Origin of the sequence: Pedobacter sp. CFBP9032 (genome assembly GCF_034045265.1) — a bacterium.
Taxonomy (GTDB): Bacteria; Bacteroidota; Bacteroidia; order Sphingobacteriales; family Sphingobacteriaceae; genus Pedobacter.
This window is the reverse complement of record NZ_JAXCWE010000005.1, coordinates 230,687-288,357: the sequence shown is the minus strand read 5'-3', so window position 1 is coordinate 288,357 and position 57,671 is coordinate 230,687. Positions and strand designations below refer to the sequence as shown.

Sequence of the window (57,671 nt, the reverse complement as noted above, 5' to 3'; positions counted from 1 at the left end):
TTGAAGATGAGATTGTAGAAATTGGTGAGCGTACAGTGATAGATTTGGGTATTCATGGGTTACACCCTGAATTGATCCGTATGGTTGGGCGTATGCGTTACCGTTCTTCTTATGGTCAGAATTTATTACATCACTCTCGTGAGGTAGCTAATTTCTGTGCCACAATGGCGGCAGAGCTGGGCTTAAATGCGAAGATGGCTAAACGTGCTGGCTTATTGCATGATATAGGTAAGGTGCCTGATGATAATCCCGAATTGCCTCACGCTATTTTAGGAATGCAGTTGGCTGAAAAATATAAGGAACATCCTGAAATTTGTAATGCCATTGGTGCCCACCACGATGAAATTGAAATGACCTCCATGATTTCGCCGATTATTCAAGCTTGTGATGCGATTTCAGGTGCTCGTCCTGGTGCACGTAGAGAAGTTGTGGAAAGCTATATCAAGCGTTTAAAAGATTTAGAGGAATTGGCTTTGTCTTATCCAGGTGTAGAAAAAACTTTTGCCATTCAGGCTGGTAGAGAGCTACGTGTGATCGTAGAAAGTGAAAGAATCACGGATGCGCAGGCTGAATTATTAGCCGCGGATATTTCTACCCGGATTCAAACGGAGATGACTTATCCAGGTCAGATTAAAGTTACGGTGATCAGAGAAACACGCTCAGTGGCATTTGCAAAATAATTAAAATGATTGCACAGATTTCGCTAAGGCGGTTGATACGCTAAAGCGATTGATACACTAAAGTGATTGATACGCTAAAGCGATTGATTACACAGATTGAGAGATTACACAGATTATATTAAGCGATGGCAATGTTCATCGCTTTTTTTTTGCTTAATCCTCTCGCCAATGCGCCTAAGTATGATCACACTAAAGTGGTTGGTGACGCAGATACGCTAAAGCAGATGATTACACAGATTAGGGATTCCATAGGTGGCGTAAAGCAATTTGGCTAACAACTTAAACTTGAAATTTTTGCCACGGAAACACAGAACGCACGGAATCAGTATATTTTCAGTGTCTTCCGCGACTCCGTGGCAATTGTTTTAACCTATTGGCTAGTATCTCACCAACGACTTAAACTTGAAATTTTTGCCACGGAACACAGCACGCACGGAATCAGTATATTTTCCGTGTTTTCCGCGACTCCGTGGCAATTGATTTAACTTAGTGGTTAGTAACTTACGAACGGCTTAAGCTTCGAGTTTTTGCCACGGAAACACAGAACGCACGGAATAAGAATGTTTTCGGTGTCCTCCGCGACTCCGTGGCAATTGTTTTAACCTGGTGGTTAGTAACTTATCAACGGCCTAAGCTTTGAGTTTTTGCCACGGAAACACAGCACGCACGGAATCAGTATATTTTCCGTGTTTTCCGCGACTCCGTGGCCATTGTTTTAACCTAATGGATAGTAACTTACAAACAGCTTAAGCTTGAAGTGTTTGCCACGGAAACACAGAACCCACGGAATAAGAATACTTTCCGTGTTTTCTGTGACTCCGTGGCAATTGTTTTAACCTAGTGGTTAGTAACTTACCAACGGCTTAAGCTTTGAGTTTTTGCCACGGACACACAGCATGCACGGAATCAGTATATTTTCCGTGTTTTCCGCGATTCCGTGGCAATTAATTTAACCACGTGGCTAGTAACTTACCAACGGCTTAAGCTTTGAGTTTTTGCCACGGAACACAGCACGCACGGAATCAGTATATTTTCCATGTTTTCCGCGATTCCGTGGCAACTATTTAACCTATTGGCTAGTATCACCCCAACGGCTTAAGCTTTAAGTGTTTGCCACGGAAGCACAGAGCGCACGGAATAGGCATGCATAGTCTCCGTGTTTTCCGCGACTCCGTGGCAATTAATTCAGCAAATTCTATTTACCAATTAACTGCGTGAAGGACTGCTGATCACCATCTGTGTTTGTCTGTGCAAATCTGTCGTTAAAACTTACGTTACCACGCCATTTTTTTTATAATTTTACCACATGAGTAAGCCAACCATAAATAAAGAACCAAAGCGCCCAATTGATGTGCTTTTTGATCAATATGCAGAGAGCCACCAGAATTCAACCAACAAATTAGTGCATTGGATCTGTGTTCCATTGATCGTTTTCAGCTTACTCGGCCTGATTTGGCAAATCCCTTTTCCTCATTTAAGTTTTTTAGGAAGTTATAATGGTTTTTTCAATTGGGCATCCTTTCTATTGGCCTTCAGTTTATATTATTATTTTACACTTTCACCCACTTTGTTTTTCTTAATGATCTGGGTAGTGGGTTTAATGAGCTACATTATTGTTAAAATAGAACATGCTGTTGGGTTGGGAACCGGAACCGCATATGCCATTTACGCCATCATCTTTATTGCAGCATGGATTGGTCAGTTCATCGGGCATAAAATTGAAGGGAAAAAACCCTCATTTTTAGACGATGTTAAATTTTTGTTAATTGGTCCGATCTGGTTATTGCACTTCATTTGCAGGAAAGTAGGTATTAAGTACTAGACAAAATAGTTGTTAACTTATAATTAACCTTAAGGTAAAGGAAGGTTAATTAATACCTAACTTGTAGTTAACACTGTGGTAATACTTTTGCCCTTATCAAATAAAGGCAAATTGGATTTACGAAACTCTTTCAAAAGAGCGGCACTCACGGTGTTCGCCTTAACTATCAGCATACTTTCGTATGCGCAAACAGGAAAAATTTCTGGAAAAATAACAGATAAAACCACAGGTCAAACTTTGGTTGGCTTATCTGTGCTTATAGAAGGGACTTCAATCGGTACCACGAGTGATGCCGAAGGAAATTATATTTTAAATACTGTTAAACCTGGAACTTACAAAATCAGTTTTTCATTTATTTCCTTTAAAAAGCAAATCATTCCTAATGTAAAAGTTACGCCGGGAAAAACAACCACCATTGATGTAGTGATGGAAGATGATCAATCTACATTAAACGACGTTGTAATTACTGGCGCCAGAAAAACAGGTACAGAAGTATCGTTATTAGCGGAATTAAAAAAATCGCAGTCTATAGCGAATGGTGTGTCATCACAAACCATTCAACGGTCTGGAGATACTGATGCTGCACAGGTTGTAAAGCGTGTTCCTGGTATTACCATAGTTGATAATCGTTTTATTAATATTCGTGGTTTAGCGGAGCGATATAATAACGTTCAATTAAATAATGTAACTGCACCAAGTTTAGAAACGGATGTAAGATCCTTTTCTTTCGATCTAATTCCAAGCAATCAAATCGATCGCGTATTGGTATTTAAAAGTCCTTCTGCTGATATTCCTGCTGATTTTGCCGGAGGTGTGGTGAAGGTTTTTCTTAAAAGTATTCCTGATGATGATCGGTTAACTATTGATTATGGTACAAGTTATCGTCAGAATGCAACTTTTAAAGATTTTAAGAGAACCAACACCGGAAGTTTATATTTTACGGGTTTCAACACTGGGGATAATGATCTGCCTGTAAACTTTCCTTCAAACCTGAATAGTGTAAATGCCAGTAAATTAAATGCTGCTGGTCATGCCTTAAGAAATAATTGGGTGCCAGATGTAAATACAGCCAATTTAGATCAGAAACTTAATATTTATGGCAGTAAACGATTTAATATCAATAATAAATTATTGGGTAATATTACAGCAATAACTTATAGTAACAGTAAAACAAATAATGCTGTTTTTAGAGGTAATTATGAGGTTTATGATCCCATTTCAAAAATAGCTGAAGAAAATTACCGATATAATGATGATCAGTACACCTATAATGTACGTTTAGGTGTTGTTCATAACTGGGCATTTAAATTAGATAACAACAATACATTCGAATTTAAAAACTTATATAATCAATTGAGTACTTCTCAGTATGTAAGTAGGATGGGTGCTGAAAAACAACAAGAGTATGCCAATTTTGCATCTAACGTTCTTTATCGGGGCATTTATTCCGGACAGCTATCCGGACTTCATAAATTTAATAATGAAAACACAAAATTTGATTGGGTAGCCGGTTATAGTAAATCTTTCAGAGATCAGCCGGATTATTCACGTTATAGAACATTGGCTAATGGAGATGGTACATTTAATATTTTCGTGCCGACTGGTGGTGCTCAACCTGAATTTTTAGGAAGATTTTATTCTAAAATGAATGAAGACATTAAAACTGGTGCATTTAATGTAGAACAGGCGCTGGCTCCAAAAGCAGAAGGTTTTAAGCCGTCTGTAAAGGTTGGGGGTTATTACGAGGATAAACAAAGAACCTTTTCTTCCAGGAACATTGGTTACGTAAGGGCAAACTCGTTAAATTTTGACCAGTCTTTATTGAAAGGAACGATTGAAGAACTTTTCGACTGGAAAAATATAAATACCACAACAGGTATAAGACTGGATGAAAAATCTAATCCTTACGATAACTACGATGCTTCCAACAAGCTTTTTGCTGGATATGCCAACTTTGTTTTACCATATAAAGATAAGCTAACCGTTGTAGCTGGAGCGAGAGTTGAAAATAACGTCCAAAAACTAAATAGCTTTAATGCTGATGGACCTGTTAATGTAAATAATGATATTACCCGGGTACTTCCTTCTGCGAATTTACAATTCAATTTAACTGAAAAATCATTATTCAGACTGGCCTATGGCAAAACACTGAACAGACCAGAATTCAGAGAGATTGCACCTTTCTCATTTTATGATTTTGACCAAAACTTTAACGTTGCTGGTAATCCTAACTTAAAAACGGCAAAGATTGATAATTACGATTTAAAATATGAGTTCTATCCTTCATCTGGTGAATTAATTAGTGTTTCAGGTTTCTATAAGAAATTTAAGGATGCCATTGAAATGACTGCAGTACCCGGATCTAATGCACAGTCTTTTAATTTTAGCAATGCGCAAAAAGTAAGAAACGTTGGGGTAGAGTTAGAGATGCGCAAATCATTGGCGGGTATTAGCGACAGTAAATTTTTAAATGATATTACCTTAACGCTAAATGCTTCATACATCAACAGTAAAGTGATGTTCGAAGGGGCTAATGCTATTGGTCAATCAAATGATCGCCCAATGCAAGGTCAATCTCCATATATCATCAACACAGCTATATTTTATAACAACGTCAAATCTAAATTTCAGGTCAATTTGCTTTACAACGTTACAGGTAAACGCATCGCTTTTGTTGGTACTGATCTGATCAGAGACATTTATGAAATGCCAAGAAATGTAATTGATCTGGTTGTTACTAAAAATTTCACAAACAAAATTACTTTAAAAGCCAACTTCAACGATTTGCTGAATCAGAACTTCACGTTGATGCAGGATGGAAATCAGGATGGCAAATTTGATCAATCGGTAGATCAGGTTACGGCACAATTTAAAAGTGGTCGCCAGGTTGGTCTAACACTTTCTTATAAATTATTTTAAAAACTTATAAAGACATAAAAAACGAAAAATGAATATGAAAAAGCTCTACAAGCCAAAATTTGGTATTAACGGCCTTAAAACAATGATGTTTGTTTTGGCAGGAACGTTAATTTTTAGTTCATGTAAAAAAACTACTATTATCGAGTATAACGAATCGGGATTTAATGGTGGTGGCACGGGTACCGTACCAAATCCGGCTACGGGATTCACTAAACCAATTGTAGAAGTGGCAGCTGGTAGCATCACTGTTAATACAAGATGGACCAAGGACAATATCTACAGACTTAATGGTTTTGTAAGAGTAGGACGAGATGCTAAAAACAAAGCTGGTTTGGCAGCAGTAGAAGGTATTACCTTAACTATTGAAGCTGGTACAGTAATTATTGGTGATAGAGAAACCAAAGGTACTTTAGTGGTGCAACGAGGTAATAAACTAATTGCTGAAGGTACAGCGGCTCAGCCAATTATCTTTACATCAGAACGTGGAGCAGGTTTACGTGAGCCAGGAGATTGGGGTGGTGTGGTATTGTGTGGAAAAGCAACAAACAACCAATCTGGTGGTGAAGCGGAATTGGAAGGTGCTTATGAAGGCTGGCATGGTGGAACAAGCGATGCTGATAACTCTGGTATTTTAAAATATGTTAGAATTGATTATGCAGGTACGCCAATTCAACCCAATCAGGAAGTTAATTCCTTAACGATGGGTTCAGTAGGTTCCGGAACTTTAATTGATTATGTACAATGTTCTTACGGATTGGATGATGCATTTGAATGGTTCGGTGGAACAGTTAATGCTAAGCACTTAATTGCCTATCGTGGTCTTGATGATGATTTCGATGTTGATTTCGGTTTCCGTGGTACCGTTCAGTTTGCTGTTGGTATCCGTGATGCAAATTCTGCCGATCAATCAGGATCCAATGGTTTTGAAGTTGATAATGATGCTACGAGTACAAATGTTACGCCGTTCACTTCACCTCAATTTTCGAACGTAACCATCATCGGTCCAAAGAAAGATAGAACGAAAACAATCTCAACTCAGTTTCAAAATGCGATGCATTTGAGAAGAAATAATAAGATTAAAATTTATAATTCAGTTTTCACGGCATATCCAAACGGATTGTTTATTGATGGATCTACCACTTTGGCTAATGCTGCAGCTGGCGAATTGGTATTAAAAAATAACGTTCTTGCAGGAGTAGATGGTTGGGGTGCAAATGGATATGGAACTGGCGGAACGACCACCTTCCCTAATCCAATCGGTGTTGAAACGAAATCAACAGGTAATGTTGGTTCTCAAACTATTGACGTTTGGTTCAAAACAGCTTCTTTCGGTAATGAAACTTATACCAAATGGGAAGATGTAGGTATCGATGGTAGCATTTTTGATTTAGGCGCTACACCTAAATTTACCTTAAATACAGGATCAATACTATTAGCAGGTGCTAACTTCACTGGTTTAACTGGTTTTGATGTAGTGAGTCACCGTGGTGCTTTTGGCACTTCAGATTGGACTGCAGGTTGGGCTAATTTCACCCCTCAAACTAATGTATACTAAAAGTTAATCACTTATATTCAGAAGGTCAGATATAGCGATATCTGGCCTTTTTTTGTTTATAGCATGTCCCTTCTATCAATCAAGATTTCCATCTTCATCAAATCTTCATCTTTCAAAAGTAGTTTTAAACATCATATAGCCACATTTTATCACACCAAATCTGGTGTTGTCTTACTATGTCCAAATTGTTAGCCTTAAGTTAAGTTGTGTGAAATAGTTGATTATTTCTTAACATTAGCTTAACATCACTACTGTTGCTTTGCACCAAACAAAAAACAACAGAAAATGAAATTACGTTTACTATTCTTATTCGGTTTGGTGGTGGTGTTCGTTATCGGGGCACATGCACAGGTTACAACAGCCAGTATAAATGGAAAGATAAAAGATGAAAAAGGCATTATTCCAGGTGCCACCATTGTGATGGTACACATTCCTACAGGAACAGTGTCTAAGGCATCATCAAATGAAACAGGTCTTTACCGTATTGGCAACTTAAATCCAGGTGGGCCATATAAAATCACGGTAACTTATGTAGGCTATAGCCCTGTGGTTAAAGAAAATATTTATTTAGCACTTGGCGCAGATCAAAAACTAGACCTTGATATTCAGGAGCAGGGCAGTCAGTTAGCTGATGTAAGTATAAAGGCACAAAAGGGGCCAACAAAATCTGGTGCAGGTACGAGTATTGGCGAAGCACAAATTAAAAGTATGCCGACTATGAACCGCAGTTTGCAGGATGTTACCCGTGTAACCCCACAAGGTAGCAAAGACAATACTTTTGGCGGAACAAATTTCAGGTATAATAACGTTACTATCGATGGTGCCATAAATAATGATGCCATTGGTTTTAGTCCTTCCTTAGGCGGTCAAAGCGGGAGTTCGGGTATGCCGGGCAGTAGTACACGTACCAACCCGGTTTCTTTAGATGCGATTCAGGATGTAACGGTATTGCTTGCTCCTTATGATATTAAGATCGGTAACTTTCTAGGTGGCAGTATCAATGCCGTAACCCGTGGCGGTACCAACGAAGTAACCGGATCTGTTTATGGCTATGGCCGTAACGCATCGTTAATTGGGCGGAACAAAATTGGCGATAATGCCAAAGAACCATCTGCCTTTCATGATTACCAGACAGGTTTTAGGGTTGGTTTTCCCATTATAAAAGACAAATTATTCTTTTTTACCAATGAAGAAATTACCCGGCGCCAGGATCCGGTAATTTTAGGTGCAGGTTCATCTGATATGAAATTACTCACGCTAACACAAGCGCAACAAATTTCTGACCGTATGAAAAATGCTTATGGATTAGATGCGGGTGCTTATGGTGATTATAACATTTATTCTCAATCTAATAAGTTCTTTAACCGTTTAGATTGGAACATCAGTGAAAGTACACAGCTAACCATCAGAAACAATACCATCGTTTCAAAGGCTACCAACTTAGAAAGAGACCAGTCTAACTTCAGGTTTGGGGGAATAGATTTTAAGCAAAACAATAATCAAAGCTCAACCGTTGCTGATTTAAAAACAAGGTTCAATAACTCTGCTACAAATAATCTGATTTTAGGTTATTCAACTGTACATGATTTCCGTACACCGCTTTCTGATCCTGCTATTCCCCAAATTGAAATTGGCTCGAATGGTGGTACTATTTTCCTGGGAACGGATAGAGAAGCAAGTATTTTTAATATGAAACAAAATACTTTTGAGCTAACGGATAACTATTCATTCAGCAAAGGCATCCATAATTTCACAGTGGGTACCCACAATGAATTTTACAAAATTAATTATGGTTTTGTAAATGCCTGGAATGGTAGGGTAGCTTATGATTCGGTCGATGATTTCTTAAATAACATGCCAAAAAGAGTACGTACAAGTTTTGATTATGCTGATAACTCCCGCGATAATATTATTGCGAATCCAACAGCTAAATTCAATGTCAATCTTTACAGCGTTTATGGACAGGATGAAATGCGTTTGAGCGATAAATTTAAACTGACATTGGGTTTGCGTTTCGATATGGCTGATTTACCAACCATGCCAACTCTGAGTAGTAAAACTACGAACTCACCAGTTGATCCAAATTATGGTACAACCTATACTTATACGCAACCATCAGCCATTAATAATAAGTTTTTAAATAAAGTTCAGGTTTCACCAAGATTAGGTTTTAATTTCGATGCATTGGGTGATCAAAGTTTGATTGTACGCGGTGGTAGTGGTTTATTTACTAGTCGTGTACCTTTCGCCTGGCTAGGTTATGCTTATTACAATAATGGTGTAAACTACGGTGCATATGATCTTAAACCTGCAACAGGAAACAAGGTGGTAACACAAGTACCAGGTAGCGATCCAATTAAAGATGCTTTAGGTGGAAATGGCGAAGCAGGATACGCCGCGAAACAAGGTGTAAACATTAACGATGCAAATGGTGCAACGCAGGTTGATTTAGTGGATAATAATTTCAAAATGCCAAAGGCCTGGAGGAGCAATCTGGCTTTTGATTTCAAAACGCAGGATAACTGGAAATTTACTATAGAGGGTATTTACAGCAAGGTTATTAAGGATGTGGCTTTTCAGCAAATTAACTACGTAGATAATCCAACTTATATGGCTTATGACACACAGCATCAACAGCCAATTTATTCCGGAACAAAAATTAATTCAAAATATACAAACGCTTATCTATTGTCAAATACAGATCAAGGATATAAATACTCCCTAACTGGTCAGGTAAGTAAATCTTTGCCTTTTGGTTTAGATGTAATGGTGGCCTACACTTATGGTCAGTCTAAAGATATTGCAAACGGTATCCGTAACTCTATGGAATCTAACTGGCAGTTAAATCAGGCTTTAAGTCCTAATAATCCAGGCTTGGCTTATTCTAACTTTGATGTTCGTAACCGGATTATTTCAACCTTGAATTACAGGTTAGACTGGGCTAAAAATAGTAAATATGTAAGTAACTTTTCGATTTTCTTTAGCGCACAGTCTGGTGCTCCTTACTCTTTAGGATTTGTAAATTCTACAGTTAATAATACCGGACAAACAGTTAGTTTAGCTTATATTCCTGCTGTTGGTGAAACATCAAAATTCTTTTCTTCAGCAAACCAGGCACAAGCTGCAGCCTTTGATGCTTATATAGATGCAGATAAATATTTAAGTACACGGAGGGGACAATTTACGGAACGTAATGGTGCGCGCACACCTTGGAATGTTCAGGCTGATTTCCGTTTTGCACAGGATATTCAGGTAGCAAAAGGAAAACACCCACACGTGTTAACCTTAACTTACGATATTGTAAACCTGACTAATTTGGTTAATAAGAACTGGGGCATTCAATACTTCTCTCCAAATACATTTAACTCAATGGCGAATGTTGGTTTGTCCCTTGACAAAGATGCTGCTGGAAAAGTGATTTCTGCAGGTAATTCAACTACTTATCCTACTTACACATTTAGTAAGGGTAACGTTACTTCTTATTCAAAAGACTTTTTTGCCTCCCGTTACCAAATGCAATTGGGATTGAGATATAGCTTTTAGTTTCTTTTATAAACAGGAAACGCCCTGTTACTAGCAGGGCGTTTTTGTTTTTTATTTTGATTCTAGTTCTTCCGTTACCGGAGTCTTTGTTTTCTTTGCTACTATAGGTTTTGCTATTTTTTCTTTCTGAACCACAACTGGTGCTACTTCTTCTTTTATAAAAGGCTCAATTGAATCATTTAGTGGTTTCAAACTGATTTTTTTTGAAAGTTGTTTCGTAAACTTCTCTATTACTTTCTCCGTTTTTTTAGCTTTACCAAATTGAGCGAGAACTTCGTTAAATGCAGTTGTTAATTTGGTTTCTAATTCTTTACGTAATTTTTTACTCGCCGAACTATTCTTCGACTTAGATTTATGCTTCTTCATTTAACTTATTTTGTATTTCTACAAAGATAAAAGATGGATAAGTTAAATTAATATTATTATTATGTTAACAGTTTGCTTATGAGTTAACATGCAAGATATTTACTGTAAATTGATTGATAAACAAAAGAGTAGATGATTTTTAATAGCAGCGATGAACTATCCATTAATTATTGCCGTATCTGTATTAGTTCTAATATTGATTGTTTTCCTGATCAAAAGAAACTTAAAAGATCAAAAGAAATTTGAGGAAGAAATAATAGATGCAGAACTACCGCCAGATAAAGAGGAGAAGGAAAATATTTAAAATGATGTTCCCTCTGCAATATCTCCGCCCAAATCTAAAGTGTTTTGAAAAGCTTCCAGGTAAGCCAAAAGGTGTCTTTCTGCATTAGCATATGAGTTAAAAGTAGATGCTGGTACATTTGGATCTGAAGCGACCTTGTTCCTGAAATGTAGGTTTATCTGAAATGTAAAGGTATCTGCAGCGTTAACAGGTGACATTATTCTTGCCTTTACAGAATGGCCATGAATATTTACAAAAAATTCTTTAATTATAGTATATATAACAGCCGACATAATATTTAATTTAGATTGAAACTTATAGTAGTGACGGCTAAAAGTAGATTAAAACGCTTATAGTTTGTGTAGTTATTGATAAGATAACATTCTTTTAACATTAAATTAACCTGTTTGGTAGTTGAAAATTAGCCAGTATTTACTTATTAACAGGTTCGTAAGCATACACAATCTCGTATCTCTGATGTTTTAATTTCTGGGCAATCTGACCAATCTTTAAATCCTGCATTTGTGGGGTAGGTTCGCAAAATGAGTATTGTTTACCTTTATAGTTAACCGTGTTGCCAACAGGTTGATCAAGATTTACGGCAATGGTGAGGTGTTCAGGGTAAAGCACGGCAACCATAGGTAAGTTGTAAATTTCTTTCACCAAATAAAAGAAAAGAGCAGCCCGATCATCGCAATCGCTGTAAGTGCTGAGTAAAGTTTGTTCGGGTGCATTGCGTTTTTCTTTGCCAAAATTTTCTCCATCATCTTCATATAGAAAAGCATAGCGCGTAAATCGCATTAAATAATCAATGCCTTTTTTCTGATCCATCTTTTTCAGATTCTCATTCAAAGTAGGAATCAAAGAGCTGTAAGTTTCTCTGCTTAAAGGGATATTGAAGTAGCTTTCAAAATCTACAACAGGATAATTTTTGAAAATGCTTTGTACCTCGTTATTCAACTTTAATTTAAAGTGATAGCTTTTTTGCTGGTAGCTGAACTCGATATTCTTTTCTTCGTAGTGCTCTGGTTTGAAATCAGGCATACGGGTTACTTTATAAGAAAATTGATTTTTAGCTTCTTCAATAAGAATATTTATCGGGATGTAGGCATCGGCTTGTTTAAATAATTTACCATAATCATGATAGTTCAAACACATATATTTTTTGCCATCAATCATGAAAAAAGGAATATCGCTGATGTCTTCATCATTCCGAACATAAAATATTACCTGATCATTCCCTACGGCTAAGCGGGCATCATAACCACATTTGTTCAGGAGGAACCACTTGTATAGCGTATACCGAAAATAGTTATCGGCCTTCGGACTAATTTGTTCTGCCACTTTCCGAATCAGCTGATAATAAATCCAATCATTCAGATGGTGTTGATCCTGATAAGATTTTATAACTGAAACCAGTTCTTTATAATTGCTGGCAGATATTTGGGCATAAAACTGATGAACGCTAGCTGACGACGCAACCGTTGACACTGGTAGAAGCAGAGAAGAATCAGCGGCGAAATTAAAGGTGTCACCATAAAAATCGAAAGAGCGGTTTTGTCCCTTTACCGTAACGAAATTCATCGTGAGGCAAACAAACAAAAAAGTCTTTATAAAATATGTTGATATCCCGCTTTTCAAACCGCTCCATATTTGGTTATATTAAATTTACATATAATTAACCTTAAAGCAACAATTTCTTTATGTTAACTAGTTAGTCGCATTTAATAAGAAATTTATATTGGAATAGTTTAGGATTTTTTCAATCCTTTCTTAAGGAGTAAAGGCTGTTTCTAAGGTATTTTAGTAATGAATTATTACAGTTTTTACAATCAATGTCGATGAGTTGAATAGGTTTACCTATGCTGATTTTTAATTGATGGCCGTTTTTATTAAATAACTCGGAGATGAGTTTAGCCGTTTGCAATGATGGGTGGATAAATTTCAACAAGCTAAAGAATATCCCATTATTGCCATAAAAATAGATCGGTAAAATAGGGACGTTTGCCTTCGAAATTATTTTGCCTACTACCGGATGCCATTCCTTGTCGGTAATCTGATTTTTTCTCAATTTATATGAAGAAACTTCACCGGCGGGAAAAATAGCCACCGGACTCCCATCTTTTAACACTTTCAAAGTTGTTTTTAACCCGCTGATGCTTGATGAATCCTGTACTTTTTCGAATGGATTGACAGCAATGATACATTTTTCCAGATTAGGAATTTTCTTTAGCAGAAAATTCCCCATAAACATGGTATCGGGGCGATGACTGGCAAGTGTACTTAATAAGGCTAAAGATTCTATTGCTCCATATGGATGGTTTGCAATGGCGATAAAGGCACCATCTTTTGGAATATGCGCCAAATCTTCATCACTAATTTGAATGCTTACCCCTAAAACATTTAGAATATGTTTAGCAAATTGTTCTCCTTCTAAAGAATTTGCATCCCTGATCATTCCATTGAAATTATTGATTTTCAAAAACCGCATTAAAAAGGAAGCAAGACCTGGAATAGGCACATTACAAATACCAGTAGCTTTAGAGAAATTTTCTTTTGAAATTACGTTCATAAATTATAGTCTAATATTTATTCAATTTGAAAACCAGATCTATAAAAATGATTTTTAACTTGAGCCATATAAAAGAGAAGAAACCGGTTGTAGTGATTAATAACCGGTTTAATATAGCTCATGTAGCGTGATTAAAGATAGGAGAATAAGTGGAGTGATCAGGTTAACTCTTTGATAAGAAATTAATACCAGCATATTTAATAAATAACATTTCATTAATATCAACTTAACAAGCCAACTATACTTTTGTGGCATAAATATTTGGTTAGTATTTATTATATTTCTTTTTAGTACCTTTAGAGAGTTTTCAATTAAAAAAGGGAATGAAAAGGGAACGGTAATATGGAAAAATTCACCTATCAAAATCTTTCAATTAATACACGTGCTGTAAACAAATGGTACATCTATTACCGCATAATTTTTGACAATGGTATTGTTGAAAAGCGTAAAGAATACGGTAAGAAATTTCACCTTAGTCTTAACACTATTTCAAACTTAAAGGAACGCCAAACAGTAGCATCAAGGTTACTTGGTGTAGTTGAAAATTTCCTTAACAAAGGTATTGATCCAAAGTATGCAGTTGACACAATTGACCAGCGTAACGTTGAAAAATTGAAGCAGATTCAGAAAGCCGAAGATGCACGTATTTCAATTGCCGCTGCTATCAAAATGCTTAAAGATGAAAAGGGTTGGAACAACCCAGCAATGGGTAAAGAAAAAACAGCGGCATCAATACCTACTTTTCTAAACAACCAACTTAAACCATACTTTGAAAGGATTGGGAAAGCTGATGATGTTCGTGAAGTAACACGCATTGATTTAAAGACTTTCATTGAAGAAAACTTTAATCCTGCTGATGGTAGTAAAGGTTGGAGTTCATCATCTGCTGCCATATACAAGGCTTGGACTTCAATTTTGTTTGCTATGTTGGTTGACCATGAACTTGTGGCAACGAATCCTGTAACTGGCATCAAAATAAAAACCGACAAACAAAAGAGAAATCAAGTTGAAGGTGATGATGCAGAACAAGAAAGGTTTGAACCTTGGGCAGATATTGAGGTTAAACACTGGTTTGATGATTTAGCTAAATCAGACAATATAATTGAAAGAAACGTTCTTGCAAGCAGTGCATTAATCCATTATGCTTTTATCCGCAAAACTGAACTTTTAAGGTTGAAGTGTTGGATGATTGACTTTGATAATGAAAGAATCACTTTACCACCAGCAATTACCAAATCTGAAAGAAAATATAAGTCAAGGAACTTGATTCACGTTGATATGCCTGATGCACTTGTTACCATCTTATTAAAGTGGATGGCTTTTAGATTCCCAAATGGTCATGGTGATGATGATTATATTTTAGGCTTCACCAGCGATACCAAAGAGCCTTACAAGTATGTTACATTTACCAACCATTTTATTTTAGTACGAAAACAATTCCAAAAGAAATATGAAGGGCTTTACATTAGAAAGAATCAGTATGCACTTAAACATAATGGTGTGGCTAAGCTTTTCAACGCTTTAACCAAAACCAATAAAACACCAAACGATATTCAGAACATAATAAGGCTGCAGTGTAGGCATTCAAGTTTTTCACAAACTGAAACATACTTATCAAAATTGAAACTTGAATTTAAAGAACAACGAAATAAGATAAATTTTTAAGGAGCGTTAAACATTCCCTTTTTTTATGCGTTGGAATGATTGGTATTCAATTCTTTTTAAATCATCTTCAATTTGCTTCTGCAACTTCTGTTTACTGGTCAATCTCTTTTTGGGTATTCCGGGTGTGGTGGTATGAAATTCTATCACTGGCTTTAGTTCATCCTTCAAGCCCTGAATCAGTTGAAATATATCATTGCTTGGTTTTGCCTTATCTCTTTCAGCTTTCAATTCAGCATCATGTTTTTGCTTCATCTGATACATTGCATTAAGAAACTCCAGAACTGTTTCCCTATCATCACCCCTGTAGGTTTCACGTTCATTATTTTCGTTCAGTTCTTGAAGTGTTATAATGTTTTCCATTTCTCGAATTTGATAAACAAATAGTCTTTAAAACTCTAACTCTTGGTAATCTATCTGTACAATTATAATTGGGCAAATGCCATGCTTAAATATTATTACTTGTTTGCTACATTATTGGTTTCTCTGGCAGAAAAGCCTTTGGGCTGCAGTCAAATATTATTGCTAATTTATTTATATGACTCAAATTATATTTTGCTCGGTGGGTAGGATCTTCAATTTGACCTAAAAAAGCATTTGAAACACCTAATTTTGTGGCTAAAGTGGCTTGGGAAAAATTTCTTTCAGTCCGAAATTTCTTTACTTTTTGAATCACGAAATCGTTGATTGCATCCATTTTTTTTCCTGTGAAGAATGGGTGCAACTTCACAAATTTAATATCAAGCTTTATCAGTACATGTATTGGTAAATTCACATAATTTTCGTAAATTTGTGCTCTCACAAAATCTGAATATTATGGCTCAATACTTAGTACGTTATCGAATCAGGAATCACAGTGCAACATTAGAAGTTGTCGTTACAGCTCCAAATTTTGCTTCAGCAAAAAAAATCGTAGAAGCGCAAAATGGTGCAGGCTTGGAACGAATAGTCAGTGTAAATGAACAATAATATTTTTTTTTAATAAGGATAATCGATTAGAATTTGAAAATGGCTGCTGAGCAAATCTTTGGTGCTTAGTTTTCATCTATACTTTTAATTTCAATAAGATACTATGCTAATTCAACCACCTGATGCAATGGATGAGGTAATGCTTGTAGCCAAAGCATTTGCTGAAAATTGTCCTTTAATCGAGAAGTTTTTTTCCGATAATTCAATCCTTTATAATGGTTACGAAAAGTCCTTTTGGGGAAGAAAAAAACTTATCTCAACCATGAAAGTGGAGCGTATCTTAGATAAAAAGTTCATTGGTTACGATTCATGTGACGATAATTATTTTAATATCAGTGTTTATAAAGGAAATCATATAGTAAAGGAACAAATCACGAATTATAAATTTGCATACGATGCATACATAAAGCTCACAACAGATATGTTCTCTTCTCATGGATTTGGAAGCGACCACGTCACAACACTTCTAAATCTATATGGCTATTTGCTAAAAGATATTGAACAACTAATTAAAAAATAGGAAAGGCTTTACTATCGATTCAGCCAAACAAACTTTCGTTAATGTTATTATTCTTTAACCATTGAAAATGCCTCTTCTATGTATTCTTACGAGGACGATTACACAAGACTAACATCCAGACATACTCATGTTCAATTGCATGATCTTATACAAAAGTTAAATAAATCTTTTGGAAGATTAGGTTCTCCGTGGATGTTGCGCCCCAGACCAAATAGTCTAACTACATCAATTCAAACAAAAAATGTTGAAACGGGACAGGAAATTTATTTGATCGAAGATTGTTCAGTTGACGATGCGTATAAATATGTTCAAGGGTATCATGATGCGTTAATCAATTTACATGTTGACGGTGTTAAAGTGGTATTCGAGTCGCCAAAAGTAGTTCCTGATAATATTAAACGCAAGAAGATATTAGGAGTTTTTTAGGTTTTCCATCAAATTTATTTAAAATGAGTAATGATTTATTGAGTGTAAGCACAATGTGCGAAAAGCTAAACGGCATACATGCAGATTTAGATAAACCGCTTGTCTGGTCAGTCAAGGAAGAAGCTGGAGTTCTAAGCCTTTGGCAATACGATAAAAAACGTGAACTGACTCAATCAGTTTTGAGTGGGCGAACAGCAGACGAGAGCTATTTGTTTCTTCAAGGGTATTATCTCGCCATGAGAAATTTATCTATGTCAGTTTAATAATAATTCAGTATAGCTATTATGACAGATGAACAATTAGCACGAAAGCATAGGTATTTAAATAAGTACATTTTTTTTGAACTCAAAAAAAATCCAGATATAGAGAATTCATCGATGGTGTCGTTTGATGCAGCAGATTTTTCAATTGTTCTTGAGCGGGTGCAGGCAAATTCACTTGGCATCTATGGAATTGAGGCGTCTCTTGATGGGGAATTTTATGCGATCAAAACACACGAAGAATATTCTACTTTTCCTCAAGATGTAGAGTGGTTTACCGCAGCATTCAAAAGTTTTATGGAGCTCCAACTCGATTTAAAGTATAGTGCGAGTTATTATTTAGGTGGAAATCTGCTATAATTATTCTGGTAACAGTAAAATGATTTTATCGGCATAAATTAAAATATTGTATACTTTTTAGTCATAAAGTGTGCATCCAATACATTTCGATTTACAAACAAAAACTATCATTACAAAGCTCACAAATAAAATTCATATTTGAATGATCATTGCTTTTCCCAATCTCCTGGCTTTTTAGAATTCACTTTCTTTTTGCCTGTATAATATTTGAGTTATCGTTATTATCAATAATAAAAATTCAGTTATGAAATACTACTTTCTAATTTTCTCTCTTTTTATTTCATCTTGTAATTTGGATCCTGTCCAAAGGGCTATCAATGTAATTCAGGGTGGAATAAATTCCTTGAATACAAACTCTTCCCAGTGGCAAAAAGTCCTCAGAGATATTTCTCGGGATCTACCAAATGATGTTCATCAACTTATCAGTAATGATTTATCAATTATAACGAATAATGCGATTGGAGGAACGACAGCTTCCGCAATGTGCACCATGACATTTATGGGGGATAGGGTTAAACAATCTTTAGAAAATGTGATTAAAAGGCTTAAAAATGAAAAATATACAGATTCGAAACCGAGTTTCTGTACCTTAACTGTTGGGCAATTAGATATGAATAATGATCTTGCAATTGGTAGTCCTTTGTCTATATATGGTTATGACTTAAATTCAAAAGATACAAAAGGACAACTTTTGAAGGTTGCATTAACTGGGAATGGAAAAATTGAATTTGTAAGTGAGGAGTATATAGGTCATAATACAAATTGGCAGGTAACTATTAACATTAACTCGTTGATTACAACAATTATCGATAATAAGTATACTAAAATCAAGCTTTATTGGAATGGCAGTGATGACCAAATGCCTGAAATTACCATTGCCCCATGGGTGGCTAAAACCAAAACAGATGTTTTTACGCCAACACCAATCACTTTCATACCTCCGCATACAGGCGGGAATGATGCTGATTTTGATACAAGTGATGGTAATTGGACATCAGGAGAAGTGTTTCTTGAGCTAAATGTTCAAAAGGACTTTATTGATGCGAGATTATTTATGGATGTTATGGAATTTGGTGGGGATAACACACGAGCAGGAAGAAGTGTTGATCCTTCAACATACCAATGGACAGACGCTACAGCTTATAGCCCTTGGAGGAGAATCTATACCGTTGCTGATACGAATAAGTACCAAATTATTGATTTGTCACCCAAGACAATTAGTAAGTTTCTTATAAAAGTTGTAAATCATGACCAGCTAATTGGAGATATGGGTGGAGAATCAATTTCTCGCTACACTATCGATATTGATAGAGCTGGTGATGAAGCAGGTACTTTCACTAAGGTAAATGCATCATTTAACCAGTTAACCGTAGTCTTAATTTCAAAGAAGCCTCGCTAATATTAATCGCCATATGAAGAATAACCTTGCTCAATATACAATAGCTATTTGTTTAATATTATCTTGTTTAAGTTGTCACAAGATAAGAGGCTGGTTTTCTGGCTATGATGAGGCTACACCTCAAAATCCAATACAACAAACAGGGTGTAGTAAAGACGTAGTTGTGCATTATAAAAATAACTGTAACAGTTCCCTTCTTCTATATTATAAGGAATTTACTGAGGGTGATAGCTTTAAGTGTGAAGATCTAACTTATTATGGCACATTGAATATTGGTGATATTTCTGCAGTTACAATTCACAAAGGGAAGTCAGGATATTTTGTCTTTGCGACCAATAAAATTGGTAAATGTACTGGTGGTGACAGGAAATCTGAATATTGGTTTAGGTGTTCTGCGAACATTACTTTAGATGATTCTAATTTTAATACTTGCAATTAGTGTGTAATAAAATAGGGCAATTTTTTCTGACCAAAAAAATCTAAAAAATTTTTGAAGGGTATCACCATATGGTGTGGGAGGGCGAGAATTGGGGGAGGGTAAGCGGGTACGAGACTTGGGGGAATGGTGTCAAATCTCCTGAAGAATTTCTATTGTACATTTTAAACGTACCCACCATTTTATGCATTCAATGCATGATTCGTCCTTATTAAGCTATTTTTTAGGGAAATTTATACGAAATTCTATGATTTATTCTGTATCCCAACATAGTTTTGCATAGTTAAACTATGGTTATGACCTGGTTTAACCCAGGTTATGTCCAGGTTATTTTGCCCTCTCGATCAAGCCTAACTTTTTTACCTTGGTAATTGTATTCATATTAACACCTGTAAGTTTCGATATTTCAACACCTGTTAGGTTTCCCATTTTAAGGTATTCCAAAACTTTATAATTCCTTGGCTTGCTTAGGAACTTTAAAGTATCTTCTTTCGAGCCGACTTTTCGACCGTTATAAATACCTTTTGCTTTCGCAATTAAAATTCCCTCTCTTTGACGTTCTCTAATTTGTGTCCTTTCCATTTCGCTTACAACACCAAGAATACTTATTATCATTCGTGATATTGAATTCTCGTTGCCGTTTTCATCAAGGGTTTTCAATCCTTGATTAAGGAAGGTTATTGATACACCATTTTTTTTAAATAATTCTATCGTGTTTAACAAATCCTGTACATTGCGGCAAAGTCTGTCAATACTGCTTACTGTTAGTGATTCAACCTTTCCATCCTTTAATAGCTTGATAATTTCTTTACCTTTATCTCTATCAGCAAAAGCAATCGAACCACTGCAATAATCTTCATAAACTTTAAACCCTGCAGTATTTGTTTTTTGTCGATCTGTTTTTTGATCCAGAGAAGATACCCTGATGTATAATATTTTCATATTTTTAGATTGGTTTAAAAATACCCTAAAAATACGAATTATTTTGGTCAATCTCAAGCAAAAACAGGAATTTAGTCGCCTTGCAGAATCGAATTTTTAAAGTGTACTTCAAACTTGTTAAGAACTAACCAAAAAATATGGTTCTACAAATAATTGTCATTTAGAGAATTTAGAAAGAATTTTGATTTCTTCTAAACTTGATTGTATATTGGAAAAAATTAACACTTCTCAATATGCCCATCATTAAATGCAAAGTCTATTCAACCGTTTTAATAAATTACAAAGAATTTTGGAGGTTACGAGATATTTCCAACTCTGAAGAATTTGTATATCCGATTTACAAGCAAGATCTCACTAAGATATCGGTTGGAAAGGTAATACCATTTAGAAAATCTGTAGGTAACGACAGGAAACCCAGATTGGAGCTAATCGATAGAGAAAAGACATTTCTCCCACAAAAGGGTGCATTTTACAATTTTAAGATTTTGCGTGTTGAGACTTTCTTGTTAAAAGATAAATCCGAAAGAACGAAAATTGTCTTCATTGACGAAACAGAAATTGAAAGATCAGTCTTAGCTTTTCGTTGGCAAAAGGAACTTTTTTTTTCTCGTGGGGAAATTCGAGTTCGCTTTGAAGGATTAGATTTTCGAGAAAGAATTGTTTATACTAACCAAGATTTTCGACATCCCATCTATTTAGAGGGGGAGATTTATTTATTTACGGTAGTGGATCTTATAGACCGAATTACTAAAGATGATAAACCCTACCAAGCATTTCAATTAAAGGGTGAAGACGGACTAATCTATCAGACTTCTGTTATAGCTGGTCAGAATCGTACTATTAAAGTAGATGATGAGATAAGCTGTAAAGTCATAATAGTTAACGATGTCGTAAGACTATCTCAGGTCAATGTTGCTGACCCGTATTTTTTGACGATCGAAAATATAATCAATGAGAAAAAAATTATTAGCAAGTTTTTTTTGCCAATTCTAAACAGTGCAAACCCCAGTTATCATGAAATAAAATTTAGGGATCAATATAATGAGAAAAGAGCTTTTTGGGTATTTACCTTTTGTAAACATGTAATCCCAAAATATTTTGACGAGTCAATTAAAAGGCTCGATTATAAAGCAGCCTATGAAATCAATGAGCTGTCATTAGCAATTGAAAAATGGATACTCACTAAAGGAATTATTTCTGCAATACCAAATAAGCTCTTAGCAGACAGCACCCTTGAACGAGCTAATCTTGAAATCAATAAAGGTTTAAGCATACGGAAAGTTACTACACTCCTCTCTTCACAAAGTTATTATTCCTTATTGGACGGCACCTCTGCAGAAATAAATACACTGGATGAAATTTATTACATAATTAAGTTTATTGATTTTCAATCATTGAACGAGGTTAAGTATATCAACAAAATACTTCGTTTAATTTCTTCACAGGATGTGAACGAGGTTATTGTTGCTAACTTGATTCAAATAATTTCCAAACAAAAAAACAGCTTTTTAAATAGTGAACTTGAAAATATTTTTGAGCTAATCGAAAATGGGAATGCAAGATTTAAGAGTTCCCAATACAAATCAAAATTCTTTAATTGGGCATATTGTGAGTATCAGCTTTATTTAAACATAAAAATGTTTGAACAGGCAAATGTTCTCTTGGGAATTATACAAAGACAATATTTTTATATAGTTGAAGATATAAATGTTAAACGTTACCTCATATTGCGCAGTTATGAAGTTTTTCAGAATTTTAAAATTGGGGAGCAATTCAATCCTTTTTATTTTGCTGATGGAATAAAACTTAACCATAATGTAATCAGGGGGAATGAAGCAGAGGAGTTACCAAACGATTGGTCTAAACTCGAGTCTATCTTCATAGGACATAGTATTATCAAAGTTTCGGTAGGTAAAAGATTTCTAAACGGTTTTGAGGTTTTGTACGAAAATAAAGTCGGTTTTCTTCCCACCCATCGTACAAAGGATATTGTACTCAAAAATTCGGTTTTAGATGAGGTGGATTACGAGATAGCTGTAAGGTGTATTTTATTTAATAAAGAATTTAAATTTTTTATAGTCGAACAACTTGATACAGACCATTCAAAATATTTTTCGTTGAATAAATCGATTTATGCCAGTAAAAACTTAATTGTAAAGAAAGGCATTATTGTTCGTGTTGATGATAATGGAGTCTTTGTTACAACAGAAAGTGGTATAGGGAGACTATCTCGAAAAGATATATCTGAACATATTTGGGATCTTGATAGGTTGAAGAGGCACTTCAAACCTCAAAATACTCTATTTTATGTTTCCATTTCTGATAATCTTTCAGAAAGACAAGTTCTGAGTTTAAAACCATTATACGATACCGACTACAGAGTTAAATATATTGAGTTTCTTAATCGGGTTGATGACGACCATTTGATTGATTATGAAGAATTCTATTCTGAACCAGATAAAACTTTAGAAAGGAGGACGTTTGATCTAATACAATCTGAGAAAGCCTACTGCTTTGAGCAATACGCTTTGATTCAAATTGATTTAGAAAAGAAGATTTTAAATTTAAAAATGGCAAATGAACTTTTTGAATCTGTTAAAAGTTTAAGATCAGATTATGCAAATATCTACACAAGCTATTTCGAAACACTTGCAGCCTTAGAGCGAGCAATCAATGATTATACTCCTAAAACATTAGAGAACGTAAATAAACAAGTGCTACAGACACTTGAAAAAATTACATCTACGGCATTATCTTCTTTTCCCGACTTCGAAAAACTTCTGTATTTTTTGAACATTATATTGTTATTCAATAGTAAGGTTGAGAGTGATTTAGATAAATTATTTCAGTATGTTAAAGATTATTCTGGTAAAGGAAATAATGAAAATCTTAAAATCATAGCAAAAATTACTCTTTCAAATAATTTAATGATTTCTTCAGGTAACGATGTTACTGATTTTTCTAAGAAAAATCTTGGGCTGATTTTTTCTTATATACAAAATGGTGTTCTATCTTTAAAGGATGCTGAATTTGATAAGGTAAAAAAGGAAAACGAATCCAAAGTTAAGTACTGGTCGGATAGAATTTTGGAGGGGGAAAGTCCAATATTAGAATTCAAATCCAGTTTAAGGTTTCCAGTATTAGATGAAAAGAGAATTCAAGAACTTAACCATTATAAATCATTAGATAACAAACTTGCCGATGTTCAAAAGAAAATAAGTAAAATAAATGGTGATCTTGCATATAAAAGTATTACCCATTCGGCTATGAAGACGCTTTGTGCTTTTGCAAATTCCAATGGAGGTACACTATTAATAGGTGTCACAGATGATCAGAAGATATTTGGTTTAGATTCTGATTACAGCACCTTAAAACAAAAAAATAGAGATGGATTTGGGAAGCATATCGATGAACTTGTCAAAAGTTATTTTGGAGGCGGGTTCGCAAGTCTTTTAAGGCGTGAGTTTGTCAAATTCCCAGAAGGTGATATTATGATTATTGAGGTTTATCCAAGCCCAGAAGAAGTTTTTATGCTTAGAGATGAGGAAAATGTTGCTTGTGAAGATTTATATATCAGAAATACAACTACAACAGAGGTCTTAAAAGGTACTCAACTGGCAAAATTCATCAAACTTAAAATACAATCTGCAAAATTAAATGTTACAAATACAGAACAATTACTTGATAATAAACAGTATGCTATTGAGGTAATTCCCGAAGATGACATGGAAAATTCAGTTTCATGATAGTATTCTTTACATTACATTAGAGTCCTTTAAAAAGATTTCTCCTCAAAACATGAGAAAATTGGAAATTCGTTACTAACCTATAATTAAATTGATCTATATGAAAACAATAATCTTTTTTATGTTGATTTTAATCAATGCTGTTGCAGTTGAAGCTCAGACAAGCCCTGTAAAACTTTTAATTGGTGAAAATGACACAACTGTTGTCAAATATTTTGATGAATTGAAACAGTCCTTTTTAAATAATCAATACGTTGTTACAGAGAAAGGCACAGCCAATGATGGAAGTCTTACCTTAACGTTTTCAACTCCCACCAGTGAAGAACATAAAACGAATAGTCTTTCGATAATTGCGCTTTTCAGCAGAGTAAATAAGCAAGAAATATGTGTCAGACAGCTTGTAATGGGTACTGATAAGTCTGCTACTGAAAATTTGAATTTTGTGAAGGATACATTTAAAAAAATTGATGAGAATAAGTGGTACATGAAAATGCCGCAAATGCCGATTTTTGGTGTGATCGCTAACTTTTACAAAGAAGATAAATACTATAGAATGGTCTATGACTTTACGGACAAGAAGTTTTAAATCTATTATAATGCATTCGAAGCTATTCATTGAAATATCCAAAGAAACTAACATTTAGACTCATTTTCTACGGTACGAAGTCTGGTACAGGTCTGGTGCCCAAATCATCCCAGCTATTGATTATCTTTGGTACGATCGGTTCGGAATTATACAATATAGGATACTCGGTATGATACGGCAGTAATTTTGCCAATTCTTTAATTAGTTCATTTGCCGCTTTTATTTTGGCGAAAATGGTCTCGTCAAGTATCTGGGCGAGTATATGTTTAGTCTTAATCTTGTTTTGTATCGAAGCTCCCTTTAAGTGAATAATATCATTACGCAATTTTTCAAGTTCTTTGAACCTTCCCCAACATTTAAATTTAGTTGGAGACAAAATTTTATAAGAAGTTGGAATTATATCTTTGAGTTTTTCTGAGGTGCTTTTATTTCGTTCAATGGTCTCTTTGTCAACCACTACTGTTACCCCATTTTTAGTTTCATGGATATTAAAGTCGTCAGGGATCAATGAATTGCTAAGGGATTCAACAGCAGAGTAAATCATAATTACTGCAGCTTGAATTTCTTCAAAGTAATCATACAAACTCACTGTCTCAATATTTGAAAATGTTATTCTTTCACGGACTTTTATCCTTGGCGAAATTAAATTAGCATATAATAACTTCGCTGCTTCGTAGTGTTTTGCAGAGGAGCTCATAAAAATAGCAGTCATGTTTGGAGCATCAAATCTTATTTCAGCTTTTCCTATTTTGTAAGTCTGTATTCGCTGGGTAGTTATATCTTGATTAACATCTTTAACAGAAAAAATTTCAGGCTTTCGTTGTCGTTTATCAAAAAGATCGTGATTGTTGATATCTGGATCTTTGTTTGATGGGTTTTCTCTTAGATTTTTATTAGCTCTCATATATTATTTGACTTTAAGATAAATTAATAATTAAATTCTTTTTTAATTAATGAAATTGCAGCTTGAATCTATTTGATTGATAAACAATGACTTACTTTGAATAAAGGAGTTTCGGATTTAGGAGGCAGGATTGGCAGGTCGACTTTTAACATCACAGGCATCGGGAAATCAACTCCCATCAAGATTGCTTCACCAGACCCTAATATTGGCAGGAAAGCCAAGGTATCCTTATTTGCAGATGAACATGCATTTGCAATAGCTTCTTTATCTTGATGGTTTATCAATCTATGTGTTATAAATGTCCCTATTTGACTTAACGTTCCGTTTGGGATATCTCTGGGCATTTGCGTAGCAAGACATAAAAACAATCCATATTTGCGACATTCTTTAGCGATGCTATCAAAAGCACTTAGCTCAGTGGATTCAAAATATTCGTCTGTCACTTTTTTATTCAAGTATTGGTGAGCCTCATCAATAACTAAAACGAGAGGTTCTTCGATAAATTTCTTATGTCGGGCTTTTGAAAGAAGAAATTTTCCAATAGCGTTAGCAAGAATCTCTCGAGCTTGGAATTCAAAGCCAACCTCTTCAAAGCTAATCCTTAACAGCCTTTTCTCACCCTTGAGAAAAAATTCAATTTTGTTTATTAATTCATTCTCGTCTGCCTTATTTCTCTCAAATCCAAACAATGAATTGAACTGAGGATTGTTGTTTAGGTTATTTATGCGCAAGATTAAACTTATACAATTATTTAGATGGTTCGGATTACTCTTTCCCCATTTCAGGTGATTGTCAAAGTCAATATCCCAAATGCATTCTTTCGTTATCTGAAGAGCAAGAGAGGCGATATCAAAATCTGCTTCATTACTCTCTATAGCCTTTATAAATTTATTATAGACTCTATTGAAAGGTCTCATTAATCGCTGCGCTTTAACAACACTTCCATCTTTTACCTCAATGATTTCATAAATTCCATCTGCAATTTTTATGGAATAATTTTGCTCTTCATTCATGGTAATGAAATCTCCATCTACATTGGATTCCAAAATTCTAAGAATTTTGAGAGATTTGATAGCATCCATCAGCTTCGGAGCTTGAACTTGACCCGATGGTCTGAGTAGCACGAATAAGTCACTAATCGTAAGGTTCGAATAATGGAAAAAAGAGTTTACATTAAGTACAGCAGGCGGTTCGGTCGTGATGTTTGCATCTTGTGGTGTATATTCTCCTGTTGGATCTATAACGATAACTTTACCGTTATTTGCCACAACACCCTCTACTAATTTCGTCACCGTATAACTTTTTCCTCCACCTGTTGTGCCCACAACAGCACAGTGTCGCCCGAAAATTCCTTGTTGAGAAAGCTCGACAATCGTTTGTTTGTCATAAGTCAAGCGTCCCAGATTTATAGTTGGCGCAGAGGATGAATGCTCTTCTTTCACACCAAAGCCTTTAAAATAATCCTTAATAAATTCGGAAGAACAGATGAAAACTTTCGCACCAATCATTGGAAGAGAATTCAGTCCTTTTTCAATTTTTGATGGATTAAAAAGTTCAAATGAAAGAAGAATTTCAATTTTACCTGTTGGATGAAACTCTTTTGTATTAAAAGATTTTTCACTAAGTTCAAGTCGTTCTTTTTCGGGGAGACTTAATTCGAGTAGTTTTCCTAAAAAGCCAAATTGTTCTCCTTCAATTACTACGTAGTTACCAACCAGACCTCCCTTGAGGTTTTCACCGTAAAATGAAAAGCTTTTCATCAATACAGATGAAGGGAAGTGAACATTTACATATTGTGGAGTAATTTGATTCAGGTAACCAAGAAAATGGCTATGATTAAATGGATTTTGACTCATCTGGAAGAGTTAGTATGATTCGCTTGGTGTTTTCTTGATTATAAGATTTTAAATCTGGAAAGTAAATAGCAAAATCGGCAAATTCTTCATCAACGAGAAAAATGTTGTTGTAACGTTTACCTGCCTCGAAAATGGGCTTAAAATTTGATGAATTACTGTCTATTCCCTTATTTACTACCATTAACTGGAAACTTGGATTTTGTTCAAGGGCTTCGGAAATTGCTGTCACAATATGTTTGTCATTAAAACTAAAGCCGATACAAATAAGTAACACATTTTCGCTTCTAACGCAACTTTGAAAACGTGACATCATTTCAAAAAATGGCTGTTCATAAGAACTCTCATATTTGCTATCCTTTGGATAAATCATCAATGGATTTTGAACAAATTCACGCTGAATAATAGAAGAACCTTCACGTGTCCAATCTACCGATCCATGGGGCTTATAGATATGAAATACCTTTTGAACGAAATTATCTTCTTCTTTTACTCTACTGGAATTTCTTGAAACTATATCTAAGTCGAAATTTCTTCCACTAAAAACTCTGGGTTGAGAGAAAGAAAAGCCATCAATCATTGTAAAGTTTTTTTCTCTGCCAGCTTGTTCAAATAAAGTATCATAATTCAGAGTAAATACTTTTACTCGGGGTAACGTAACTTTTCGTTTCGTGATTTTCGTTAGCAGTTCCGAATGTGGAGAATTTGATGGCAAAGTAAGCGTACAATTCTGCTTTATAATTTTTTCAATTTCAGTAATGATGTTTTCGATGGAAATCGGATTATCGACATTTGGATCTTTAACATAGTTCTTCGCTACATTAGCCAGTGACAATAACTTTTCCAAATTTTTAACGTACCCACTTCCATCAGATATCTTATCAGTGTACTTCACAATCTCACATAGTTTGTTGAGTTTTTCTTCAGAAATAGCTTCACAAACATCATCCCATAGATGGGTTAATAGTCTACCTTTTCTTTCGATGTCTTCGCCATTCTCGTTAACAGTTTTACCAATTCCATACGATGAACCAGCTCCAGTTAGTAAAATCAAATTCTCGAATTGCGAATTTAGAAATTCGGCATACTTAGATCGTTTTAAAGATTGGGCAAATTTTTCTTTTGCTTCACTCGTTGTTTCAACTGCAAAGTCTTTCGCAATACCATCGATGTATACAGTGTCAGCTTCTTTGTTTATATATTCTATCTCAACTGACTTTTTACCATTTAGATAAATTATTTTATTCATTTGATTGAGGTTAATTTAATTTTTTAATCCAATGTTCTGATAAGCTCAAAACATTTGCAAAATGTACACTTTTTTCTAAATATTCTTAGCTTTAATCTTAGCCTTTAAGCTGCAACATTTTTCAACGGTGCAATGATTAGTTTTTAATTGAATGTACTATGATGTGTAGATAACTACCATTATAGGTGTTTTTGATTAGAAAATGAATATATATTCAAAATTCATTGGAAAAACCTAATTTTAGCAATCTCAAAAAATTAGCGTAAATGCAGATAAAAGAACTGAAGCCAAGAAAGGCATTAAACAAAGCCTTTTTAAAAGTAAAGCCAAACAGAAATGAAATTGAGCTATTTAAGGCAAACCTAATTCAACTACTTGATCGCACAAACGATACGGAATCAGAAGAATTTCATAAAAATTTAATTTCAGATTTTCTCAAGAATACCTATTATAAGCAAAACCACTTTATAAATACGAAAGGGCGCAATGATCTGGTAATTCATACTGGCAATACCGCAGCTTCATCCGTTGGTGTAATCATAGAAGCTAAAAAGCCGACTAACAAATCTGAAATGATAAGTAGAGACAGGATTAATGTCAAAGCTTTCCAAGAATTGGTGCTCTATTATTTAAGGGAAAGAGTTTCGCATAAAAACTTAGAGGTTAAGTACTTAGTTGTTACGAACATTAACGAGTGGTTTATTTTCGATGCTGTATTATTTGATCGAATTTTTTCACAGAATAAAAAGCTGGTTTCAAACTTCATAGATTTTGAAGCTGGCAGATTGTCTGAAGTTAAAACAGACTTCTTCTATAGAAATATTGCTCAGCCCTTCATAGCTGAAATTAAACAAGAAATTGAATTTACATATTTTGATATTCGTGACTTTAAGAAAGCTCTATTCAACGAAGATAAAACAGATGATAACAAGTTAATATCTCTTTTTAAATTACTTTCCCCAGAGCATCTACTGAAGTTGCCTTTTGTTAATGATAGCAACAATCTTGATAGGGGATTTTATAGTGAACTTTTGCATCTCATTGGTTTGACCGAGACTAAAGTAAAAGGTAAGAAACTAATAGACCGCAACTTAGAAGGATCAAGAAATACTGGAAGCATACTGGAAGATGCCATAATTCAATTAGATAGTTTAAATAAAATCAATCGATTGGAGAAACCAAATCGGTTTGGACTTAATCACGCAGATAGATTGTTTAACGTTGCATTGGAACTGAGTATTACTTGGATAAATAGAATTTTATTTCTGAAATTACTCGAGGCGCAGTTGATTAATTATCACAGCGGTGATAAAACCTATGCTTTCCTTAACTTTAAAAAAATAAAGGACTTTGATGACTTAAACAGCCTCTTCTTTCAGGTCTTAGCTGAGCGAGAAAGTAATAGAAATTCGGATGTAAAAGCGGCTTTTGCAAAAGTCCCTTATCTTAATAGTTCTCTTTTTGAACCAACTTCCCTTGAACAGGAAACAATTTTTATTAGCAACCTTAAAAATGAAAAGCAAATTCCAATAATAAGCTCTTCAGTACTTAAAAATGATAATGGAAAAAAATTAACTGGAGATTTAACAACTTTAGAATATTTATTCCGTTTTCTTGACTCTTATGACTTTACAGGTGATGGGGGCAACAACATCCAAGAGGAAAATAAGTCGTTGATTAATGCGTCTGTTTTAGGACTAATTTTTGAAAAAATAAACGGATACAAAGACGGCTCATTTTTTACTCCTGGATTCATTACAATGTACATGTCTCGGGAAACTATAAGGGAATCAATACTTCGAAAATTCAATGAGACCAAAAATTGGAATTGTGTTAATTTTGATGAGCTCTATGATAAAATAGAAGACCGAAATGAAGCAAATAATATTGTGAACACAATTAAAATCTGTGATCCTGCCGTGGGATCTGGACATTTTCTTGTTTCAGCATTGAATGAAATTATATCAGTGAAAAACGATCTTAAAATTCTTCAAGATCGTTCAGGTAAACGATTAAAAGAATATAGCTTCGAAGTTGTTAACGATGAAATAATTATTACAGATGATGAGGGAGACTTTTTTGAGTATAAACCTTTGAACAAAGAGAGTCAACGTATTCAAGAAGCATTATTTCATGAAAAACAAACAATAATAGAAAACTGTCTTTTTGGCGTTGACATAAACCCGAACTCGGTGAAGATCTGCCGTTTAAGATTGTGGATTGAGCTATTGAAAAATGCATATTATAAAAATTCGTCCGAATTAGAAACCTTGCCCAACATTGACATCAATATAAAATGTGGTAACTCTTTAGTGAGCCGATTTTCCACTGATGCAGATTTACAACAAACATTAAAGAAGAATGATCTGAACATTGATACTTATAAAAATGCAGTTAACACTTATCGTAATGCCGAAAGTAAGCAGCAAAAGTATGAAATGGAAAGTTTGATCACTAAGATCAAGAGTGATTTTAGAGCACAAATTCACAAAAATGATCGAAAAGTCTTAGAGCTCAACCGTAAAACGGGTGAACTTTTTAATCTTTTAAATCAGCAGCAATTATTCGGTGAGTCGAGATCTGATGCAAAAGCCAGAAAAATCAAGCGAGAAAAACTCGAAATAGAAATTACCACTCTAACTACTATTATCGATGAAATTAGAGGCAACAAAATTTATGAAAATGCTTTTGAGTGGCGTTTTGAATTTCCTGAGGTTTTAAATCAAGATGGGGTTTTTGAAGGTTTTGATCTAATCATTGGCAACCCTCCTTATTTAACTGGATCTTCGTTTAAAGATTTGCATTCTCACTTCTCCAATAATTTTAAAGTTGCGGAGTACCAACTTGATCTTTACACATTTTTTATAGAACTTTCTCAGACATTGCTAAAACCAAATGGAACGATTTGTTTGATTACCCCGAACTCTTGGCTGAAGAATGTCAGGATGGTCAAAACACGGAAATTTATACTCGATAATTTCCAGCTTTTGTCCTTGAATTCCACAATTGCAAATGCATTTTCAGAGGCTCAAGTAGATACATCGATTTTTTCTGGTATTAAAAATGCCACCGATCGGACCGAAATTAAAATATTCGCATTTGACTCAAATAATCAAGCTATCATTAAAAACTTGATAAGTCAGCGTAGGTTCAATGATAACGAGGGTTTGATTCTTGATGTCGAAGTTAACGCTGAAATCTCATCAATCCTTAAAAAGATAAGGAGTCAAAGTGTAAGATTAGAAGATTGCTTTACAATAACGAGAGGAGTTAATCCTTACGACAAATACAGAGGGCAAAGCGCTGAAATTATTTCCAGTAGGGCATACCATGCAGCTTTCAAGAAAGATGAAACTTTTTTGCCAGAGTTAAAAGGTAAACACGTTTCAACATTTAATTATAATTGGGATCAAAAACACTTCATTAGTTACGGGAGTTGGTTAGCCGCAGCACGTGACCCAAAATTTTTTACTGGTCAAAGATTAGTATTAAGGGAAATCATTGGTAAAAGGTTTGTTTGTGCAATTATTGAAGAAGATTTTATTATTGACAGAAGTCTTTATATAGCAGTTCCTATAAACGAATACATTGATGTTTATTTCATTTTGGGGGTTTTATGTTCAAAGTTAGTCATCTGGCTCTTTAAATTTGAGAAGAATGAATTTGACAATTTATTTCCAAAAATTAGGCTCGAGGAATTTAAACACCTTCCGATTCCAAAGATCTCCCAATGCTCTGAAATTAGTGAGTTATCTCGAACGATAGTTTCTCTTAAAATAAATAACCAAGATGCAACGGAATTAGAGAATAAATTAGACTTACTAATATATCAGCTTTACGACCTTTCTGGCGAAGAAATACAATTAATTGAAAGCATTTAATAATATAAATTATATCATAGTTAATGTCAAAGTCCCAATCAAAAAAAATAGCCGAAAAAACTATCTATGCAACTTTCAAAATTTTAAAAGAAGCTGGTGGAGAAATGCGAGGAAAAGATGTTGTAGATGAAATAAGAAAGACGATTACTTTCGATGAATATGAGAGTTACCGTTATACGAAAACAGGGTATATTCGATGGGAATCAATATTGCACTTCTATACAATTGATTGCATGAAAGCTGGCTTTTTACGTAAACAAAAAGGTATATGGATATTAACACCAGAAGGTGAAAATGCAATTGATTTAGGTGCTGAAAAACTATTGTCGACCGCTACCAAATTGTATAGAGAGTGGGATGGTAAACGCAAAGCTGAAACTGTAGAAGGCGATATTGAAGAGATAGAAGATTTTACAAAAGATGATGCTTCCCAAATTCAGCAATCTCTGATCAGTCAATATGAAGATGAAGCTTCGAATGGTATTCGCAATTTTATTATCAAGAAAAATCCTTATGAATTTCAAGATTTGGTAGCTGAATTACTAAAAGTCATGGGTTATTTTATTTCTGATGTTGCCAAGCGTGGTGCTGATGGAGGCATAGATATTATCGCATATACCGATCCCTTAGGTACAAGACAACCTCGAATAATCGTGCAGGTAAAACACCGCCCGAATGATTCCATATCATCAGATGAAGTGCAGAAATTGGCTGGAACTCTTAAACGTAATTCTGATGTAGGGATTTTTGTTACATCAGGAACGTTTTCTAAGCCAGCTATTAAAGAGGCACGCAATTCGAGGGAGCACATAGAATTAATTGATTTTGAACGTCTTATAGCGTTATGGCAAAATTACTATTCAAAGTTGACGGATGAACAGAAGAACTTCTTACCGTTGCATCCAATCTACTTTCTTGGGGAATAATTTATACCTATTTAATCGATTAAAAATATCTACCTATGAATAATTTAACATATCATTGGATACCAATTTATTCATAATGAAAACAATGATCAAATGCCGTTTTATCAATTGAAGACTATGAATAATGATGCGAAACTAATGTTGATTTATAGTACTTTGAATATCCCTTATTTTAGTCTCCAATTTGATGATTATGAATTACCATTATTTGGTAATGGTTTTTTTAACGGTGACTTAAACATTCCATCGAAAGGTCAAGTCTGTTCTCCGAAGATAAGTGGGCAAGGTTGGAGTATAGTTGGTGATTTTGAAAAGGTTGACCTGAATTATGACATATTTATTTATCAGTTAGGATTCTTTATCGCTGAACCTAATGATACTAAAAATAATTTTTCGGTCAAACTTCAGCCTGAACCGACAGACAAGTTAAAGCTTTTAGGTTTCAAGACTAAAATGCAAAAAATCATACCTCGTGATTCAGAATTGTGGAGGTTCTTGACTGAAAATAAAAAATATGGATTTTGGAGCTAAAAGAAATTATTTAATTTATTCTTAATCAAAGATTATATGTTAATAAACCTGAGTAATGAAGCGATAATTGGAATAGCTGCAATAACTGTTTCTATTTTAATCCCAGTTTTCATTTTTTACTATAGAAAATATACAACAGTTGCATTTTTTTTTATGACTATCGAAGAAACGATTATTGAAAAGAAAGATGCTGAATACCCAATCGGTTATAGGCTTACTCCCGATGAGCTGATGAAGATGAATAATATATATGGAAAACATTTCTTGTGGCAGGTTACCTTAAAAATCAATATAGTTAACCAAAAAGGTAATTATGCCTATCAACCTTCATTTGACTTCCTTGGGTTGGATTCTTTTGAGATGATTTATTCAAACCTAACTTTATCGGACATTTTTGAACCTAATAAGAAGCATGAAGCAATTTTTATTTTCAACGCTAAAAAAATAGATTTTGCCAAACCTAACGTTCAGGATATTAATGTCTCACTTGGATTTTCAAACTTCGGTTTAGTATTTAATTACCTTGATACAAATAAGGTTTTTAGGACAATTACCTTAGAGGTTTCTGGTAATCACTTCGTTCCATCTCAAAAAAGGGAGTTTGAACAGTTAGTCCTTAGAGATTACTCAAAAATAAATTAATTATCCATGCCAAAAGGATAAGGTTTGTGGGTTGAAAGCTCAAAGTTTTTTAACTTTAATCACCATTCTCACCGATTTAAATCCTATTCTTGCTCGGCGTTCCGCCGGAAATACAATGGGGATTATCCAATTTTAATCCCCATCGTTGCAATTACCGTTGGTTACGTGATTGTATAAGTCGCCTGATCTATTGGAAGATTGCTATAAAGTTTTATTTCTACATCGTTCCAAATGAGCCGACCTCTATCTACAGCTTGAATTATTTCCCCTTCAACCAATTCCAAATGGATTTGCCGCAGCGAGGGATCTTCGAATGTATGAAACCTGAATTCCTTGTTTTTATACTTAACAGTTTGTTCAGACATAGTAAATTCTTTGACCTCTAACCCGCATATCTTCGCTATGAATTTGTAGTAGTAATTATTGTGGTGGGGAGTTCCTACCACTGAAAATGGTAATCCTGACAAAATGTTCGATCCTCTAACTCTTCCAAAATGCATTTCCTTGCAAGGATTTTCAAAGTAATCTTTCAAGTCTTTAAAAGTTAAGCATAGTTCTTTCCCAACCATTGAAGCTATCTTCTCATGGTAGTTTTTTAAGCCCACTCTACTGCAGCTTCTGTTCGTGAATTGTTTAACCGTACCCTTATACTTCACGTTTTTTATTTGAATTATTTCTAAACGATCGCCAAGTAGATTCTTCCATAGTTGAGTAGGAGGAGTTGCATCGGCAATAATTATTTTTTTGTTTTTCGGTAACTGTTTAACGTGATTCAAAACATAATGAATGTAGTCACCCTCCTTAATGTAAAATTGAGATTCCAGGAATTTAAACAGATTAGTCTTAATATCAAGATAGAAACCAATGTTTTCAATCCTATTTAGGAGATCTGAGAAATCGGGTGTATCGTAACATTCATCCTCAGAGGCATTTGCAATTAATTCTTCTATTATCGATATTCCTCCTTCTGATATTGAAAACTTTCGCAAATCATCAATGGAAACTTTTTTGATTTCCAATAGATGCTGCAGAGGGTTTTCATCAAACACAAGTGTTTCATGTTGATATTCTGAAAATATGGCTCTTGTATGTGTCGTAAATATAGTTTTGTTCAAGCTTGCTTTGCTGCTTACAAGCGAAAGTTCATCAAGATAAGATTTGGCTTTTTCTATATCATCCTTAGTGACCTTTCCTATGCCAACCAGACTTTTCTTTGTGCTTGCAATTTGTTTAATCAAATTCATGACTTGGTTATTCCTACCGATTGAAAATAGTTTTTCTATTTGTACATTTATTGCAGTTGAAAACAAACCCTTAGATGATGGGGTAATTATTTTATCTTCAGGCTTTAAGCTCGATGAATCGTACTGTTCCAGTTTTAATTCATTATCTGGAAATGCCATAACTATACCTTGAGAATTTTTTAATCTTTCTGTTTTTCCTAATCCAGTAGCAACTTCCAATAAATAAACTTTGTTATTATCGTTACTCATAATGTAATCAAAAGCATTATTGAGTCGTTCAGTAGCTTCTATTTGAGAAATAGAAGTTTGCTTTGCTGATTGATCGATAATCTTCACTTTTCCACGTTTTCTTATCAAGTCTGATAACGATTGAAATTGATTGTTTCTATCACTTTCAAATGGAGAGAAATCAGTAAATTTCATTGGTGCACACGGAGATCTCTTCAAATAACTTATTATGTCATATTTATCACGTGAATAAGCCTTATTCTTTCCAATACATTCCTTAAATAATTTTGTACCACCTTCCAAATGAAGTAGATTTGAAGCTATACCTACCAATTCACCATGAATGAGTTTATTGCCCTTTTCTTCAGTGCCCCGTCCTTCGTAAAAAACTTTGAACAACTCACATTCCATTAAATCCTCTATTTTCCAGTTTTTAACGGTAACAATATCATAGTTTTCATCTTCTTCCAAATGTGTGCAATTATCACCTTTTGTATAAGAATATTTAATAGGATTGTAGGAATTTGCACAGATTTTTCTTTCCACCTTAGCTATTGGTAGCAAGCTTCTGGGCTGACATCTATCTCTGGAATGTATTTTATGGTTGGCAAATTCTAATATGGAGTAAACAGAAGTAACATTATCTAACTTGCCTTTGAAATGCGTTTTGTTTGTTCCTAACCAAGCACGAGCTGCATCTAAAGCATTTCTATCTGATTTTCGCTCAAAAATCTCATGAAATGCTTTAGCAATATGTTTGGCTAATTTCGGATCTTGAACCTCTCCATCCATTACAAAGTAAATTCTAAACCGTTCCTCAACTGCAGTGTGCCTAAAAGTGTAATGACCAAAATTGTACATTATTCCAAAATCTTCAACGATGGCGTTAACTTCATCAAGGGTGATTGTGCCGTCAAAATCAACTCCGAATATTTGCTGAGTGATGAAGTTCTTGGTATCTCGATGGTGATTTCTATAAAGCGATCCGCTGATTGATTTGCCTTGTGTTAAATGATTAATGAGGTCATTAATATCAGTTCTAATAGGCTCAAATCTGAGAGTTCCTGTTACTATATCGTCAGGCTTAGAGTTGAATTTTCTGTCATTCTTACTGTATAATATATTAAACTCCATATACTAATCCCCCCTCACTTATTTCCAATAAAAGTCTATCTAAAATGCCCGAGACAAAATTTCGGATCAGAGCTTTTTTATTAAGATTTTTCAAATCCTTCGGTTGACCGATATAATATTTTATGCCATTACACGTGCAAGCATAAGTATTGAATAGTAGAGTATGATCGCCAAATTCAGAAGTGTTAGAGGCTTGAAATATTACCATTCCCTCTTCAGGATTGATAATGGAATAATCGAAATGGGAGTTGAGCTCCTGGGATAATCTCTTAATGAGATCTTCAAATGTGATTTTGTACATAAAGTTTATTTAATTAATGCATACTTATCCCCATTAATCCTTTCGGATCATTGCCGTTTTAAGGGCTGGGGTATTACTTAGTATGGCTAATCGAAAAACTTCATGTGCCATGACGGTCTAAAACCGTGAAGTTAAATAGGTAGGCTGGTAGAGCTGTTCCTTATTTAACCTGGTGCAAATATCAAAATTAAAAATTAGAAAATCAAATTTATTTTAAAATAAATAACTGTTAGTCAGTAACTTAATTTTGCAGATTAGAAGAAAAAAATTAAATCGCACAATTGCGACCGTTCCTCTCTAAGTAATAAATTTCTACAGATTAGAAACAAAACATTATAAGCAGGATAACTACTCATTGCTCGCTAATAAGAAATTTCTACAGATTAAAAATAAAAACTTAGAGCCAACTTAATCACGGCTCAATCGTAACAAATGTTTAAAATATATTTTGGTTTACTAAAAATATTAGTATTACTTTGTGGTATGATCGAGATGGAGATTTTTAAAGCAGACGAATCACATGCGATGTTGCCGTTCTTCAGCACTTGTATACAGGCTGGTTTTCCCTCACCAGCCGATGATTACTTGGAAGGCTTGCTTAGTTTGGATGACATTTGCATGACAAATAGGGAGACTACTTTCTTGGGTCGAGTGACTGGGAAATCACTTCAGGATATTCATGTGTTCGAGGGCGATATTATGGTGATAGATAAGTCGCTTAAACCAGAAAATGGTGATTTGGTTGTTGCAGTTATCAATTCAGAATTTACTGCAAAATTTATTTCAATCACAGGCAATGATTTTTTTCTTTATCCTGCCAATAAGAAATTTAAACCTATACGAATTGCTGAATTCGATGATTTCAAAATTTGGGGTGTGGTTACTCGAGTCATACAAGATGTAAAGGGGAGATACAATGTTGGCAATTATTGACTGTAACAATTGTTATGCTTCATGTGAGGAAATCTTCGAGCCCAAGTTAAAGGGCAAGCCGATTATCGTATTAACCAATAATGATGGGCAAGCCATTGCAAAAAATCAACTGGCAAAATCCCTTGATATCGATTACGCAGTTCCGTTCCATCAGCTTAAGCCCACACTGGACAAATTTGGTGTTGTTGCACTTTCTTCTAATTATACTTTATACGGTGACATATCAGCACGTATAATGAGAATGCTGCATTCATTTAATCCAGATATGGAGGTTTATTCCATTGATGAAGCATTCCTGAACTTTGATTCCTTTAAGCACTTTGATCTTGTTGAATATACAAAGGAAATTAGGCGTAGCATTTTACAGGGGATTGGTATGCCAGTGAGCATTGGATTGGCTAATACGAAAACACTGTGTAAAGTCGCAAATCGCTACGTAAAGAAACACTGTAGAGATGTCGGAGTATTTGCTATCGATACTGAAGATAAACGCTTAGAGCTTCTTAAATTGACTCCCATAAAAGACATATGGGGCATAGGTAGCAAACTATCAGCTCGATTAAATAAGTTAGGTGTTCAAACTGCTTATGAATTGAGTTTGATTAAACCAGATTGGGCAAGGAGAAATCTTACCATTGTTGGAGAAAGGATGATCAGAGAATTAAATGGTCAAAGATGTATCGATTTAGAGTACTTACCTAAGCGTAAAGATATTATAGCCTCTCAAAAATCTTTTGGTAAATACACCGATAACCATCAATACATGCAACAAGCTTTAGCAACTTACACCAGCAGGTGTGCTGAAAAATTAAGAAAGCAAAATAGCGTTTGTGGTCAAGTTCAGGTTATTGTGCAGACTAATGCATGGAACTTCAAGGAAAAACAATACTTCAATTCAATTACTTGCAAATTGGATATTCCAACATCTCATACACCAACTCTCATAAAATTTGCTATTAAAGGTTTAAAGGCAATCTATAAAGAGGGTTTTGTTTATAAACGTGTTGGTATCATGTTAATGGATTTGAGAGATAGAAGCGATGGTACACAAAACCTTTTCGTTCAGGAAGATCGACCAAGAAATGATAAGCTGATGAAAGTAATAGATAAACTAAATAAGCTCAATGGAACAAATTCATTAAGGTTTGGTACTATGGGTTATAAAAGCGAGGAATGGAAGATGAAACAGAATCACCTAACCAGATGTTATACAACACGTTTGACCGATCTAATTAAAATAAATTGATATGACTACAAGAGAATTTGATATCTATACTACCGATTTTAAAACGCCTCATAAGGTTAAGTTAGAACAGATTGATGAAGTGTACATGGTTTATCTTGATGGCGAGCAAATAGGTTCGATGGAAATTGATTTAGGAGCTGAATTTGGTTTCTCGAGTGACGATGAAAAGGTAAAGCCTCTAATTGAAGATATTGCTTCTCAATTACAGCAATCTACTTTAAGAGAGGGCTTTCCGATAGTGTTGAAAGAAATCTGGGGAGAAAATATTATTTCAATTGGATACAATAATTACGAAACGTTAATGGTGGTTGTTCATCCAGATATCGATATGCAAGAGTTTGGAAGTGTAATCCAAGATTCCATTTACGATATTGTATCATTTGATGAGAGACTTAACCTTATACTCTCTAAAACAGAGGGTGGTGAGGTTTTTGAAATAGGAATAAATTAACTAAATTGAATTTATGTGTTACAGAACGACCCAACTGACATTAATTAAAAAACTTGGTGATTATTACAAAGCACCTGTTGTGAAACCAGAAGATATCGAGAATCAAAAAATCTTATATCAGGCGAACGGTTTTTCCCATCCACAATTGGCAACCTTAGTCAATAGCGATGGTAGGCAAATGAGATTGTTGCAATGGGGACTTATGCCAAATTGGAGCGGTAAGTCGCTTTCAGATATGTTAAAACATAGCAATAATACACTAAATGCTAAAGTGGAAACAGCGAGAACATTACCAAGCTTTAGAGATGCTATTAAAAACAAAAGGTGTATAATACCAGTAGAAAGCTTCTTTGAATATAAACACATTGTTCATGGTCAAACCAAGGAAAAAGAACCTTATCTGATTCATCCAAAACAGCAACCATATTTCAATTTAGGTGGTCTTTATTCCCACTACAAGAACCCAGAAAATGGGGAGTGGATTTCGACATTCACTATTCTTACTCAGCCTGCAAACGAATATATGGCAACAATCCATAATTCAGCTAAACGTATGCCAATGATGTTGAATGATGATCTAATTGATGATTGGATTAACCCAGATTCACCGACAAGTTTGGTTGATGAAATTATGAAATATAGTTGTGATGATTCATCATTATCCGCATTCAGGGTAAGTACTGATTTAATTAAAATGGGTAATTCTCCCGATGTGCTAAAATCAATAGATTAATTTTAACTCGTTTAAAAAAAAAATATTTTCAAACCATGATAGTTCGATCAATGAGCGTCCATGAGATTCATAACGAACTATTTAAGGATCTGCACAGTATTCAAACAAAGGTTGATATTTTTAAAAAAGATTTCGGAAGAAGAGTTCTGAAAGCGAGTAGATTCCCATATACATATGCATACGATTGTCTTTCGAGAGAAAAAAACTTGCTTGTAATATCATTCACGGTTTTAAAACGTAGCCAGTGGGACAACCCCATTTTAGGTTTTTATGGTATTTACAATCGCCCAGATGGAAAATATGCCGCAGCGTTATCGTTGGAGGCAAACAAAAGCATGATATACCCACCACATTTTTTTAAACGGTATCGGGAGCGTTTGGTTAAGGATGACTCGTTATCAAGTGATGCAATTATCCGTTTATTCTTTAAAAGGCAATGGGGTATTATACAGGCTGTTGTAGATGAAAATTTTGAAGCGGTTTTCCATAGCTTCGAGAACACGAGCAAAGAAGAATAGGTTGGTTTTGTTAGTGCCTCATCGGAGGGTTACTGTTTCGGTGAACAGCAAGGCAATGTAAATATAATCAAAACGATCATTTCTGAAGAACTGCTTTTTGAAGATCAAAAACCACTTTTTCACAAGTTAAGAACTGAGCTTAATCATTTGGCGAACAAATTTTTTAAGTTACCAGCCAGAATATAAACCAAGCATCAATTGATTCCATAATGAGTTTTTATATAGTAAGCTGCATAGATTAAGATTATACCAATAATCACCCCAATTATAACTTCTCTTAAATTTTTTAAAACCCAGTTTTCTTTCTTTTCCTCATTAGTAGTATGCGTATTTGTTACTGAAGCTGAATAATTGTTTCCCACGTTCACACCATGACCAGCAAAGTTATTAATGATTGATGAAGCTTGAACCCCTGGCGCAGTATTTTTCTCTTCTAATTCAAGCATCAAATTCGTATCGTTCATGAAAGCATAACCTTCATCAGTTAGTTTCAGAACTGTACCATTACCAAGTGGTTTTACAGGGCTTATAACAAATTTTCTACTTTTTAAATACGTGTAGACTTTATCCGCTTCATCTCTATCAATATCATACTTATCCGCTATCAAGTACAACTCTTGATATTCTGGGTTGTGATAGTTTTCCCAAAGGTATCTAAATATCAAGTCAGCATTGTGACGTTTTTGATCGTTCATAATTTTTGGAGCTTTAATTTAAGTTGATTAATGGTGCATCGTTCAGTAAAGTTAACCTTAATAAATATATTATTCAGGTATTAGTTTAGAGAGAAATCACTATTTAGCTTTTGGTGTTCTAAGCTCAGTTAGCATCCTGTTAACTATTTCATCACGTGTTTCTGTGAGTTCTGCATATCTATTTATGAACCTTTCCGTTGATTGATCATCAAATTCAATTTGGTAATGTGAACTATAAACCTGACCGCACAAATTCAATATTTCAATCATTTGCTTTACGTGGGTTTTTGCAATAGCAAATTGACCATCATCAAAAGATTTGACTTTAAATGGATCACCTTTTTTATCAAGATGAGCAAAAGTTGAATCCTGTAGCGTTTTAATATATTTTATGTGAAAGTTGGAATTATATAATTCATCAATCTTTGCTTTAACAGTATCATAATTTTGATATGATGGATGAACCTTTTTTATTTCTCATTCAATTTTGTGAGTGAACCCCAATGATCTGTTTTTCTTCCATCATCACCTTCTAACAGCTTACAATATTCAAGTATGAAAATATACATTAATCCCATATGGTATATCCTAAATAGATGTTGAGAAACAAAACGCCATTCTTTTTCTTGCCTTACTTTATATAGTATTGCAAGCTCATCAACTACTATATTCAAGCGATGCAAGCATCCCATTACATGGGAAAAATTTTTGATTTCTCTTTTATCCAAATCCGTATATAAGTATAAATGTATGTTTATGGTTGTGTTTATGCTTAAGTTATAATTAAGCTTTGTATCATTAGATGTTTAATATTTTCATAGGATTTTTCTACAAATACATTATATATTTAACAATGATAGCATTTGAAGCTTCCTTGAACTAACCACGTATATTCGAGAAGACGTTTGAAGTTCACGACCAAATAGAAGTCTTTCAATTCTATGTTAAATATAATGGGTAATTTGTATGTGTGATGCCTTAGATCATAACTCTTCTCCAGTCATCTGTAGATTTATTAATCAAAATAAATAAAATAGCAGTGGTGCTTCATATAACTTTGTAAATAAGTATAAGCAAGGAATTCCCACTACCTAATCCCATGCAATTAAATATTTAGTTAAATATAAAATGATTATATTGAAAGTCCTTTAAATGACCAGGCTCAGGACTTCTTGTCGCTGCATATAAGAGTACTAATTCAAATTTCTTTCCATGTCCTTCCACAACATTCATTAAATTATCTGCTGAATGAGTATTTGGAAATGTTGTAATCTGAAAACCATGGTTTATCAAATTAGCTTTCAAATGAATGTATGCAAGTTTGTATACACAACAAATTCTTTTAATAGACTGCGTTTGAATAGCATAAATAAGATTCTTGTTTTGTAACACATCTATTAATGGTATTAGGTCAGCATCAGCAGTTCCTCCAGGAATATTCCTATCAATCTTCGCAAAGATATCCATGAAGCCTATTTCTTTATCATTGCAAAATCTCATTTTCCTCTGCATATTTTCGATAAATGTTTCATGATGGTTTCTATTAGCTGTTTTTTTTAAAGGAACAAATTCATGATCATTCTCGAAGATATTGTCAAAGCGATTCCACAAATGATTGCGTTCAGAGGAATAATAAAAGAAACCACCTCCTTTGGTTTCATATTCTGCTTGAGGTGGGAAAGTGCCCATTATTAAAACTTTGGTGTTTTTCGGTACGTAACCACCCGTAACATTAGTAACTGGTGTTTGATAATGGGCATAGGGATGTATTTCTGACATTTTTATTAGCGTTTTTTATTAAGTATAAGTGATATTTTTTTTACTAACAAGAAATATTTAATCTTTTTTAATTAGACAATATACTTGCAGCTCTACCATTCTGTGAGATAAAAATCAGGAAAGCAACAACCACTAAAACAGCAGATGTTTACATCACTAAATCAGTAAAATCAGAGGTTTCAGGTTTGTCAAGGGTAAAGGATAAATCAAAGGTTGTTCAATCAGATTCTAAGGCTGAAAAGGATGTTAAGATTATAAATTATTTAATAGTGATTGAATCTCTTTTGGTATTCTTCCTACTACTCTTTCTGTTTTATCGTAAGTAATCAAGCAACAGGTTGATAGTTCGGATGTTTTAATTATGAAAGCAATGTCCTCAATATTGTCTATTTTAAAGGTAAACGCTTCGTTGTTGGGATTATGAATGTAAAATCTATATTCATGTTGATTTTTAAATTTTAGATCTTTTTGAAAAGGATTTCTTTTACCTTCATAGGTTGATAAATCTGTGTATTTAACAAAACCGCTGGTATTAAAGCGTTCCAATGATTTAAGTTTATTAAATATTCTTTCTTGAAGTTTGTTTACATCAGTTATCACAACACAATATTCACCCAGTTTATCAGTATCCACTTCAATTGGAATGCATCGTTGCGTACCTACAAAGTCGAAAGTATATAAACAGTAAATATTCCCAGCTAAATCATCATCCCTAAGTTTTTTTACCAGATGAAATTCGCTATCAAGAATTTCTTTGATTTTATTTGTGGTTTTATCAATTACAGCTATTCTAAGGTCTGGTGCATTTTTGATTTCAAAAATATTTTCATACGAATCACAACGACCGACTTCATCTACTTGGTTTGCAAACCAATGAAGATTGCCACAATAAATGTTTCCATTTTCAAGTAGGTCTTTCATGTATTGTTCTTCACCAAACTTTAAAAAGACTGGTGCAGTGTACTTGTTATTTTCCATATCTAAATATAATAATCTTGTTAATGAGTTTAATAATGATGGTGTTAAGTGTGATAGCAAGTTGCTCAAGGTGATGACCAATAATCCATTTTCGGGCTATCTTCAAATTAGCGATGCTAAATTTTACAGGTGATTTGGTTAATTCAAATCGAAATTCTTAAATTGGAATTATGGAAACAGCGCAATTTAAACGGATCAGGGAATTTGCACTAAAGTTTGTTAAACCAATGACTGAAAGAATGGATCTTGAAAAAGATTCTATTCAAATAACCACCACTTTTGAAGATAAAACCATTTTATTTATTGTTTGCGGTATTGAGAAGGATGGAATAAGGGCATGGGAACTATCATTTCTTAACCAGCCAAAGGATGAAAATTTTCAAATGGTAACAACATTCTTGTAAGTATGATGATGAAAATTAGTTGAAAAATCTCTGTTTTTCTTATATAAAAAAAGGGAACAAAAAGGGAACGCCACTTAAACTATCAAAATTATTATTTTCGAAAAGTGCTTAAATTGGCTTGAAATGCAGATTTGATAACGCTCAAGTAATAACAATTTAACATGGTCACCTTACTTTTGTGGCATAAATTACTTGGTTAGTATTTATAAAGTTTAGGTTAGTTGATAAGAAAAAACCCAGATGGATGTCTGGGTTTTTTTGCTTTTCTATAAATTCTTGCCAAGTTTTTCGATCATTTCGGGTGGGATGTTGTGGGTATCTACCACCAGGAAGCCATCCAGACAATCTGAGAACTTTGGATCAATATTAAAGGAAATAATTTTAGCGTTTAGATTCATATACTGCCTTAACAACACAGGAATTTTAATGTGAGAATTTTCAATATCGCCAATAATGCTATCCAGATCTTTAAATGATTCACTGCTATCTACTAAGGTATCAGTAGAAATGGGCAGCAAGTCGGCCTTAAATTTGTTTCTCGGTTTAACATATTTGGCCATTTCATAGTCGAAATGGTTTTTAGTAATGTAATTCACAATTAAAGCTTTACTAAATTTAGAAAAGTTATTGCTAATGCTTACCGGCCCAAACATGTAACGGTATTGCGGATTGTCTAGTAAATATTTTAAAATGCCTTTCCATAGCAAAAACAAGGGTAGCGGTTTACCCTGGTATTCTTTTCTGATCCATGATCTACCCAATTCAATACCCTGTTTCAACATTGGGTAAAACTGATCTTTTATTTTGAAAAGTTCAGAAAGATAGAAACCACGGCGGCCCATACTTTCTAAAATCTCATCACCTTTACCAATGCGATAGGCACCAACAATGTTTTCCAGATCTCTATCCCAAATAAATAGGTGGTTATAATAAATATCGTAGTTATCAAGGTCGATTTTTTTGTTGGTTCCTTCGCCAACCTCGCGGAAAGTAATTTCCCTCAACCGACCAATCTCCCTTAAAATATTTGGGATTTTTAAGGTAGGCACGATATATACTTCATAATTTTTCTCTGTCCAAACCTTAAAATCTTCGAGTGTTTCTACTTCGCTTTTGATTAATACCCTGGAAGTTTCTTCAATTACTTCCGTAGGTTTTTTCTTTATTTTAAAGAGTTTCAATGGATTGAAAAGTTTCTTTTCTTTATCTAATCCAATACCCAGGGCATAAGTACGGGCCCTTAAGAAGTCCATCAGCTTGTTGCTACTGTTCATGTGTGATACTTCAGCGGGCGCAATGGCTTTTCCAATTCTTACCTGAATGGTTAAACCTTGCTTGTTTAAAAATTCGGAAGGGAGTTTAGCCGTCCTTAAAGTAGGATGAATAAAACTTAAAATATTAAACAACACACCATTATTGCCATGGAAGTAAATCGGTACCACTGGAACTTTTGCTTTTGCAATCAATTTACCAACTACCGGATGCCATAAACGATCGGTAACCTGTTGTGCATCTAGCTTAAAAGTAGAAACCTCGCCAGCAGGGAAAATGCCGATAGGAGTTCCGCTTCTTAGCAGATCAAAAGTTGTTTTTAAACCGCTGATGCTGGAAGAATGCTGAACATTTTCAAAAGGGTTAACCGCAACGAAAAACTCATCAAGATTAGGTATTTTCTTTAAGATGAAATTCACCATCACCTTTGCATCGGGGCGAACGGTACATAAAAGTTTAACCAGGGCCAAACCTTCAACCCCACCATAAGGGTGATTGGCTATGGCAATGAACGGACCTGTTTTTGGGATACATTTTAAGTCATCTTCATCAAATTCGATAGAGACACCAATAGTTTCGAGTATTTTATCTACAAATTCTAAGCCTTTAAAATGTTGGTTTTGTGCAAAAACATCGTTAATGTCGTTCAGCTTCATAATTTCCATTATCAAACCGGCTAAACCTGGTACACCGAGTTTATCTATCTTAGTTGCTTTGGCAAACTCAGATGTAGTAATGATCTTCATATAAAATTCTTAGGTTGTTGATCTGCAAAACCTAGTTCGTTTTGCAATCCCAAAAATAAGATTTATATTCAAATAAAATGTCATAACATTTATCGATGAGAATTTGGCTAAATAAATACTTCAGCTTCACTAAAAGTGAATTCAACGGATTGATAGTTTTGCTTTCCATTCTCTTTCTTCTCAAAATTATACCTTATTTATATTTATATCTTAGGCCTGTAGCGCAGGATGATCCAAATCTTATTGCGCAAATTCAGAAAATAGAACTTACAGACGAACGCAATTTTTACGATGTTAAAGAGAGGATTGAGCAGGCGGGAACGATAAAAGTAGTGAAACTCTTCCATTTTGATCCCAATACTTTAACCAGTAAAGGTTGGCAAAGTTTAGGGTTATCGCCTAAGCAAGCACAATCCATCGTAAATTACACTCAAAAAGGCGGAACTTTTCGCAAGCCTGAAGATTTGCAGAAAATGTACACCATCTCAGCTGAACGCTATGCAAGGCTTTTGCCGTTTGTGAAAATCGCTGCTCAGGTACCCAACTATCCTCAAAATATGTTGCCTGGTGAAAAGAAGGCGTTTGTAAAAAAGGTTTTCCAGGTTGTAGATATTAATACTGCGGATTCTGCAGGGCTTGATGAAATTAAAGGTATAGGAGGGGCTTTTGCCGTACGGATTTTGAAATATCGTGAACGTTTAGGTGGCTTTCATCATAAGGAACAACTTATGGAAGTTTATGGATTAGACTCTACAAAATACCAGGAAATTAAGGATCAGATTTCAATAAGTAGCGTTGCACTTAAAGTCGTTAATGTAAACACAGCGGTATTTGATGATTTGAAGAGAAATCCTTACTTATCATATAAGCAGATTAATGCCATTATCCAATATAGAAAGCAGCATGGAAATTATGCCGGGCTATCCGATCTAAGTAAAGTTCTGATTTTAAACCAGGGTATTATTGATAAAATTGCACCTTATATTTCTTTTTAAAAGGCTAAATATTAGACGGATGAAATAGTATTTCGATTACTATTTTCAATTTTGTCATAAGTTTTAACTTCGGATTGATTTTTTCTAATTGTCGTTGTAAGAAAAAATAAAAAACTTTCACCACATAATTTGTCAGTTTAAAATTAGCGGATAAAGGAATTGAACTAAATACCATTTCATTCTGCAATCAAGCGAATATTTAATGGTAATTAACCATCAATTAAATGTTTATCATTGCTGAAAACTAACTTAAATATAAATTCAATGAGCGTAAGCTTTAATTTTTCAGAGACAGAAACTCAGCAAAGTGTGAAAGCGATGGTTCGCGATTTTGCTGAGAAAAATATTCGTCCTCATATCATGGAATGGGATGAAGCACAGCATTTTCCTGTCGAGCTTTTTAAACAGCTTGGCGATTTAGGTTTAATGGGCGTATTGGTTCCTGAAGAATACGGTGGTTCTGGTTTGGGTTACCAGGAATATGTTGATGTAATTGTAGAAGTAGCCAGGGTTTGTGGTTCTATCGGTTTGTCATTAGCGGCGCATAATTCTCTTTGTACTGGTCATATCCTGGCTTTTGCAACTGAAGAGCAGAAACAAAAATGGCTGCCAAAGCTAGCGACAGCTGAGTGGATTGGCGCATGGGGATTAACTGAGGCCAACACCGGTTCTGATGCACTAAGAATGATGACAACTGCTGTGGAAGATGGTGATGACTATATTATAAATGGGGCGAAGAACTGGATTACCCACGGGAAAAGTGGAGATATCGCCGTGGTAATGGTGAGGACAGGGGAGCAGGGAAGTTCGAAGGGAATCTCTGCGATTGTTGTAGAACGGGGGACACCAGGCTTTTCTGCAGGGAAAAAAGAAAATAAGTTAGGGATGCGGGCATCAGAAACTACTGAAATGATTTTTGATAACTGCCGTGTGCCGAAAGCCAATTTATTGGGTAATGTTGGTGATGGATTTAAACAGGCAATGAAGGTTTTAGATGGTGGCAGAATTTCTATTGCTGCATTGGCTTTAGGAATTGCAAGAGGTGCTTTCGATGCAGCAGTTGCGTATTCGAAGCAAAGGCAGCAATTTGGTCAGCCTATTTCCAGCTTCCAGGCCATTAGCTTTAAGCTGGCCGATATGGCAACAGAAATAGAAGCCGCAGAATTATTAATCCGTCAGGCTGCAGATTTAAAAAACAGGCATCTGCCTATGACAAAGGAATCTGCGATGGCGAAATATTTTGCTTCAGAAGTTTCTGTTAGAGTCGCAACAGAAGCGGTGCAGATTTTTGGCGGTTATGGATATACTAAAGATTTCCCGGTAGAGAAATTCTATCGTGACAGTAAATTGTGTACAATAGGGGAGGGCACTTCGGAAATTCAGAAGATTGTAATTGCCAGAGAAATCCTGGCAAGCTAAAGGAGAAAGACTGAGGCTGAGAGCGGAAAGACTAAAGCTTAAAGCTAAAGGTGCAAAGTAGAGGTAAGTTCTTCGCCTAGCGTATATGTTGTTACCTACATTATCGAAACAGCAAACCAAATATATTATGAGCAATCCGGACGGTTTAATTACCTCCGGATTTTTTTTGGCCTTTTTAATGAAACCAATTATTGTTAGGTAGTGTTTTTTACTAGATACTAGATACTAGATACTAGATACTAGATACTAGATACTAGATACTAGATACCCGATGTTTAAGACTAACGCGTTAACAATATGGCAAAGTATTCAAAAAAAGCAGGCGAAAAAGTTGCAGAGGTAATGCACGAAATGAAAGAAGGAAAGCTAAAAAGTGGCTCTGGCGATAAGGTTACTTCCAAGAAACAAGCCATAGCGATCGGATTATCGGAAGCAAAAAAAGAAGGTGCTAAAGTGCCGAAGAAAAAGAAAGATTAAGTTCTGGTCGAGCGGTGATTTATCAAGGCGTAACGAGTTTGAAAGGAATAAAGCGAACCAACATTTTTATTGATTCGCTATTATTACAGAAAATTATGTTGTTGCTTATTGTGGCGTTTCTTTAGCAGATACAATGCGATCTACCACATAAACGCTGAAACCACGCCAAGGCAAAGTACTTTTATATTCCTTATAATGTAGTTCGTAAAACTTGCCGCTGTTGGCCATCATTTGATTGGCGATTTCGTCATTTGAAATGGAAAATTCAAATTCATTGTTCTGAAGCGTGCCTGCCTGTTTCGACCGGATTCCACTTTGAATAAGCTTTCCTTCGTAAGTTTTGAAGAGATATCCCTTTTTAACTACATAATTAAGTTCGCCTGCTTTAACGCCTTCACCAAAAACGAAGAAGTAGCGGTAATAGCAAATGGCGGCGACAGCGATAATCAATAGCACTGCAACGATAGAAATAACTTTTTTGCCTGTTGTCATATTTTATAGTATGTATCAATAAAAATACTTAAACAAAGTGATAAACAATTAGTTCTCAGAAATAAAAATCTTTTTAAAAATCTTTCTCATTTTCAATAATTTACTTACATTTGCAGCCCCGATAGAACGGGAAATTTTAAAAACCACGAGAGGAGGTATTTCAGCGTTATGATCATTATCAACATTAAAGACGGCGAATCATTAGATAAAGCCCTTAAACGTTTCAAGAAAAAGTTTGAAAAAACTGGTGTATTGAGAGAACTACGTAGTCGCCAAGCATACGAGAAAAAATCCGTTGCTCGTCGTACTGAAATTAAACATGCTGTTTACATTCAGAATATGAATCAAGACACAACTTCATAGTTGTTCAAGATATAGTTATTAGAGCCTTTCGATGTTACATCGAAAGGCTTTTTTGCTTTTATCGCTTTTGAGAAACTTTGATTAAACAATTACTTAATCATTTCTTTATATCAAAACAATTTGTAACTTCATATCAAGGCCCCAAAATGATATTGAATGTTAATAAACAGTTTTATAGTCTATTTAACTCACGAGAAACGTTATTCTAAACATACCGTTTTGTCCTATCAAACTGATTTGGATCAGTTTAATGAATATATCAATAACACATACCATCTAACCATAACTGATATAAAACATAGTCATCTTCGGAGCTACCTGGTAGAGTTGATGGAAAATAAAAAATCTGAAACTACTATTAACAGGAAAATATCTGTTCTCAGAAGTTTTTACAAGTTTTTATTGCGGGAAGGTAAACTGGAGCAAAACCCTACAACCCTGCTAAAGGCACCAAAAATTCCGAAGCGACTTCCAGTGTTCATTGATTCGCAAAAAATGGATCAGTTATTGGATTCAGAAAATTATTTTGATGAAGGTTTTCCATCTTTGAGAGATCATCTGGTTATCGAATTGCTTTTTGGTACTGGGATCCGTTTGGCAGAAATCATTTCGCTGAAAGAAACGGATGTAGATATCTATACTGGCACGATAAAAGTTTTGGGTAAAAGGAATAAGGAGCGGATTATTCCAGTTGCTAAACCACTTATTAATCAAATAAATATCTACATTGAGCAAAAAAAGTTACAAAACTTCGATAACAATTTGCTCAATTTAATCGTTACCAATAAAGGTGCTATTGCGTATCCAAAGCTGATATACCGCATTGTTACCACTTACCTAAACCACATATCAACCAATGACAAAAAGAGCCCACATGTACTTCGGCACAGTTATGCAACTACGTTGCTTAATGCGGGCGCAGACTTAAATGCAATTAAAGAACTTTTAGGGCATGCGAGTTTAGCTGCCACCCAGGTTTATACACACAATTCTATCGAAAGATTAAAAACAATTTATAAACAAGCCCATCCAAAGGCATAAAAAAAGGAGGAAAAATGAAAATCGGAGTTCAAGCAATCCACTTCAGTGCAGATAGTAAGTTGTTAGCGTTTATTCAGAAGAAAGCAAATAAGCTGGATCAGTTTTTTGATCAGATTATTAGTGGCGAAGTATATCTGAAATTAGAGAATGTAGAGCACGAGGCCAATAAAATTAGTGAGATAAAACTGATTGTACCGGGCGGAACACTCTTCGCAAAAGAACAATGTAAATCATTTGAGGAAGCTACAGATTTAGCAATTGAATCGCTAAAGAAGCAGATCACAAAACATAAAGATAAAACACGTGCAAAATTAAGTGAACATAAAGCAATTTTAGCTGAAAGCGAAGCAGCTGATTACTAAGTAAATATTGCTTTAAAACAGAAAATTGAGAATAGCGAACTAAAAAAGTTCGCTATTTTTTTTCAAATTTATTTTGATGTGAAATATAAGTGTGTATATTTGCATTCCCTTTCGGAAACGGTGTTACGCCGGGAAGAAAAGGTTAGTTCTTTAAAAAGATAAACTTTTAAAAAAAACACGTTAATAGTATGAAAAATGAAGATTTTTCGTATCATTGCACAAATTTAAAAGCCTCCTTAGCTCAGCTGGTAGAGCAACTGACTTGTAATCAGTAGGTCATTGGTTCGATTCCGATAGGAGGCTCTTTTATTTTAAGGTGTCAACATTTTAAGATAAAGATGGGGGGATTCCAGAGCGGCCAAATGGGACAGACTGTAACTCTGTTATCGCAAGATTTCGAAGGTTCGAATCCTTCTCCCCCCACCACTTAATGTAAGATTGATTAAGTTTTTGAATGATCGAATGGTTACATTCATTCATTACATGATTTGCTCAATCGCTCATTAAAAAAGCGGAAGTAGCTCAGTTGGTAGAGCGATAGCCTTCCAAGCTATAGGTCGCGAGTTCGAACCTCGTCTTCCGCTCTTAAATAAGTTGAGTAGTTGGCAATTGACGGTTTACAGTTACTATAACTGGCAGCTGAAAAACTGAGAACTAAATAGCCGACTTAGCTCAGCGGTAGAGCACTTCCTTGGTAAGGAAGAGGTCATGGGTTCAATTCCCATAGTTGGCTCAGGTATAATAAAGCTTTGTTAAATCTGTTAAAAATACAGAAGAGGCAAGGTTTTTTGTGTTGGAAAAACAATAATTAAAAAATAATAAAAAGTTAACCTACTAATTAGTTATAAATAAAATGGCAAAAGAAAAATTTGACCGCAGTAAACCGCACTTAAACATCGGTACAATCGGTCACGTCGATCACGGTAAAACAACTTTAACAGCAGCTATTACAAAAGTTTTGGCTGATGCAGGTTTATCTGAGGCACGTTCATTCGATTCAATTGACTCTGCTCCAGAGGAAAAAGAAAGAGGTATTACAATCAATACAGCTCACGTTGAGTATTCAACAGCTAACCGTCACTATGCACACGTTGACTGTCCAGGTCACGCGGATTACGTGAAAAACATGGTTACAGGTGCTGCTCAAATGGACGGTGCAATTATCGTTGTTGCTGCTACTGATGGTCCAATGCCACAAACTCGTGAGCACATCTTATTGGCTCGCCAGGTAGGTGTTCCTTCATTAGTTGTATTCATGAATAAAGTGGATATGGTTGATGATCCAGAATTATTAGAATTAGTTGAAATGGAAGTTCGTGAATTATTATCATTCTACGATTTCCCAGGTGATGATATTCCAGTAATCCAAGGTTCTGCATTAGGTGGATTAAACGGTGATGCTAAATGGGTAGAGAAAATTATGGAATTAATGGCTGCAGTTGATAGCTACATTCCAATTCCTCCACGTTTAACTGACCTTCCTTTCTTAATGCCAGTTGAAGACGTATTCTCAATCACAGGTCGTGGTACTGTTGCTACTGGTCGTATTGAGCGTGGTGTAATCAACTCTGGAGATCCAGTTGAGATCTTAGGTATGGGTGCTGAGAACTTAAAATCTACAGTAACAGGTGTTGAGATGTTCCGTAAAATTTTAGATTACGGTGAAGCTGGTGATAACGTAGGTTTATTGTTACGTGGTATTGAGAAAGCTGATATCCGTCGTGGTATGGTAATCTGTAAACCAGGTTCAGTAACTCCTCACGCTGACTTCAAAGCTGAGATCTATGTATTATCGAAAGCAGAAGGTGGTCGTCACACACCATTCTTTAACAAATACCGTCCTCAATTCTATTTCCGTACCACAGATGTAACTGGTGAGATTTCACTAGCTGAAGGAACTGAAATGGTAATGCCAGGTGATAACGTTACAATTTCTGTGAAATTGATTTCTCCTATCGCAATGGAAAAAGGTCTACGTTTCGCTATCCGTGAAGGTGGTAGAACAGTAGGTGCTGGTCAGGTAACTGAAATCTTAGCTTAGTATTAAGCAATAAGCTTAAGGTCTAAAGCCGAAAGTTTTATATAAGCCTAAAAGCATAGAGTGTTGGATAAGTATATTTAATTCAGCTTTATGCTTTTAGCTTCTTACACGGGAATAGTTCAACGGTAGAATAGAGGTCTCCAAAACCTTTGATCAGGGTTCGAATCCTTGTTCCCGTGCCAAAAATAATGATTGAATTAGTGAATGTTTTAATGATTGAATGTTAAGCATTCTCTCACTCACTAACTCAATCATTTAATCATTATAATAAATATGGCTAAAGTAGTTGAGTTTATAAAAGAATCATACGATGAAATGACCAGTAAGGTTACATGGCCTACCTGGGGAGAACTTCAGAATTCTGCGATTCTTGTTTTAGTAGCTTCTTTGATCATTGCATTGGTTATTTTTGCAATGGATAAAGGGTCTACCTTTGTATTAGATACTTTTTATAAATCACTTTCTAATTAATATTTACTAATGAGCGATCTAAAGTGGTACGTTGTAAGGGCGGTTAGCGGTAAAGAAAAGAAAGTAAAACAATACATTGATGCTGAGATCAGCCGTTTAGGTTTTTCTCATTTGGTTCCACAGGTTTTGATTCCTATGGAAAAATATTACCAAATGAAAGACGGTAAAAAAATTGCAAAAGAACGTAATTTTTATCCTGGTTATGTTTTAATCGAAGCTACATTAGATGGAGAATTAGAACACATCATTAAAGGAATCAACAGTGTTATTGGTTTCTTAGGTGATAAAGCCGGTAATCCAATTCCAATGCGTCAGGCAGAGGTAAACCGTATTTTAGGTGTAGTTGATGAAATGAGCGAACAGGGTGAAACCATGAATGTTCCTTATTATGTTGGTGAAGGTATTAAAGTAATGGATGGACCTTTCAACGGTTTCTCAGGTATTATCGAAGAGGTAAACGAGGAAAAGAAAAAATTAAAAGTTATGGTTAAAATCTTTGGTCGTAAAACACCATTAGAGCTTAACTATATGCAAGTAGAAAAAGAATAAGCAGATCTACGATTGTAGATTTCAGATTGACGATTTTCTAAAAATATCAAAAGCTTTCCTCAAAAGGGAAAGTTTTTTTGTTATTTTTAAATAAGGAATTAGATAATTATATAAGTCCAAAAGATCACCTGATGAGACAGTGTTAGGTCGTTTCAAGGAGGCTTGTAAGAGAAGGGAAGAGCAATACACATTGTTAGGAAAGATTCCAATCTGGTTCAAGTAAATATTTGCCCTTCTGGTGGTATTGTTATTTAAAAGACATGGTTTCTATTAAGAATGATGAGCCTGATTATATTGCTCCAGCTTTTGGAAGTATCAAGCTGAAGAAGATTTCGATGAGTTTAAAGTTAAATTTCGATTGAATCCATTAGCATCTATTAGTAGAAATAAGAATCAAGTCTTTATAGGTTCTGAAAAACGGTGTATGTCAAACTTTTTAAAGCTAAAAGGAAAAGTTATTGAAATAAATGAAGTATTTCTTAACGAACACAATTACTATTATAGATAGGAAATTACTGAATAAATTACTTTAACGCTTATTATAAATGAGAACTTATTTCGTCTGGTATAGAAATATGATTTTATTTTACCTAATCTATTGCAGTACTGCAACATTATCCATATCTTTGCAGTCCTTTAAGCTTTATAGGAGCTGAAAGGAATTAAATGTTACATGCTTCCAATATTTAACATTGAGTTTTAAATAAACAAAAAACACAAAATGGCAAAAGAAGTCAGTGCAATGATCAAATTACAGATCAAAGGCGGAGCGGCAAATCCATCGCCACCAGTAGGACCTGCATTAGGTGCTAAAGGGGTGAACATTATGGAGTTTTGCAAACAGTACAACGCTCGTACCCAAGATAAAGCAGGTAAAGTATTGCCAGTTGTAATTACTGTTTATGCTGATAAGTCATTCGATTTCATCATCAAAACCCCTCCGGTAGCTATCCAGTTAAAAGATGCTACTAAATTACAGAGTGGTTCTGCTGAGCCTAACCGTAAGAAAGTTGGGTCGGTGACCTGGGACCAGATTAAAGTTATTGCTGAAGATAAAATGCCTGATTTAAATGCATTTACAATCGAATCTGCAATGAGTATGGTTGCTGGAACAGCACGCAGTATGGGAATCACCGTTTCTGGTGACGCACCCTGGAACAATTAATTAAAAAACAGTTTACAACAGTGGCGAAATTAACTAAAAATCAAAAAAAGGCACATGCTAAGATAGAAGCTGGTAAAGCTTATACTTTACAGGCTGCTGCTGCTTTGGTAAAAGAAATCACTACCACTAAGTTTGATGCATCAGTTGATATTGATGTATCTTTAGGTGTAGATCCACGTAAAGCCAATCAAATGGTACGTGGGATTGCTACTTTACCACACGGAACAGGTAAAACTGTACGTGTTTTAGCTTTGGTAACTCCTGATAAGGAAGAAGAAGCGAAAGCAGCTGGTGCAGACTTCGTAGGTTTAGACGAGTATGTAGCTAAAATTGAAGGTGGTTGGACCGATGTAGACATTATTATCACTACACCAGCTTGTATGGCTAAGGTAGGTAAATTGGGCCGTGTTTTAGGTCCAAGGAACTTAATGCCTAACCCAAAATCAGGTACAGTAACTAACGACGTTGGTAAAGCTGTAACTGAGGTTAAAGCAGGTAAGATTGATTTTAAAGTAGACAAAACGGGTATCATACACGCCTCGATAGGAAAAGTATCATTCCCAGCAGACAAAATTTATGAGAATGCACTTGAAATTATTCAG

The 57,671-nt window shown here is 34.7% G+C and carries 54 protein-coding genes and 5 tRNA genes (2 of these 59 running past the window's edge); 42 read left to right on the top strand and 17 right to left on the bottom strand.

The window, feature by feature from the left end; genetic code table 11:
• The 6 genes from rny to SOM16_RS11920 all read left to right on the top strand — a co-directional run.
• A protein-coding gene (gene rny / locus SOM16_RS11945) for a ribonuclease Y (protein WP_320464231.1) crosses the window boundary here: on the top strand, nucleotides 1-680 show its end. It extends 892 nt beyond the left edge of the window; 680 of the gene's 1,572 nt are visible here — the last part of the coding sequence; the start codon falls outside the window, past its left edge; its stop codon occupies nucleotides 678-680.
• Between the two features lie 131 nt (nucleotides 681-811).
• Entirely contained in the window at nucleotides 812-955 is a 144-nt protein-coding gene (locus tag SOM16_RS11940) for a hypothetical protein (protein ID WP_320464230.1), read from the top strand.
• Between the two features lie 1,031 nt (nucleotides 956-1,986).
• On the top strand, nucleotides 1,987-2,502 hold the full coding sequence (locus tag SOM16_RS11935) for a DUF962 domain-containing protein (RefSeq protein WP_320464229.1): 516 nt from the start codon (nucleotides 1,987-1,989) through the stop codon (nucleotides 2,500-2,502).
• A 111-nt stretch (nucleotides 2,503-2,613) separates the two neighbouring features.
• A complete protein-coding gene (locus tag SOM16_RS11930; protein ID WP_320464228.1) occupies nucleotides 2,614-5,421 on the top strand; it encodes a TonB-dependent receptor in 2,808 nt (935 codons plus the stop codon).
• Nucleotides 5,422-5,455: 34 nt separating this feature from the next.
• Entirely contained in the window at nucleotides 5,456-6,976 is a 1,521-nt protein-coding gene (locus tag SOM16_RS11925; protein ID WP_320464227.1) for a hypothetical protein, read from the top strand.
• A 285-nt stretch (nucleotides 6,977-7,261) separates the two neighbouring features.
• Nucleotides 7,262-10,519: a TonB-dependent receptor gene (locus tag SOM16_RS11920; RefSeq protein WP_320464226.1), complete on the top strand. Its 3,258-nt coding sequence runs from the start codon at nucleotides 7,262-7,264 to the stop codon at nucleotides 10,517-10,519.
• Between the two features lie 51 nt (nucleotides 10,520-10,570).
• Here SOM16_RS11920 and SOM16_RS11915 read toward each other — a convergent pair whose 3' ends face one another.
• Nucleotides 10,571-10,885 carry a hypothetical protein gene (locus tag SOM16_RS11915; protein WP_320464225.1) on the bottom strand — a complete coding sequence of 105 codons (315 nt, stop codon included), beginning with the start codon at nucleotides 10,883-10,885 and terminating at the stop codon, nucleotides 10,571-10,573.
• A gap of 151 nt (nucleotides 10,886-11,036) precedes the next feature.
• Between SOM16_RS11915 and SOM16_RS11910 the strand changes: the two genes are divergently transcribed.
• Nucleotides 11,037-11,189 carry a hypothetical protein gene (locus tag SOM16_RS11910; protein WP_320464224.1) on the top strand — a complete coding sequence of 51 codons (153 nt, stop codon included), beginning with the start codon at nucleotides 11,037-11,039 and terminating at the stop codon, nucleotides 11,187-11,189.
• Here SOM16_RS11910 and SOM16_RS11905 read toward each other — a convergent pair.
• From SOM16_RS11905 to SOM16_RS11895, 3 genes are all read right to left on the bottom strand, one after another.
• On the bottom strand, nucleotides 11,186-11,461 hold the full coding sequence (locus SOM16_RS11905) for a hypothetical protein (protein ID WP_320464223.1): 276 nt from the start codon (nucleotides 11,459-11,461) through the stop codon (nucleotides 11,186-11,188). The two genes, SOM16_RS11910 and SOM16_RS11905, sit on opposite strands and share 4 nt — an antisense overlap.
• A gap of 139 nt (nucleotides 11,462-11,600) precedes the next feature.
• Nucleotides 11,601-12,752, bottom strand: a complete 1,152-nt coding sequence (locus SOM16_RS11900) for a hypothetical protein (protein ID WP_320464222.1) — start codon at nucleotides 12,750-12,752, stop codon at nucleotides 11,601-11,603.
• Nucleotides 12,753-12,930: 178 nt separating this feature from the next.
• Nucleotides 12,931-13,740 carry a 1-acyl-sn-glycerol-3-phosphate acyltransferase gene (locus SOM16_RS11895; protein ID WP_320464221.1) on the bottom strand — a complete coding sequence of 270 codons (810 nt, stop codon included), beginning with the start codon at nucleotides 13,738-13,740 and terminating at the stop codon, nucleotides 12,931-12,933.
• A 342-nt stretch (nucleotides 13,741-14,082) separates the two neighbouring features.
• On the opposite strand from SOM16_RS11895, the gene SOM16_RS11890 reads away from it, so the two are divergent.
• Complete coding sequence (locus SOM16_RS11890; RefSeq protein ID WP_320464220.1) at nucleotides 14,083-15,405, top strand: hypothetical protein; 1,323 nt, start codon at nucleotides 14,083-14,085, stop codon at nucleotides 15,403-15,405.
• Between the two features lie 6 nt (nucleotides 15,406-15,411).
• Here SOM16_RS11890 and SOM16_RS11885 read toward each other — a convergent pair whose 3' ends face one another.
• Nucleotides 15,412-15,765: a hypothetical protein gene (locus SOM16_RS11885; protein ID WP_320464219.1), complete on the bottom strand. Its 354-nt coding sequence runs from the start codon at nucleotides 15,763-15,765 to the stop codon at nucleotides 15,412-15,414.
• A gap of 106 nt (nucleotides 15,766-15,871) precedes the next feature.
• Nucleotides 15,872-16,204 carry a helix-turn-helix transcriptional regulator gene (locus SOM16_RS11880; RefSeq protein ID WP_320464218.1) on the bottom strand — a complete coding sequence of 111 codons (333 nt, stop codon included), beginning with the start codon at nucleotides 16,202-16,204 and terminating at the stop codon, nucleotides 15,872-15,874.
• 14 nt (nucleotides 16,205-16,218) lie between these two features.
• On the opposite strand from SOM16_RS11880, the gene SOM16_RS11875 reads away from it, so the two are divergent.
• The 6 genes from SOM16_RS11875 (at nucleotide 16,219) to SOM16_RS11850 (ending at nucleotide 19,775) form a co-directional block, all read left to right on the top strand.
• Entirely contained in the window at nucleotides 16,219-16,371 is a 153-nt protein-coding gene (locus SOM16_RS11875) for a hypothetical protein (RefSeq protein ID WP_320464217.1), read from the top strand.
• Nucleotides 16,372-16,474: 103 nt separating this feature from the next.
• On the top strand, nucleotides 16,475-16,891 hold the full coding sequence (locus tag SOM16_RS11870) for a hypothetical protein (protein WP_320464216.1): 417 nt from the start codon (nucleotides 16,475-16,477) through the stop codon (nucleotides 16,889-16,891).
• A 449-nt stretch (nucleotides 16,892-17,340) separates the two neighbouring features.
• Entirely contained in the window at nucleotides 17,341-17,580 is a 240-nt protein-coding gene (locus tag SOM16_RS11865) for a hypothetical protein (RefSeq protein ID WP_320464215.1), read from the top strand.
• Between the two features lie 21 nt (nucleotides 17,581-17,601).
• Complete coding sequence (locus SOM16_RS11860; RefSeq protein ID WP_320464214.1) at nucleotides 17,602-17,937, top strand: hypothetical protein; 336 nt, start codon at nucleotides 17,602-17,604, stop codon at nucleotides 17,935-17,937.
• A 244-nt stretch (nucleotides 17,938-18,181) separates the two neighbouring features.
• Nucleotides 18,182-19,336, top strand: coding sequence for a hypothetical protein (locus SOM16_RS11855; RefSeq protein WP_320464213.1), 1,155 nt, complete (start codon nucleotides 18,182-18,184; stop codon nucleotides 19,334-19,336).
• Between the two features lie 13 nt (nucleotides 19,337-19,349).
• The gene (locus SOM16_RS11850; protein ID WP_320464212.1) at nucleotides 19,350-19,775 is read left to right on the top strand and encodes a hypothetical protein; all 426 of its coding nucleotides are present in this window, start codon (nucleotides 19,350-19,352) and stop codon (nucleotides 19,773-19,775) included.
• Between the two features lie 324 nt (nucleotides 19,776-20,099).
• On the opposite strand, the gene SOM16_RS11845 is transcribed toward SOM16_RS11850, so the two are convergent.
• Nucleotides 20,100-20,714, bottom strand: coding sequence for a recombinase family protein (locus tag SOM16_RS11845; protein WP_320464211.1), 615 nt, complete (start codon nucleotides 20,712-20,714; stop codon nucleotides 20,100-20,102).
• A gap of 233 nt (nucleotides 20,715-20,947) precedes the next feature.
• On the opposite strand from SOM16_RS11845, the gene SOM16_RS11840 reads away from it, so the two are divergent.
• Nucleotides 20,948-24,460 carry an ATP-binding protein gene (locus tag SOM16_RS11840; protein ID WP_320464210.1) on the top strand — a complete coding sequence of 1,171 codons (3,513 nt, stop codon included), beginning with the start codon at nucleotides 20,948-20,950 and terminating at the stop codon, nucleotides 24,458-24,460.
• 100 nt (nucleotides 24,461-24,560) lie between these two features.
• Nucleotides 24,561-25,046 (top strand): hypothetical protein, encoded by a 486-nt coding sequence (locus SOM16_RS11835; protein ID WP_320464209.1) that lies wholly within the window; start codon nucleotides 24,561-24,563, stop codon nucleotides 25,044-25,046.
• A gap of 67 nt (nucleotides 25,047-25,113) precedes the next feature.
• Here the strand turns inward: SOM16_RS11835 and SOM16_RS11830 are convergent, their stop codons facing one another.
• The 3 genes from SOM16_RS11830 to SOM16_RS11820 all read right to left on the bottom strand — a co-directional run bounded on the left by SOM16_RS11830 (nucleotide 25,114) and on the right by SOM16_RS11820 (nucleotide 29,052).
• Complete coding sequence (locus SOM16_RS11830; protein WP_320464208.1) at nucleotides 25,114-25,950, bottom strand: hypothetical protein; 837 nt, start codon at nucleotides 25,948-25,950, stop codon at nucleotides 25,114-25,116.
• Nucleotides 25,951-26,018: 68 nt separating this feature from the next.
• Nucleotides 26,019-27,806 carry an ATP-binding protein gene (locus SOM16_RS11825; RefSeq protein WP_320464207.1) on the bottom strand — a complete coding sequence of 596 codons (1,788 nt, stop codon included), beginning with the start codon at nucleotides 27,804-27,806 and terminating at the stop codon, nucleotides 26,019-26,021.
• Complete coding sequence (locus tag SOM16_RS11820) at nucleotides 27,787-29,052, bottom strand: SIR2 family protein (RefSeq protein ID WP_320464206.1); 1,266 nt, start codon at nucleotides 29,050-29,052, stop codon at nucleotides 27,787-27,789. Before SOM16_RS11820 ends, SOM16_RS11825 begins: the two co-directional genes overlap by 20 nt.
• 266 nt (nucleotides 29,053-29,318) lie before the next feature.
• On the opposite strand from SOM16_RS11820, the gene SOM16_RS11815 reads away from it, so the two are divergent.
• From SOM16_RS11815 to SOM16_RS11800, 4 genes are all read left to right on the top strand, one after another.
• The gene (locus SOM16_RS11815; RefSeq protein ID WP_320464205.1) at nucleotides 29,319-32,933 is read left to right on the top strand and encodes a DUF7149 domain-containing protein; all 3,615 of its coding nucleotides are present in this window, start codon (nucleotides 29,319-29,321) and stop codon (nucleotides 32,931-32,933) included.
• 23 nt (nucleotides 32,934-32,956) lie between these two features.
• Complete coding sequence (locus SOM16_RS11810; protein ID WP_320464204.1) at nucleotides 32,957-33,859, top strand: restriction endonuclease; 903 nt, start codon at nucleotides 32,957-32,959, stop codon at nucleotides 33,857-33,859.
• 117 nt (nucleotides 33,860-33,976) lie between these two features.
• Nucleotides 33,977-34,390, top strand: a complete 414-nt coding sequence (locus tag SOM16_RS11805; protein ID WP_320464203.1) for a hypothetical protein — start codon at nucleotides 33,977-33,979, stop codon at nucleotides 34,388-34,390.
• 36 nt (nucleotides 34,391-34,426) lie between these two features.
• Nucleotides 34,427-35,032, top strand: coding sequence for a hypothetical protein (locus SOM16_RS11800; RefSeq protein WP_320464202.1), 606 nt, complete (start codon nucleotides 34,427-34,429; stop codon nucleotides 35,030-35,032).
• A 161-nt stretch (nucleotides 35,033-35,193) separates the two neighbouring features.
• Here SOM16_RS11800 and SOM16_RS11795 read toward each other — a convergent pair whose 3' ends face one another.
• Complete coding sequence (locus tag SOM16_RS11795) at nucleotides 35,194-37,638, bottom strand: hypothetical protein (protein WP_320464201.1); 2,445 nt, start codon at nucleotides 37,636-37,638, stop codon at nucleotides 35,194-35,196.
• A 733-nt stretch (nucleotides 37,639-38,371) separates the two neighbouring features.
• Here SOM16_RS11795 and SOM16_RS11790 point away from each other — a divergent pair.
• From SOM16_RS11790 to SOM16_RS11770, 5 genes are read left to right on the top strand one after another with little or no spacing between them, the layout of a single operon-like run.
• Nucleotides 38,372-38,872, top strand: a complete 501-nt coding sequence (locus tag SOM16_RS11790; RefSeq protein WP_320464200.1) for a translesion error-prone DNA polymerase V autoproteolytic subunit — start codon at nucleotides 38,372-38,374, stop codon at nucleotides 38,870-38,872.
• On the top strand, nucleotides 38,856-40,118 hold the full coding sequence (locus SOM16_RS11785; RefSeq protein ID WP_320464199.1) for a Y-family DNA polymerase: 1,263 nt from the start codon (nucleotides 38,856-38,858) through the stop codon (nucleotides 40,116-40,118). Before SOM16_RS11790 ends, SOM16_RS11785 begins: the two co-directional genes overlap by 17 nt.
• Before the next feature lies 1 nt (nucleotide 40,119).
• Nucleotides 40,120-40,569 (top strand): hypothetical protein, encoded by a 450-nt coding sequence (locus tag SOM16_RS11780; protein WP_320464198.1) that lies wholly within the window; start codon nucleotides 40,120-40,122, stop codon nucleotides 40,567-40,569.
• Between the two features lie 13 nt (nucleotides 40,570-40,582).
• Complete coding sequence (locus SOM16_RS11775) at nucleotides 40,583-41,302, top strand: SOS response-associated peptidase (RefSeq protein WP_320464197.1); 720 nt, start codon at nucleotides 40,583-40,585, stop codon at nucleotides 41,300-41,302.
• 35 nt (nucleotides 41,303-41,337) lie between these two features.
• Nucleotides 41,338-41,820, top strand: a complete 483-nt coding sequence (locus SOM16_RS11770) for a hypothetical protein (protein ID WP_320464196.1) — start codon at nucleotides 41,338-41,340, stop codon at nucleotides 41,818-41,820.
• 194 nt (nucleotides 41,821-42,014) lie between these two features.
• Here the strand turns inward: SOM16_RS11770 and SOM16_RS11765 are convergent, their stop codons facing one another.
• The 4 genes from SOM16_RS11765 to SOM16_RS11750 all read right to left on the bottom strand — a co-directional run bounded on the left by SOM16_RS11765 (nucleotide 42,015) and on the right by SOM16_RS11750 (nucleotide 45,272).
• Nucleotides 42,015-42,515: a hypothetical protein gene (locus SOM16_RS11765; RefSeq protein ID WP_320464195.1), complete on the bottom strand. Its 501-nt coding sequence runs from the start codon at nucleotides 42,513-42,515 to the stop codon at nucleotides 42,015-42,017.
• Nucleotides 42,516-42,985: 470 nt separating this feature from the next.
• Nucleotides 42,986-43,243 (bottom strand): hypothetical protein, encoded by a 258-nt coding sequence (locus SOM16_RS11760; RefSeq protein ID WP_320464194.1) that lies wholly within the window; start codon nucleotides 43,241-43,243, stop codon nucleotides 42,986-42,988.
• Nucleotides 43,244-43,628: 385 nt separating this feature from the next.
• Complete coding sequence (locus SOM16_RS11755; protein ID WP_320464193.1) at nucleotides 43,629-44,294, bottom strand: hypothetical protein; 666 nt, start codon at nucleotides 44,292-44,294, stop codon at nucleotides 43,629-43,631.
• A 252-nt stretch (nucleotides 44,295-44,546) separates the two neighbouring features.
• Nucleotides 44,547-45,272, bottom strand: coding sequence for a hypothetical protein (locus SOM16_RS11750; RefSeq protein ID WP_320464192.1), 726 nt, complete (start codon nucleotides 45,270-45,272; stop codon nucleotides 44,547-44,549).
• A 170-nt stretch (nucleotides 45,273-45,442) separates the two neighbouring features.
• Between SOM16_RS11750 and SOM16_RS11745 the strand changes: the two genes are divergently transcribed.
• Nucleotides 45,443-45,676 (top strand): hypothetical protein, encoded by a 234-nt coding sequence (locus SOM16_RS11745; RefSeq protein ID WP_320464191.1) that lies wholly within the window; start codon nucleotides 45,443-45,445, stop codon nucleotides 45,674-45,676.
• Nucleotides 45,677-45,942: 266 nt separating this feature from the next.
• Here SOM16_RS11745 and SOM16_RS11740 read toward each other — a convergent pair whose 3' ends face one another.
• Nucleotides 45,943-47,694 (bottom strand): lysophospholipid acyltransferase family protein, encoded by a 1,752-nt coding sequence (locus tag SOM16_RS11740; RefSeq protein ID WP_320464190.1) that lies wholly within the window; start codon nucleotides 47,692-47,694, stop codon nucleotides 45,943-45,945.
• 95 nt (nucleotides 47,695-47,789) lie between these two features.
• Between SOM16_RS11740 and SOM16_RS11735 the strand changes: the two genes are divergently transcribed.
• The 3 genes from SOM16_RS11735 to SOM16_RS11725 all read left to right on the top strand — a co-directional run bounded on the left by SOM16_RS11735 (nucleotide 47,790) and on the right by SOM16_RS11725 (nucleotide 50,585).
• Nucleotides 47,790-48,689: a ComEA family DNA-binding protein gene (locus SOM16_RS11735; protein ID WP_320464189.1), complete on the top strand. Its 900-nt coding sequence runs from the start codon at nucleotides 47,790-47,792 to the stop codon at nucleotides 48,687-48,689.
• A 264-nt stretch (nucleotides 48,690-48,953) separates the two neighbouring features.
• A complete protein-coding gene (locus SOM16_RS11730) occupies nucleotides 48,954-50,108 on the top strand; it encodes an acyl-CoA dehydrogenase (RefSeq protein ID WP_320464188.1) in 1,155 nt (384 codons plus the stop codon).
• A gap of 297 nt (nucleotides 50,109-50,405) precedes the next feature.
• The gene (locus SOM16_RS11725) at nucleotides 50,406-50,585 is read left to right on the top strand and encodes a DUF6496 domain-containing protein (protein ID WP_320464187.1); all 180 of its coding nucleotides are present in this window, start codon (nucleotides 50,406-50,408) and stop codon (nucleotides 50,583-50,585) included.
• 105 nt (nucleotides 50,586-50,690) lie between these two features.
• Here SOM16_RS11725 and SOM16_RS11720 read toward each other — a convergent pair whose 3' ends face one another.
• The gene (locus tag SOM16_RS11720; RefSeq protein WP_320464186.1) at nucleotides 50,691-51,077 is read right to left on the bottom strand and encodes a hypothetical protein; all 387 of its coding nucleotides are present in this window, start codon (nucleotides 51,075-51,077) and stop codon (nucleotides 50,691-50,693) included.
• A gap of 168 nt (nucleotides 51,078-51,245) precedes the next feature.
• Here SOM16_RS11720 and rpsU point away from each other — a divergent pair, with 168 nt between their 5' ends.
• The 13 genes from rpsU to rplA all read left to right on the top strand — a co-directional run.
• On the top strand, nucleotides 51,246-51,440 hold the full coding sequence (gene rpsU / locus SOM16_RS11715; protein WP_010601088.1) for a 30S ribosomal protein S21: 195 nt from the start codon (nucleotides 51,246-51,248) through the stop codon (nucleotides 51,438-51,440).
• 156 nt (nucleotides 51,441-51,596) lie between these two features.
• The gene (locus tag SOM16_RS11710; protein ID WP_320464185.1) at nucleotides 51,597-52,481 is read left to right on the top strand and encodes a tyrosine-type recombinase/integrase; all 885 of its coding nucleotides are present in this window, start codon (nucleotides 51,597-51,599) and stop codon (nucleotides 52,479-52,481) included.
• A 14-nt stretch (nucleotides 52,482-52,495) separates the two neighbouring features.
• On the top strand, nucleotides 52,496-52,843 hold the full coding sequence (gene hpf / locus SOM16_RS11705; protein WP_320464184.1) for a ribosome hibernation-promoting factor, HPF/YfiA family: 348 nt from the start codon (nucleotides 52,496-52,498) through the stop codon (nucleotides 52,841-52,843).
• A 230-nt stretch (nucleotides 52,844-53,073) separates the two neighbouring features.
• Nucleotides 53,074-53,146: transfer RNA gene (locus SOM16_RS11700), tRNA-Thr, on the top strand.
• A gap of 37 nt (nucleotides 53,147-53,183) precedes the next feature.
• A tRNA-Tyr gene (locus SOM16_RS11695) sits at nucleotides 53,184-53,269 on the top strand.
• 85 nt (nucleotides 53,270-53,354) lie between these two features.
• Nucleotides 53,355-53,427 (top strand) — tRNA-Gly (locus SOM16_RS11690).
• Nucleotides 53,428-53,504: 77 nt separating this feature from the next.
• Nucleotides 53,505-53,576: transfer RNA gene (locus SOM16_RS11685), tRNA-Thr, on the top strand.
• 120 nt (nucleotides 53,577-53,696) lie between these two features.
• Nucleotides 53,697-54,884 carry an elongation factor Tu gene (gene tuf / locus SOM16_RS11680; protein ID WP_320464183.1) on the top strand — a complete coding sequence of 396 codons (1,188 nt, stop codon included), beginning with the start codon at nucleotides 53,697-53,699 and terminating at the stop codon, nucleotides 54,882-54,884.
• A 108-nt stretch (nucleotides 54,885-54,992) separates the two neighbouring features.
• A tRNA-Trp gene (locus SOM16_RS11675) sits at nucleotides 54,993-55,066 on the top strand.
• Between the two features lie 91 nt (nucleotides 55,067-55,157).
• Entirely contained in the window at nucleotides 55,158-55,355 is a 198-nt protein-coding gene (gene secE, locus SOM16_RS11670; protein ID WP_320464182.1) for a preprotein translocase subunit SecE, read from the top strand.
• A 9-nt stretch (nucleotides 55,356-55,364) separates the two neighbouring features.
• Nucleotides 55,365-55,904: a transcription termination/antitermination protein NusG gene (gene nusG, locus SOM16_RS11665; RefSeq protein ID WP_025143263.1), complete on the top strand. Its 540-nt coding sequence runs from the start codon at nucleotides 55,365-55,367 to the stop codon at nucleotides 55,902-55,904.
• A gap of 721 nt (nucleotides 55,905-56,625) precedes the next feature.
• Nucleotides 56,626-57,069 (top strand): 50S ribosomal protein L11, encoded by a 444-nt coding sequence (rplK, locus tag SOM16_RS11660; RefSeq protein WP_010601094.1) that lies wholly within the window; start codon nucleotides 56,626-56,628, stop codon nucleotides 57,067-57,069.
• 20 nt (nucleotides 57,070-57,089) lie between these two features.
• Nucleotides 57,090-57,671, top strand: partial view of a 50S ribosomal protein L1 gene (gene rplA, locus SOM16_RS11655; protein ID WP_029283242.1) — the 5' portion only. 117 nt of this gene lie beyond the right edge of the window; the window shows 582 of its 699 coding nt (coding positions 1-582); the start codon lies at nucleotides 57,090-57,092; its stop codon lies off the right edge, out of view.

Bases quoted from the DNA above. Each gene is read 5' to 3' on its own strand.
- SOM16_RS11940 (WP_320464230.1), top strand. From the start codon at position 812: ATGTTCATCGCTTTTTTTTTGCTTAATCCTCTCGCCAATGCGCCTAAG.
- SOM16_RS11935 (WP_320464229.1), top strand. From the start codon at position 1,987: ATGAGTAAGCCAACCATAAATAAAGAACCAAAGCGCCCAATTGATGTG.
- SOM16_RS11925 (WP_320464227.1), top strand. From the start codon at position 5,456: ATGAAAAAGCTCTACAAGCCAAAATTTGGTATTAACGGCCTTAAAACA.
- SOM16_RS11920 (WP_320464226.1), top strand. From the start codon at position 7,262: ATGAAATTACGTTTACTATTCTTATTCGGTTTGGTGGTGGTGTTCGTT.
- SOM16_RS11915 (WP_320464225.1), bottom strand. From the start codon at position 10,885: ATGAAGAAGCATAAATCTAAGTCGAAGAATAGTTCGGCGAGTAAAAAA.
- SOM16_RS11910 (WP_320464224.1), top strand. From the start codon at position 11,037: ATGAACTATCCATTAATTATTGCCGTATCTGTATTAGTTCTAATATTG.
- SOM16_RS11905 (WP_320464223.1), bottom strand. From the start codon at position 11,461: ATGTCGGCTGTTATATATACTATAATTAAAGAATTTTTTGTAAATATT.
- SOM16_RS11900 (WP_320464222.1), bottom strand. From the start codon at position 12,752: ATGAATTTCGTTACGGTAAAGGGACAAAACCGCTCTTTCGATTTTTAT.
- SOM16_RS11895 (WP_320464221.1), bottom strand. From the start codon at position 13,740: ATGAACGTAATTTCAAAAGAAAATTTCTCTAAAGCTACTGGTATTTGT.
- SOM16_RS11890 (WP_320464220.1), top strand. From the start codon at position 14,083: ATGGAAAAATTCACCTATCAAAATCTTTCAATTAATACACGTGCTGTA.
- SOM16_RS11885 (WP_320464219.1), bottom strand. From the start codon at position 15,765: ATGGAAAACATTATAACACTTCAAGAACTGAACGAAAATAATGAACGT.
- SOM16_RS11875 (WP_320464217.1), top strand. From the start codon at position 16,219: ATGGCTCAATACTTAGTACGTTATCGAATCAGGAATCACAGTGCAACA.
- SOM16_RS11870 (WP_320464216.1), top strand. From the start codon at position 16,475: ATGCTAATTCAACCACCTGATGCAATGGATGAGGTAATGCTTGTAGCC.
- SOM16_RS11865 (WP_320464215.1), top strand. From the start codon at position 17,341: ATGAGTAATGATTTATTGAGTGTAAGCACAATGTGCGAAAAGCTAAAC.
- SOM16_RS11860 (WP_320464214.1), top strand. From the start codon at position 17,602: ATGACAGATGAACAATTAGCACGAAAGCATAGGTATTTAAATAAGTAC.
- SOM16_RS11855 (WP_320464213.1), top strand. From the start codon at position 18,182: ATGAAATACTACTTTCTAATTTTCTCTCTTTTTATTTCATCTTGTAAT.
- SOM16_RS11850 (WP_320464212.1), top strand. From the start codon at position 19,350: ATGAAGAATAACCTTGCTCAATATACAATAGCTATTTGTTTAATATTA.
- SOM16_RS11845 (WP_320464211.1), bottom strand. From the start codon at position 20,714: ATGAAAATATTATACATCAGGGTATCTTCTCTGGATCAAAAAACAGAT.
- SOM16_RS11840 (WP_320464210.1), top strand. From the start codon at position 20,948: ATGCCCATCATTAAATGCAAAGTCTATTCAACCGTTTTAATAAATTAC.
- SOM16_RS11835 (WP_320464209.1), top strand. From the start codon at position 24,561: ATGAAAACAATAATCTTTTTTATGTTGATTTTAATCAATGCTGTTGCA.
- SOM16_RS11830 (WP_320464208.1), bottom strand. From the start codon at position 25,950: ATGAGAGCTAATAAAAATCTAAGAGAAAACCCATCAAACAAAGATCCA.
- SOM16_RS11825 (WP_320464207.1), bottom strand. From the start codon at position 27,806: ATGAGTCAAAATCCATTTAATCATAGCCATTTTCTTGGTTACCTGAAT.
- SOM16_RS11820 (WP_320464206.1), bottom strand. From the start codon at position 29,052: ATGAATAAAATAATTTATCTAAATGGTAAAAAGTCAGTTGAGATAGAA.
- SOM16_RS11815 (WP_320464205.1), top strand. From the start codon at position 29,319: ATGCAGATAAAAGAACTGAAGCCAAGAAAGGCATTAAACAAAGCCTTT.
- SOM16_RS11810 (WP_320464204.1), top strand. From the start codon at position 32,957: ATGTCAAAGTCCCAATCAAAAAAAATAGCCGAAAAAACTATCTATGCA.
- SOM16_RS11805 (WP_320464203.1), top strand. From the start codon at position 33,977: ATGAATAATGATGCGAAACTAATGTTGATTTATAGTACTTTGAATATC.
- SOM16_RS11800 (WP_320464202.1), top strand. From the start codon at position 34,427: ATGTTAATAAACCTGAGTAATGAAGCGATAATTGGAATAGCTGCAATA.
- SOM16_RS11795 (WP_320464201.1), bottom strand. From the start codon at position 37,638: ATGGAGTTTAATATATTATACAGTAAGAATGACAGAAAATTCAACTCT.
- SOM16_RS11790 (WP_320464200.1), top strand. From the start codon at position 38,372: ATGTTTAAAATATATTTTGGTTTACTAAAAATATTAGTATTACTTTGT.
- SOM16_RS11785 (WP_320464199.1), top strand. From the start codon at position 38,856: ATGTTGGCAATTATTGACTGTAACAATTGTTATGCTTCATGTGAGGAA.
- SOM16_RS11780 (WP_320464198.1), top strand. From the start codon at position 40,120: ATGACTACAAGAGAATTTGATATCTATACTACCGATTTTAAAACGCCT.
- SOM16_RS11775 (WP_320464197.1), top strand. From the start codon at position 40,583: ATGTGTTACAGAACGACCCAACTGACATTAATTAAAAAACTTGGTGAT.
- SOM16_RS11770 (WP_320464196.1), top strand. From the start codon at position 41,338: ATGATAGTTCGATCAATGAGCGTCCATGAGATTCATAACGAACTATTT.
- SOM16_RS11765 (WP_320464195.1), bottom strand. From the start codon at position 42,515: ATGAACGATCAAAAACGTCACAATGCTGACTTGATATTTAGATACCTT.
- SOM16_RS11755 (WP_320464193.1), bottom strand. From the start codon at position 44,294: ATGTCAGAAATACATCCCTATGCCCATTATCAAACACCAGTTACTAAT.
- SOM16_RS11750 (WP_320464192.1), bottom strand. From the start codon at position 45,272: ATGGAAAATAACAAGTACACTGCACCAGTCTTTTTAAAGTTTGGTGAA.
- SOM16_RS11745 (WP_320464191.1), top strand. From the start codon at position 45,443: ATGGAAACAGCGCAATTTAAACGGATCAGGGAATTTGCACTAAAGTTT.
- SOM16_RS11740 (WP_320464190.1), bottom strand. From the start codon at position 47,694: ATGAAGATCATTACTACATCTGAGTTTGCCAAAGCAACTAAGATAGAT.
- SOM16_RS11735 (WP_320464189.1), top strand. From the start codon at position 47,790: ATGAGAATTTGGCTAAATAAATACTTCAGCTTCACTAAAAGTGAATTC.
- SOM16_RS11730 (WP_320464188.1), top strand. From the start codon at position 48,954: ATGAGCGTAAGCTTTAATTTTTCAGAGACAGAAACTCAGCAAAGTGTG.
- SOM16_RS11725 (WP_320464187.1), top strand. From the start codon at position 50,406: ATGGCAAAGTATTCAAAAAAAGCAGGCGAAAAAGTTGCAGAGGTAATG.
- SOM16_RS11720 (WP_320464186.1), bottom strand. From the start codon at position 51,077: ATGACAACAGGCAAAAAAGTTATTTCTATCGTTGCAGTGCTATTGATT.
- rpsU (WP_010601088.1), top strand. From the start codon at position 51,246: ATGATCATTATCAACATTAAAGACGGCGAATCATTAGATAAAGCCCTT.
- SOM16_RS11710 (WP_320464185.1), top strand. From the start codon at position 51,597: ATGTTAATAAACAGTTTTATAGTCTATTTAACTCACGAGAAACGTTAT.
- hpf (WP_320464184.1), top strand. From the start codon at position 52,496: ATGAAAATCGGAGTTCAAGCAATCCACTTCAGTGCAGATAGTAAGTTG.
- tuf (WP_320464183.1), top strand. From the start codon at position 53,697: ATGGCAAAAGAAAAATTTGACCGCAGTAAACCGCACTTAAACATCGGT.
- secE (WP_320464182.1), top strand. From the start codon at position 55,158: ATGGCTAAAGTAGTTGAGTTTATAAAAGAATCATACGATGAAATGACC.
- nusG (WP_025143263.1), top strand. From the start codon at position 55,365: ATGAGCGATCTAAAGTGGTACGTTGTAAGGGCGGTTAGCGGTAAAGAA.
- rplK (WP_010601094.1), top strand. From the start codon at position 56,626: ATGGCAAAAGAAGTCAGTGCAATGATCAAATTACAGATCAAAGGCGGA.